At 55.9% G+C, this 57,511-nt stretch carries 51 protein-coding genes (1 of these 51 cut by a window edge); 23 read left to right on the top strand and 28 right to left on the bottom strand.

What is annotated here, in order from left to right:
• Positions 1-446: 446 nt before the first annotated feature.
• A complete protein-coding gene (locus Q1B46_RS19455; protein ID WP_299950866.1) occupies positions 447-2,135 on the bottom strand; it encodes a Na/Pi cotransporter family protein in 1,689 nt (562 codons plus the stop codon).
• Positions 2,136-2,426: 291 nt separating this feature from the next.
• Here Q1B46_RS19455 and Q1B46_RS19460 point away from each other — a divergent pair, with 291 nt between their 5' ends.
• Together Q1B46_RS19460 and Q1B46_RS19465 are read left to right on the top strand one after the other, a co-directional pair.
• Positions 2,427-3,401, top strand: coding sequence for a LysR family transcriptional regulator (locus Q1B46_RS19460; protein WP_299950869.1), 975 nt, complete (start codon positions 2,427-2,429; stop codon positions 3,399-3,401).
• Between the two features lie 257 nt (positions 3,402-3,658).
• Positions 3,659-6,094 (top strand): FAD-dependent oxidoreductase, encoded by a 2,436-nt coding sequence (locus tag Q1B46_RS19465; RefSeq protein ID WP_299950872.1) that lies wholly within the window; start codon positions 3,659-3,661, stop codon positions 6,092-6,094.
• On the opposite strand, the gene Q1B46_RS19470 is transcribed toward Q1B46_RS19465, so the two are convergent.
• A complete protein-coding gene (locus Q1B46_RS19470) occupies positions 6,091-7,020 on the bottom strand; it encodes a GlxA family transcriptional regulator (RefSeq protein ID WP_299950875.1) in 930 nt (309 codons plus the stop codon). The genes Q1B46_RS19465 and Q1B46_RS19470 overlap by 4 nt on opposite strands.
• 97 nt (positions 7,021-7,117) lie before the next feature.
• Between Q1B46_RS19470 and Q1B46_RS19475 the strand changes: the two genes are divergently transcribed.
• From Q1B46_RS19475 to Q1B46_RS19495, 5 genes are all read left to right on the top strand, one after another.
• Entirely contained in the window at positions 7,118-8,275 is a 1,158-nt protein-coding gene (locus Q1B46_RS19475) for an acyl-CoA dehydrogenase family protein (RefSeq protein WP_299950878.1), read from the top strand.
• 7 nt (positions 8,276-8,282) lie between these two features.
• Positions 8,283-10,298, top strand: coding sequence for an acetate--CoA ligase family protein (locus Q1B46_RS19480; protein ID WP_299950881.1), 2,016 nt, complete (start codon positions 8,283-8,285; stop codon positions 10,296-10,298).
• Positions 10,299-10,301: 3 nt separating this feature from the next.
• Positions 10,302-11,081 (top strand): carnitinyl-CoA dehydratase, encoded by a 780-nt coding sequence (locus Q1B46_RS19485; RefSeq protein WP_299950884.1) that lies wholly within the window; start codon positions 10,302-10,304, stop codon positions 11,079-11,081.
• 148 nt (positions 11,082-11,229) lie between these two features.
• Positions 11,230-11,811 carry an XRE family transcriptional regulator gene (locus Q1B46_RS19490; RefSeq protein ID WP_299950887.1) on the top strand — a complete coding sequence of 194 codons (582 nt, stop codon included), beginning with the start codon at positions 11,230-11,232 and terminating at the stop codon, positions 11,809-11,811.
• 71 nt (positions 11,812-11,882) lie between these two features.
• Positions 11,883-12,773 (top strand): LysR substrate-binding domain-containing protein, encoded by an 891-nt coding sequence (locus tag Q1B46_RS19495; RefSeq protein ID WP_299950890.1) that lies wholly within the window; start codon positions 11,883-11,885, stop codon positions 12,771-12,773.
• Here Q1B46_RS19495 and Q1B46_RS19500 read toward each other — a convergent pair.
• The 3 genes from Q1B46_RS19500 to Q1B46_RS19510 are packed head-to-tail and all read right to left on the bottom strand — an operon-like array spanning position 12,760 to position 14,974.
• The gene (locus Q1B46_RS19500) at positions 12,760-13,332 is read right to left on the bottom strand and encodes a thiamine pyrophosphate-dependent enzyme (RefSeq protein WP_299950893.1); all 573 of its coding nucleotides are present in this window, start codon (positions 13,330-13,332) and stop codon (positions 12,760-12,762) included. The genes Q1B46_RS19495 and Q1B46_RS19500 overlap by 14 nt on opposite strands.
• Positions 13,329-13,880 (bottom strand): decarboxylase, encoded by a 552-nt coding sequence (locus tag Q1B46_RS19505; protein WP_299950896.1) that lies wholly within the window; start codon positions 13,878-13,880, stop codon positions 13,329-13,331. The genes Q1B46_RS19500 and Q1B46_RS19505 overlap by 4 nt, the downstream gene beginning before the upstream one ends.
• Entirely contained in the window at positions 13,880-14,974 is a 1,095-nt protein-coding gene (locus Q1B46_RS19510) for a histidinol-phosphate transaminase (protein ID WP_299950898.1), read from the bottom strand. The genes Q1B46_RS19505 and Q1B46_RS19510 overlap by 1 nt, the downstream gene beginning before the upstream one ends.
• A gap of 126 nt (positions 14,975-15,100) precedes the next feature.
• On the opposite strand from Q1B46_RS19510, the gene Q1B46_RS19515 reads away from it, so the two are divergent.
• The 7 genes from Q1B46_RS19515 to Q1B46_RS19545 all read left to right on the top strand — a co-directional run bounded on the left by Q1B46_RS19515 (position 15,101) and on the right by Q1B46_RS19545 (position 22,970).
• Positions 15,101-16,123 carry a succinylglutamate desuccinylase/aspartoacylase family protein gene (locus Q1B46_RS19515; protein WP_299950901.1) on the top strand — a complete coding sequence of 341 codons (1,023 nt, stop codon included), beginning with the start codon at positions 15,101-15,103 and terminating at the stop codon, positions 16,121-16,123.
• A complete protein-coding gene (locus Q1B46_RS19520) occupies positions 16,124-17,584 on the top strand; it encodes an aldehyde dehydrogenase family protein (RefSeq protein WP_299950904.1) in 1,461 nt (486 codons plus the stop codon). It abuts the gene before it with no gap.
• Positions 17,585-17,856: 272 nt separating this feature from the next.
• Positions 17,857-19,239 (top strand): aromatic ring-hydroxylating dioxygenase subunit alpha, encoded by a 1,383-nt coding sequence (locus Q1B46_RS19525; protein WP_299950907.1) that lies wholly within the window; start codon positions 17,857-17,859, stop codon positions 19,237-19,239.
• Positions 19,236-19,868 carry a hypothetical protein gene (locus tag Q1B46_RS19530; RefSeq protein WP_299950910.1) on the top strand — a complete coding sequence of 211 codons (633 nt, stop codon included), beginning with the start codon at positions 19,236-19,238 and terminating at the stop codon, positions 19,866-19,868. The genes Q1B46_RS19525 and Q1B46_RS19530 overlap by 4 nt, the downstream gene beginning before the upstream one ends.
• Positions 19,868-20,494 carry a hypothetical protein gene (locus Q1B46_RS19535; RefSeq protein ID WP_299950913.1) on the top strand — a complete coding sequence of 209 codons (627 nt, stop codon included), beginning with the start codon at positions 19,868-19,870 and terminating at the stop codon, positions 20,492-20,494. The genes Q1B46_RS19530 and Q1B46_RS19535 overlap by 1 nt, the downstream gene beginning before the upstream one ends.
• Positions 20,491-21,684: a DUF1116 domain-containing protein gene (locus Q1B46_RS19540; protein ID WP_299950916.1), complete on the top strand. Its 1,194-nt coding sequence runs from the start codon at positions 20,491-20,493 to the stop codon at positions 21,682-21,684. Before Q1B46_RS19535 ends, Q1B46_RS19540 begins: the two co-directional genes overlap by 4 nt.
• On the top strand, positions 21,681-22,970 hold the full coding sequence (locus tag Q1B46_RS19545; protein WP_299950919.1) for an amidase: 1,290 nt from the start codon (positions 21,681-21,683) through the stop codon (positions 22,968-22,970). Before Q1B46_RS19540 ends, Q1B46_RS19545 begins: the two co-directional genes overlap by 4 nt.
• 16 nt (positions 22,971-22,986) lie before the next feature.
• Here the strand turns inward: Q1B46_RS19545 and Q1B46_RS19550 are convergent, their stop codons facing one another.
• The 6 genes from Q1B46_RS19550 to Q1B46_RS19575 all read right to left on the bottom strand — a co-directional run bounded on the left by Q1B46_RS19550 (position 22,987) and on the right by Q1B46_RS19575 (position 29,315).
• Positions 22,987-23,919, bottom strand: coding sequence for an AEC family transporter (locus Q1B46_RS19550; protein ID WP_299950922.1), 933 nt, complete (start codon positions 23,917-23,919; stop codon positions 22,987-22,989).
• Positions 23,920-24,001: 82 nt separating this feature from the next.
• Entirely contained in the window at positions 24,002-24,415 is a 414-nt protein-coding gene (locus Q1B46_RS19555) for a RidA family protein (protein ID WP_299950925.1), read from the bottom strand.
• Positions 24,416-24,430: 15 nt separating this feature from the next.
• Complete coding sequence (locus Q1B46_RS19560) at positions 24,431-24,928, bottom strand: sarcosine oxidase subunit gamma (protein WP_299950927.1); 498 nt, start codon at positions 24,926-24,928, stop codon at positions 24,431-24,433.
• Between the two features lies 1 nt (position 24,929).
• Complete coding sequence (locus Q1B46_RS19565; RefSeq protein ID WP_299950930.1) at positions 24,930-27,797, bottom strand: 2Fe-2S iron-sulfur cluster-binding protein; 2,868 nt, start codon at positions 27,795-27,797, stop codon at positions 24,930-24,932.
• Positions 27,784-28,041, bottom strand: coding sequence for a sarcosine oxidase subunit delta (locus Q1B46_RS19570; RefSeq protein ID WP_299669277.1), 258 nt, complete (start codon positions 28,039-28,041; stop codon positions 27,784-27,786). Before Q1B46_RS19570 ends, Q1B46_RS19565 begins: the two co-directional genes overlap by 14 nt.
• 14 nt (positions 28,042-28,055) lie before the next feature.
• Complete coding sequence (locus Q1B46_RS19575; protein ID WP_299950936.1) at positions 28,056-29,315, bottom strand: FAD-dependent oxidoreductase; 1,260 nt, start codon at positions 29,313-29,315, stop codon at positions 28,056-28,058.
• Positions 29,316-29,592: 277 nt separating this feature from the next.
• Here Q1B46_RS19575 and Q1B46_RS19580 point away from each other — a divergent pair, with 277 nt between their 5' ends.
• Entirely contained in the window at positions 29,593-30,381 is a 789-nt protein-coding gene (locus Q1B46_RS19580) for a phytanoyl-CoA dioxygenase family protein (protein WP_299950939.1), read from the top strand.
• Positions 30,382-30,416: 35 nt separating this feature from the next.
• Here Q1B46_RS19580 and Q1B46_RS19585 read toward each other — a convergent pair whose 3' ends face one another.
• Together Q1B46_RS19585 and Q1B46_RS19590 are read right to left on the bottom strand one after the other, a co-directional pair.
• Positions 30,417-31,466, bottom strand: a complete 1,050-nt coding sequence (locus Q1B46_RS19585; RefSeq protein ID WP_299950941.1) for an aromatic ring-hydroxylating dioxygenase subunit alpha — start codon at positions 31,464-31,466, stop codon at positions 30,417-30,419.
• Between the two features lie 95 nt (positions 31,467-31,561).
• Positions 31,562-32,515 carry a LysR substrate-binding domain-containing protein gene (locus tag Q1B46_RS19590; RefSeq protein WP_299950944.1) on the bottom strand — a complete coding sequence of 318 codons (954 nt, stop codon included), beginning with the start codon at positions 32,513-32,515 and terminating at the stop codon, positions 31,562-31,564.
• Between the two features lie 71 nt (positions 32,516-32,586).
• Here Q1B46_RS19590 and Q1B46_RS19595 point away from each other — a divergent pair, with 71 nt between their 5' ends.
• The 3 genes from Q1B46_RS19595 (at position 32,587) to Q1B46_RS19605 (ending at position 35,094) form a co-directional block, all read left to right on the top strand.
• Positions 32,587-33,672 carry a hypothetical protein gene (locus tag Q1B46_RS19595; RefSeq protein ID WP_299950947.1) on the top strand — a complete coding sequence of 362 codons (1,086 nt, stop codon included), beginning with the start codon at positions 32,587-32,589 and terminating at the stop codon, positions 33,670-33,672.
• Between the two features lie 156 nt (positions 33,673-33,828).
• A complete protein-coding gene (locus tag Q1B46_RS19600) occupies positions 33,829-34,773 on the top strand; it encodes a fatty acid desaturase family protein (protein ID WP_299950950.1) in 945 nt (314 codons plus the stop codon).
• 3 nt (positions 34,774-34,776) lie between these two features.
• On the top strand, positions 34,777-35,094 hold the full coding sequence (locus Q1B46_RS19605; RefSeq protein ID WP_299950953.1) for a non-heme iron oxygenase ferredoxin subunit: 318 nt from the start codon (positions 34,777-34,779) through the stop codon (positions 35,092-35,094).
• A gap of 7 nt (positions 35,095-35,101) precedes the next feature.
• Here the strand turns inward: Q1B46_RS19605 and Q1B46_RS19610 are convergent, their stop codons facing one another.
• From Q1B46_RS19610 to Q1B46_RS19625, 4 genes are read right to left on the bottom strand one after another with little or no spacing between them, the layout of a single operon-like run.
• The gene (locus Q1B46_RS19610) at positions 35,102-35,983 is read right to left on the bottom strand and encodes an amino acid ABC transporter permease (RefSeq protein WP_299950956.1); all 882 of its coding nucleotides are present in this window, start codon (positions 35,981-35,983) and stop codon (positions 35,102-35,104) included.
• Between the two features lie 54 nt (positions 35,984-36,037).
• Positions 36,038-36,871, bottom strand: coding sequence for a transporter substrate-binding domain-containing protein (locus tag Q1B46_RS19615; RefSeq protein WP_299950959.1), 834 nt, complete (start codon positions 36,869-36,871; stop codon positions 36,038-36,040).
• Between the two features lie 36 nt (positions 36,872-36,907).
• Complete coding sequence (locus tag Q1B46_RS19620) at positions 36,908-37,750, bottom strand: amino acid ABC transporter permease (RefSeq protein WP_299950962.1); 843 nt, start codon at positions 37,748-37,750, stop codon at positions 36,908-36,910.
• A gap of 1 nt (position 37,751) precedes the next feature.
• A complete protein-coding gene (locus Q1B46_RS19625) occupies positions 37,752-38,498 on the bottom strand; it encodes an amino acid ABC transporter ATP-binding protein (protein ID WP_299669299.1) in 747 nt (248 codons plus the stop codon).
• 206 nt (positions 38,499-38,704) lie between these two features.
• Between Q1B46_RS19625 and Q1B46_RS19630 the strand changes: the two genes are divergently transcribed.
• From Q1B46_RS19630 to Q1B46_RS19640, 3 genes are read left to right on the top strand one after another with little or no spacing between them, the layout of a single operon-like run.
• Positions 38,705-39,283: a peroxidase-related enzyme gene (locus tag Q1B46_RS19630; protein WP_299950966.1), complete on the top strand. Its 579-nt coding sequence runs from the start codon at positions 38,705-38,707 to the stop codon at positions 39,281-39,283.
• An 11-nt stretch (positions 39,284-39,294) separates the two neighbouring features.
• A complete protein-coding gene (locus Q1B46_RS19635) occupies positions 39,295-39,882 on the top strand; it encodes a helix-turn-helix transcriptional regulator (protein ID WP_299950969.1) in 588 nt (195 codons plus the stop codon).
• 12 nt (positions 39,883-39,894) lie between these two features.
• Complete coding sequence (locus Q1B46_RS19640; RefSeq protein WP_299950972.1) at positions 39,895-41,283, top strand: MATE family efflux transporter; 1,389 nt, start codon at positions 39,895-39,897, stop codon at positions 41,281-41,283.
• Here Q1B46_RS19640 and Q1B46_RS19645 read toward each other — a convergent pair.
• From Q1B46_RS19645 to Q1B46_RS19660, 4 genes are read right to left on the bottom strand one after another with little or no spacing between them, the layout of a single operon-like run.
• Entirely contained in the window at positions 41,264-42,502 is a 1,239-nt protein-coding gene (locus Q1B46_RS19645) for an FAD-dependent oxidoreductase (protein ID WP_299950975.1), read from the bottom strand. The genes Q1B46_RS19640 and Q1B46_RS19645 overlap by 20 nt on opposite strands.
• An 11-nt stretch (positions 42,503-42,513) precedes the next feature.
• A complete protein-coding gene (locus tag Q1B46_RS19650) occupies positions 42,514-43,527 on the bottom strand; it encodes an Ldh family oxidoreductase (protein WP_299669309.1) in 1,014 nt (337 codons plus the stop codon).
• A 60-nt stretch (positions 43,528-43,587) separates the two neighbouring features.
• Entirely contained in the window at positions 43,588-45,108 is a 1,521-nt protein-coding gene (locus tag Q1B46_RS19655) for a trimethylamine methyltransferase family protein (protein WP_299950979.1), read from the bottom strand.
• A gap of 15 nt (positions 45,109-45,123) precedes the next feature.
• Positions 45,124-47,577 (bottom strand): FAD-dependent oxidoreductase, encoded by a 2,454-nt coding sequence (locus Q1B46_RS19660; RefSeq protein WP_299950982.1) that lies wholly within the window; start codon positions 47,575-47,577, stop codon positions 45,124-45,126.
• Positions 47,578-47,852: 275 nt separating this feature from the next.
• Between Q1B46_RS19660 and Q1B46_RS19665 the strand changes: the two genes are divergently transcribed.
• The gene (locus Q1B46_RS19665) at positions 47,853-48,746 is read left to right on the top strand and encodes a LysR substrate-binding domain-containing protein (RefSeq protein WP_299950985.1); all 894 of its coding nucleotides are present in this window, start codon (positions 47,853-47,855) and stop codon (positions 48,744-48,746) included.
• Between the two features lie 55 nt (positions 48,747-48,801).
• On the opposite strand, the gene Q1B46_RS19670 is transcribed toward Q1B46_RS19665, so the two are convergent.
• From Q1B46_RS19670 to Q1B46_RS19695, 6 genes are all read right to left on the bottom strand, one after another.
• Positions 48,802-49,734: a hypothetical protein gene (locus Q1B46_RS19670; RefSeq protein ID WP_299950988.1), complete on the bottom strand. Its 933-nt coding sequence runs from the start codon at positions 49,732-49,734 to the stop codon at positions 48,802-48,804.
• A 6-nt stretch (positions 49,735-49,740) separates the two neighbouring features.
• Entirely contained in the window at positions 49,741-51,054 is a 1,314-nt protein-coding gene (locus Q1B46_RS19675) for a TRAP transporter large permease subunit (RefSeq protein WP_299950990.1), read from the bottom strand.
• 4 nt (positions 51,055-51,058) lie between these two features.
• Entirely contained in the window at positions 51,059-51,592 is a 534-nt protein-coding gene (locus Q1B46_RS19680) for a TRAP transporter small permease (RefSeq protein ID WP_299950993.1), read from the bottom strand.
• A 71-nt stretch (positions 51,593-51,663) separates the two neighbouring features.
• Entirely contained in the window at positions 51,664-52,641 is a 978-nt protein-coding gene (locus Q1B46_RS19685; protein WP_299950996.1) for a TRAP transporter substrate-binding protein, read from the bottom strand.
• 51 nt (positions 52,642-52,692) lie between these two features.
• On the bottom strand, positions 52,693-53,943 hold the full coding sequence (locus tag Q1B46_RS19690) for an FAD-binding oxidoreductase (protein WP_299950999.1): 1,251 nt from the start codon (positions 53,941-53,943) through the stop codon (positions 52,693-52,695).
• Positions 53,940-55,073 (bottom strand): enolase C-terminal domain-like protein, encoded by a 1,134-nt coding sequence (locus Q1B46_RS19695; protein WP_299951002.1) that lies wholly within the window; start codon positions 55,071-55,073, stop codon positions 53,940-53,942. Before Q1B46_RS19695 ends, Q1B46_RS19690 begins: the two co-directional genes overlap by 4 nt.
• A gap of 96 nt (positions 55,074-55,169) precedes the next feature.
• Between Q1B46_RS19695 and Q1B46_RS19700 the strand changes: the two genes are divergently transcribed.
• Complete coding sequence (locus tag Q1B46_RS19700) at positions 55,170-56,090, top strand: LysR family transcriptional regulator (protein ID WP_299951005.1); 921 nt, start codon at positions 55,170-55,172, stop codon at positions 56,088-56,090.
• On the opposite strand, the gene Q1B46_RS19705 is transcribed toward Q1B46_RS19700, so the two are convergent.
• Positions 56,051-57,511 carry the 3' portion of a thiamine pyrophosphate-binding protein gene (locus Q1B46_RS19705; protein ID WP_299951008.1) on the bottom strand. It continues 234 nt past the right edge of the window, so only the last 1,461 of its 1,695 coding nucleotides appear in the window; its start codon lies beyond the right edge, outside the window; it ends in the stop codon at positions 56,051-56,053. The genes Q1B46_RS19700 and Q1B46_RS19705 overlap by 40 nt on opposite strands.

Raw genomic sequence — 57,511 nt, forward strand, 5'->3', positions numbered from 1 at the left:
GCCATTCCAGAAAATACGCAACCGTAATCTCATCAAGCGCAGATGCCTGCGTCGCAGTCATCGCAGCAATCCCGGCATAAGCCGTGGTGAGCAGATATTTTTTGATCATCTCGATTATTCTCTCCCTGCTGGTTCCGTGCATTCGACTATCGTTGGCGATCGAATTCCGGATCAGTAAGAGGAACCATAGTCCGAGCATCTTTATTTCGTAAACAAAAAGTATAGTTGCGATAAAACCGTAATTTAGTTTCGCTTTGCGTAAATATAACCTTCAGAAGGGTCCTTCGGTAGCCAAGAAATCTCTCAACCTCAGATGGCTTGGAGCCTTCCGACTGGTTCCAATACTCGTCTAACACCTCGCCAGGACCAGTGTCTTCCCGGCATGTTCAAGCAGATCGTTTGCAGTTAAACGCAGCGAGGCAGAGGCAGCAGCAACAAAACACCTGCTAGGTTTCTGCCTCTTGTTCTCGGTGCGGCAACTCTTCAATCAGCCTTGTTTCAAGTAACTGACCGTTGGAATACAGGATGGGTGTTGAAATCGCCGCTATGTGGCTGTTGAATTCCCGCAGGGCCCGTAAAGTTTCGAGATGCACATCGCTGGTTTCAAAGCTTTCTACCATGCCATTCTGAAGGCGACGAAAATGACGTTTTCGGCTGTCGCGTTCGGCGCGTTTGATCTCGGTCTTTTCCAGATTCAATAGCCGGGCGCTTTCCAGATCTTCTGAAATGATGACGTTGGTTGCCAGCTTCAGATTGGCCAGGATCTTCTCGTGCATCTGCTGCACTTCCGACCATCCTTCAGGTGAAAATTGCCTGCCTGTGCCGCGCAATTCACCGGCCAGCACTGTCAGGCGTTTTGCCACCACATCCCCTGCGGTTTCCAACCGGACGGCGTATTCCAGCATATCTCGGGCAGCATCGGATTTCTTAGAATCCATCTTGTTCTGTGGAAGCGCTGCCACAAAGGTCCGAATGTCCGCCAGACACTGGTTTACATCCTGATCTATCGCTTGGATTGATTTGATCTGCTCAGGGTCTCCAGAACGGTAGAGACCCAACAACGGGCTGAACATCAACTGGACCAGGTCTGCCATCCGCACCAACTCACGTTTAAGCGCCGAGATGGCCAGCGTTGGGGACTCAGCCACCTGCGGATCAAGAGCGCTTGCCGGGCGTGCAAGCGGGTTGGCATCGGTGATTGGTTTTTCATCCGGCAGCAAACGCATGAACGGTGATTGCAGCACACCACAAAATGGGAGTGACAGGATCAGAAGCGATGCATTGAATGCCAGATGTGCATTGACCAACATCTGCCCCTGGTAATTGCTGCCCAACACACCGGAACTTAAGGCGAGATTTGCGGCGAACAGGCAAAGCACGGCCCAGACCCCGCGAAGCGCGAGATTTGCGTAGGGAATGCGGCGGGCACGAATGTCCATTCCACGGGTTAGCCAGACAGGTATCAGCGCACTGCCCAGATTTGCGCCCAGCACCAGCGACAATCCGGCGGAAAACGGTAATGCACCAATCTGAACCAGCGTGACACACATCAAAATGGCAGCGACCGAACTGTGCATGACAAAGGCCAATGCACCACCCACGATGAAGGCCGTCACGTAGTCACGCACGAGATAGTCAGCAATCGCGGGCAGGAACGCGCTGTCCCGGATCGGGTCCATTGCTTCGCGCAGGAATCGCAGTGAAATCAGGATAAAGGCAATGCCCATCAGTATCCGGCCGATCTGACGCGGCCGCCTGCGTTCAGTCTTGACGAACAACCATCCGCCAACGGCCAATAGCATGGGGACAAGCCAATCCAGTTGAAACGACAGTATCTGGATCACAAGCGCCGAACCCAGATCGCCGCCCAAAACGATTGCCAATCCTGCCGGGAAGGCCAGATATCCACCCGCTGCAAACCCCGAGGCAAGCAGTGCAACCGCAGCCGAGCTCTGCAAAACCACGGCCAACAGCATCCCGGTCAAGCTGGACCCAATCATGCTGTTGTTACGGGTCAACACGCGTTGAAACGAGGCGCCGTAGCTCCGCTCGATCCCTGTGCGAACCATTCGAACCGCAAAGAGCAGGAGCATCGTGGCTCCGGCAAGCTGGGTAAGGAACACTAATATCGCCATGCGGTGTGGTCTTTCTGCTGCATCGGCCTGTTTAACGTCCGGAACCTTAAAAATTCAAGTACTAACGGGCCACAGGTGGGCTGCGGTATCACACGGCCGCCCAAGCGTCAGCTTGAAAATGCGCCTGAGAAAACAGCGTCGATGCAATCGAGTTTGGAAGACATCGGCATCTCGACAGAGCTCAACGCGTCGTTGGTGCTGTGTTTTGGTCATTGGTTCGATATTTTGATATCTATGATCGCAATTTCTAACTAATAAACAATATACAACCCCAATCCTATGAGGACCAGCATGCCGCGCCAATCGGCACCAAAAGATCTTAGCCTCAAATGGCTGGAACTGTTTCAGATTTGTGCGCAAAAAGGATCGCTGCAGGCAGCATCCAAAGAAACCGGTTTGACCGTCAGCACCGTTTCTCATCATTTGCGCAATCTCGAAGATCATCTGGGTGTTGAACTTTTCGATCATTCGCGCAGACCCATGGTTTTGACACCGAAAGGACGGGTCTTTTCGCGCAAAATCGACGTTGCGCTACAGCTGATCCGCAAGGCAAAGGCCGAGGCGTCGGCCGGAAGTCTGACCGAAGCCAGTTATCTGCGGGTTGGTACGATCGAGGATTTCGAAAGTGACATCATACCGGAACTGGCCGTGCACCTGTCGGCCAAAATGCCGGCCTGCGACTTCATGTATCACACGGATTCCAGCCACGCGATTATCGAGATGCTGCGCGACCGCCAGTTGGATCTGGGGATATCAACAACACCCAGCGAGCGAATGCACGACCTGCAAGATCGCCCCCTTCTGCGCGATCCGTTTGTTATCGTGTTGCCGAAAGTGAATGAAGAAGCATTGGATGATATCGTCGAAGGCCGCACCAAGCTGCAGTTCCTGCGATTTTCCAGCAACTTGATCATCGCGCGTCAGATCGAAGCTCAACTGCGCCGGATGGGCATTTCAACCTCACACAAGTTCGAGTGCAGCAATAATCAGACGCTTATGTCTATGGTGTCAGCTGGGGCGGGTTGGACCATCACCACCCCTTTGCTGTATTCGCGCGCAAAACAGTTCCAACCCAAACTCTGTATGCACCCATTTCCTGGCAAAAGCTTTGCACGAACTCTGGCGCTTGTCGCAACGCCGGATTGTTCAAGATCAGCGCTCGAACTGGTTGATGCCAAAACGCGGTCTCTTATCCAAGACCGTATCCTTACACCGCTTCTTACAGACATTCCGTGGCTGTCGGGCAGTTTCAAACTTGTCGATTAACGGCCGGCCAATACCCGTCAAAAGATATTGAAACGATCCCGAGCCTGCTGGTTCCGCTTGGCTGACAGTCAGCTTGAAGTATGAGTTGTCAAATTCCTTTTTGCAGGCGGCGACCCGCCACTGCCAGATTCAATTGCATTCGCCTTAGTTTGAAATGTTGAGCTTATTCTTTCGAATTATTACCCAACAAGAAATAGCCCTTGTGATCCATCTTACAGAACAGGCTAATTCCGGGAAACGTGTCGGAGGGTCTTTTCATGAAATCGCGCACCAAGGTTGTCGTCATTGGTGGCGGTATCGCCGGTTGTTCGACGCTTTATCACCTTACCCGCGAAGGCTGGACCGATGTGGTGCTGGTTGAACGCAATGAACTGACCAGTGGCACCACCTGGCACTCAGCTGCGCAGGTGACCAATTTCGGCATGAACCAAACTATGGTCGGGCTGAAGACCCATTCAATCAACCTATACAAGGAACTGGCCGAGGATCCGGACTATCCCATCAACTACCACCACGGCGATGGCGGCATCCGGCTTGCCAATACGCCTGAACAGATTCAGGGGTATCACCACTTTGCTTCGATGGCGCGCGGAATGGATGTGCATTTCGAGATCATCGATGCCGAAGAATGCGCCCGCCGCCATCCTTTGATCTCAACCGATAGTCTGCTGGGTGGATTGTGGGATCCGTTGGATGGTGACATCGACCCGGCACAGCTGTGTCAGGCCTTGGCGCGCCGCGCGCGCAAGGCCGGAGCCGAGGTGTATCGGAATACGCCGGTCACCGGGCTGACCCAGCACAAGGACGACACATGGACGGTGCATACGGAACATGGCGATATTGCCTGCGATATCGTCGTCAACGCCTGTGGTTATCGGGTCAATGAAGTGGGCGCGATGATGGGTGTTCACCACCCCGTTGCATCGATGGAGCACCAGTATTTTCTGACCGAAGAGATTGCAGCAATCCGCGAAGCTGAACACCGGATGCCCCTGCTCCGCTGCCCGATCAGCGACTATTACTGCAGACAGGAAAAGAACGGTTTGCTGGTCGGGTTTTATGAACAAGACTGCAAAACCTGGGGAATGGACGGCATCGATCCGAACTTTGTCAACGCGCTCTGCCCTGATGATCTGGACCGGGTGACGGACGTGCTGGAAGGCGCGTTTGCGCGTATGCCCGCTCTGATGGAGGTCGGCATCCATACTGTCGTGAATGGGCCAATCACATACACAATTGATGGTGCACCCTTGGTCGGGCCGATCCCGGGCAAGCGCAACGCCTTTTGTATCATAGGCTTGCGCGCAGGTCTGGGTGAAGGGGGTGGTCATGGTTGGCTGCTGGCACAGCAGATCGTACATGGCGAGGCTTGTTACGACACGTGGTGCATTGATCCTCGTCGGTTTACCGACCACGCCAATGTGGAACTGACGGCCCTGAAAGCCGTTGAGGATTATCAGAATGAATTCCGCTTTCACTTTCCGCACGAACGCCGGCCCGCTGGCCGCCCTGCTAAAACCACCCCGCTGACACCGATCCTCGCCGCTGAAGGGGCCGAGTTTACCGTGGTAAACGGTTGGGAGCGGGTCGATTACATCAAGCCTGCGCCGGACTTCCATCCAACCCTGAGTTTCAATTTTGATGAGACCTTCGACATTGTTGCAGCAGAGGTCAAAAACCTGCAAAAGAATGTCGGGCTGGCCGAGGTCAACGGATTCAATCGGCTCGAGATCACCGGCGCTGATCGGCATGCGTTTCTGGATCGCATGATGTGCGGCGCGGTGACGAAGCGTGATGGGCGTGTCGGCCTTGGCTATCTGCTGAACCACCACGGCATGGTCAAAGCCGAAGCAACCATCGCCAACCTGCCCGCCAGTGACCGGGGTCCGGCCCGGGTCTGGTACGGCTCAGCCGCAGCCAGTGAATATCACGACATGGATTGGCTTCAGATGCATCTGCGCGATGACGAGGATGTGCAAATCTGCTCACTCACCAACGATCAGACCATACTGGTTCTGGCCGGTCCTAAATCCCGCGATGTGCTATCGGCCTGCGCCCGTGGTGACTGGTCTAGAGAAGCGTTTCCGTGGCTCTCGGTGCGCGAGTGTTTTATCGGCTTCGCGCCAGCGACCGTTTTAAACATCAGCTTCTCGGGGGAGCTGGCTTACGAAATCCACGTCCCAAATGCCTCGCTTTACGCGGCGTATCTGGCTCTGCGAAAGGCAGGCGAGAACCATGGCATGAAACTGTTTGGCGCCCGCGCTGTCGAATCCATGCGGATGGAGAAAGGGTTCCTGCACTGGAAAGCCGATCTTCTCACCGAATTTGATCCGTTCGAGACGGGATTGGATCGGTTCGTGAAACTGAACAAGGGTGATTTCATTGGCCGGGACAGCTTGGCAAAGCGATGCGAAATCGGTCCAAATAAGAAGCTGGTAAGCCTGAAAATCGACACGATCAAAGCGCCTGCACATGGTGGTGCCTCGTTGATGTTGGGGGGCAAGGTTGTTGGCACGATCACGTCAGGAGACTGGGGCCACCGGACAGGGTTGAACCTCGCATACGGCTTTTTGAACCCTGATGCCTCCAAGCCCGGCAGCAAGATGCAACTCGACCTGTGCGGAGAATTGATCGATGCCGAGGTGATTGTGCCATCCCCCTACGATCCGGACCTGACCCGCGTGCGCAGCTAGTTCGAAAGCTCCTTACCGTTGCGATAGGCTGTCGGCGTCTGCCCGAACTGGACCCGGAACGCTCGCGTCATGGCGCTGGAGTTTTCGTACCCACAACGGTCGGCGATTTCGGCGACGGACTGCCGGGTCTCAACCGCAAGCTTACGCGCCAGATTCAAGCGCAAACGACGATAGAGAGCCTGAGGTGTTATGCCCAGCTCGGCCTGTACGCGGATTTCAATCTTCTTTTGCGAACACCCAAGCTGACGTGCGATGTCCTTTATCAAAAGCGGATCGTCCAACTTGCGCTGCATGATGGTGACCACCCGGTTCACAAGCCCGTCTTTGGATTTCATCTGTGGTGATGCAGAACTTGGTTCGCCGCGGTTCATCAGAAGATGCGCAACTTCCATCGATAGTAATGGCCCATGATCCGCAAAGATCAGCGCGGTGGCCAGATCATAGGCCGCCAGCGCGCCGGAACATGTGATCCGGTTGCGATCAATCACAAAGCGTTCCTGCACGACATCGATATCCGGAAACGCTTCTTCGAACCGCGATAATTCATCCCAGTGAATGGTTGCGCGATGCCCCTCCAATAGGCCCGCATCAGCAAGCAACCAGCTTCCAGTATCCAGACCTGCCAGCCTCGAATGGCGGCCTGCGGCCCGGCGCAGCGCACGCAAGGTTTCGGGAACCGAATGCGCCAGAAATCCATAAGACGGCATTACAACCAGAGCATCACCAGCCTCACCCCCAATCGCACCTTGGGGCGTCACCTGCAGGCCACTGGAACTATGCACTGGCGCACCGTCAGGCGAATAGACCTGCCAGGCATAGAGTTGCTGCCCCGCCAAAGTGTTTGCCGCGCGAAGGGGCTCGACCATGTTGGCGAGGCACAGGTTCGAGAAGCCGTCGAATAGTAGGAAGTTATAGATTTGGGTCAATTTCTTCTATTTCTGCATGATAATATACGAATACTGCATGTCAGAAATCCAGACAATGCCGTTTCATCCTAACTCAGGCATCCAGGAAACGCGCGCTATGCAATTTGGTTTATCCGAAGAACAGGAAATGATCGTCTCGACCGTACGCAGCTTTGTCGAGAATGAGATTTATCCTCATGAGGCCGAAGTCGAACGAACCGGTCAGGTCCCACATGAGTTGGGCCAACAGATCAAACAGAAATGCATCGATCTGGGCTTTTACGCCTGTAACTTCCCTGAAGAGGTCGGCGGCGCTGGCCTGTCCCATCTCGATTTTACTCTGGTCGAGCGCGAACTGGGCCGTGGATCGATGGCGTTGACCCATTTCTTTGGTCGCCCGCAAAACATCCTGATGGCATGCAACGACGATCAGCGCGAACGCTACCTGTTGCCCGCCGTGCGCGGCGAAAAGATGGACGCGTTGGCGATGACAGAACCGGATGCGGGCTCGGACGTGCGGGGCATGAAATGTCAGGCCGTTCGGGATGGTGATTGGGTCGTCAACGGATCAAAACATTTCATCTCGGGCGCGGAACACGCGGATTTCTTCATTGTTTTCATCGCGACAGGCGTGGATGAAACCCCTAAAGGCCCCAAGAAACGCATCACTACCTTCCTTGTAGATCGGGGCACACCGGGCTTTGAGGTGCGCGATGGGTACAATTCGGTCAGCCACAAGGGCTACAAGAATTACATACTGTATTTCGACAACTGCCGCCTGCCCGACGCACAGGTTTTGGGTGAGGTCGATGGCGGTTTTGCGGTAATGAACGAGTGGCTTTATGCGACACGCCTAACGGTCGCCGCCTTCTCAGTCGGGCGCGCGCGCCGCTGCTTTGACTATGCTTTGAACTACGCCGCCGAGCGCAAACAATTCGGCCAGCCCATTGGCAAGTTTCAAGGCGTCAGCTTTCAAATTGCCGACATGATCACCGAGATCGACGCCGCCGACTGGCTGACGCTTTCAGCGGCGTGGCGTCTGGATCAGGGCCTGCCTTCAAACCGCGAGATCGCCTCGGCCAAGCTGTACGCTTCGGAAATGTTGGCAGGGGTGACAGATACCACGCTGCAAATATTTGGCGGAATGGGTCTGATGGATGATTTCCCGATCGAACGGTTCTGGCGGGATGCACGGGTCGAGCGTATCTGGGACGGCACCAGCGAAATTCAGCGCCATATCATCAGCCGCGACCTGTTGCGGCCAATGGGTGCCTGAGGCGGGCATGAGCAAGGACATTTCCCGCCTCCTGCGCCCCGAATCCATAGCCGTGATCGGCGGCGGGGCTTGGTGCCAGCAGGTCGTTCTGCAATCAGATCGAATGGGGTATTCTGGGAACATCTGGCCCGTTCACCCCAAAGCAACGGATATCGCAGGCCACAAGGCCTATGCGCAACTTGAAGACCTGCCCGCAGCCCCAGACGCGGCTTTTGTCGGCATCAACCGGCACGCCACGATCGAGGCGGTGCAGGTCCTGTCAGACATGGGCAGCGGTGGCGCGGTATGCTTTGCGTCAGGCTTTTCTGAAGCTACAGCCGAAGATAAGACCGGCGGAGACCTGCAGTCAGAGTTGATCAAGGCAGCAAACACCATGCCTATCCTCGGGCCGAATTGTTATGGCTTCATAAATGCTTTGGACGGCGCGTTGCTTTGGCCTGACCAGCATGGGGCGGTCCCGGTTGATCGCGGTGTTGCCATTCTGACCCAAAGCTCGAACATCTCGATCAACCTGACGATGCAGCGACGCGCATTGCCGATTGCCTATATGGTAGCCTGCGGAAACATGGCGCAGACCAGCCAGGCCGAGATCGCCGCATCGCTTATCGATGACCCTAGGGTCACAGCAGTCGGCCTGCACATCGAAGGTTTCAAGGATATCCGTGAGTGGGAAGCTCTTGCCACTAAAGCGCATAAGAAAGGTGTTCCGCTGATCGCGCTCAAGGTCGGTGCATCCGAACAGGCGCGGGCGGGAACGGTTTCCCATACCGCGTCTCTGGCAGGCAGCGATGCCGGTGCGCAAGCGTTGCTGAACCGGCTGGGCATCCCACGCCTACGCACGCTGCCCGAATTTTTGGAAACGCTGAAACTGCTGCATTGCTATGGGCCATTGCAGGGGGGCGACATTGCCTCGATCAGCTGTTCCGGGGGCGAGGCAAGCCTGATTGCAGATATGGCAATTGGCACAGGTCTTACCTTTCCCGAGCTGACGAAAGACAAGGAAACGCGATTGCGGGAGGCACTTGGTCCGATGGTCGCGCTGAACAATCCGCTCGATTACCACACTTATGTCTGGCGCGATGAAGACGCGATGGCGAAAGCATGGGCCGGGATGACGGGGGATGACATCGATCTGACCATCTCGATCGTCGATTATCCAACCTCCGATCTGACGGACTGGGCTTGTGCGACGCACGCCGCACTAAAGGTACGGGCTGAAACAGGTGCACGATTTGCGGTGGCCGCCACCCTGCCCGAGCTTCTGCCAGACGGCGTCGCGCAAACCTTGATGGAGGGTGGTGTCATTCCCTTCATGGGCCTGCGCGAAGCTTTGGCCGCAACGCGCGCTGCTGGTCAGGTCGCGGCACCCGCGCGAGAACCGATCTGCCTGCCGGGCGAGTTGGAAACCTTGCGGACACTGACCGAAGTGCAAGCTAAGCAGGCGCTGGCCGCGCATGGATTGCACATCCCCCGGAACCGGTCTGTTCGAAGTGCCGTGGAGGCGCGCAATGCCTCGCAGGACCTTGAGGCCCCCTTCGCTGTCAAGGGCGTGGGTCTTGCCCACAAGTCCGAACAAGCCGCTGTACGGCTGAGGGTCCACGCCTCAGACGTGGTGGAGGTCGCCGCTGATATCGGAACCAAAGAAATCCTGATCGAAGAGATGATTATCGGTACAGTGGCCGAACTTTTGATTGGCGTTGTAAGGGATTCCGCCCATGGCTTCGTATTGACACTGGGCGCGGGTGGCGTCCTGACCGAGATTTTGCGCGATACCGCGTCTCTTCTGGTCCCATCGACGCCCGAGAGCATTCGTTCGGCGCTAGATGAACTAAAAATCGCACCGCTTCTCGCTGGCTATCGTGGTCAACCAGCAGCTGATATGGATGAGATCATTGCCGCAGTTCTGGCCGTTCAAAGCTATGTGACCCAAAATGCCGACACGCTTGGCGAGGTCGAAATCAACCCGCTTCTCTGCACGCCGACCCGCGCGGTTGCAGTGGATGCCCTTATCAGAAAGGCCTGAGATATGGACCCGATCAAGACCCGCCGAGACGGTGCAATCCTTGAGGTTACTCTGGACCGTCCCAAGGCCAACGCCATCGATCTGGCCACCAGTCGTATCATGGGGCAGGTTTTTGCTGAGTTTCGCGATGACCCCGAGCTACGCGTCGCCATTTTGACCGGAGCCGGTGAGAAGTTCTTTTGCCCCGGCTGGGATTTGAAAGCCGCTGCCGAAGGCGACGCGGTGGACGGGAATTATGGTGTCGGTGGCTTTGGCGGATTGCAAGAACTGCGTGATCTGAACAAGCCAGTCATCGCCGCCGTCAACGGCATCGCCTGCGGAGGCGGGCTGGAACTTGCGATTTCTGCCGACATGATTTTGGCCGCCGAACATGCAACCTTTGCCCTGCCCGAAATTCGTTCAGGCACCGTGGCGGACGCGGCAAGCGTCAAACTGCCCAAACGCATCCCCTATCACATCGCGATGGAGCTGCTGCTGACCGGGCGCTGGTTCAATGCAGAAGAAGGCCACCGCTGGGGTCTGATCAATGAGATCCTGCCCGCGGATCAACTGATGGATCGTGCGTGGGAGCTGGCCCGCCTGCTCGCCTCGGGCCCACCGCTGGTTTATGCTGCGATCAAAGAGGTTGTACGCGATGCCGAAGACAGCAAGTTTCAGGACACCATGAACCGCATCACCAAGCGCCAGTTGCATACGGTCGATATACTCTATGCCAGCGAGGATCAGCTAGAAGGTGCCAAGGCCTTTGCCGAAAAACGCGATCCAGTCTGGAAGGGAAAATAGCACCAGCCCGGCAGAATCACTTTGCTTGCCCCAACAGGTACGTCCGTTAATTGTCCGTCAGCTTAATTTTTGGGTAGTTCATACTTTACTATCCCGCAATTCGGGTCACAGATAGCATTATGCATATATTTAGGATCGATGTGACCCGATGCAGGACAAGAAATCAGATACCGAACTTGAAATCGGCCGCACTCTGCAAAGGCTGCGACAGGAACGGAGCCTGACCGTTACCGAACTGGCAACGCAGGCGAACCTGTCCACAGCAATGATCAGCAGGATCGAGAATGGCCATGTGTCGCCCTCACTTGGTACATTACAGGCCTTGGCCGATGCATTGTCAGTCTCTTTGATGGCTTTGTTCAGCCATTCCGACCACACGGCAGATGTTCATCATGTTCCTGCCGGAACCGGGTTGCCTTCGCGGCGGATCACGCATGACCATGCCCACGATTACCTGACTCTGGGCAAACACAGCGGTCCCGGCGGGTCCTTCCAATCCGCGCGCATCCGAATTTCAAAGCAAGATCAATCCACGCTGCCAAAGTATCAGCACGAAGGGCATGTCTTTATTTACATGATCGATGGGCGCGCCCTGTATGTGTGTGGAACCGAAGAATTCCTGATGGCAGCGGGGGATACGCTCAGCTTTGATGCCAAACTACCGCATGGGGTGGACAAAATCCTGTCAGACGCGATCGAGTTCATTACCGTTTCAACCCGCCCACAGTAGCGATCATCTGTACAACGCACCGGGGCCAAAACCCCTTGCGTATGCCATGCCGGAGTGAAAATACCTAAAGAATGAAAATTACTTTTCGACAGGTTGATGCGTTCCGGGCCGTTGTGTCCACCGGAACCGTAACAGAAGCGGCGGCACTGCTTGGCATTTCACAACCCGCCGTCAGTCGGTTAATCTCGGACCTTGAGGCCGAGGTCGGGTTTGCCCTTTTCCAACGCTCAGGCAGGGTTCTGGTCCCAACGGACGAGTCGCGGCTCTTGGTGCAAGAGGTACGACAAGCCGTCAGCGGGATGGAACACATCAAGCAGGCAGCGACAGCGATCGGAAACTTTGGACATGCGCGGCTAAGCTTGGTGACAACACCTGCTTTCGCGACGCAACTAGCACCGGACCTGATCAGTGCATTCGCATCTGCTTGCCCCGAGGCCATGGCGCAACTTGAATTTGAAGCCAACGATGATTCAGTAGAGTGGCTGGTTTCGCAAAGCTATGACTTTGGAATTACGTCCAGCGTCCCGTCAAACCCATCCTTTGACAGCCTGATGCTTTCGGATGACGATGTGTATTGCGTCTTGCCCAAAGGACACCGGTTGGAAGACAAAGCGGTTATCCACGCGCGGGATTTGGCGGATGAAAGTTTTGTCTCATATATGGGCTCATCCCGCTTTCGGTTTGAAATTGACCGCTTTTTTGAAGCCAAATCGATACCGCGGAGCATGAAATACGAGACCCGAACAACAGATGGTGTCTGCCGGCTGGTCGCGCGCGGTCTTGGTGTTTCGATTGTCGGTATGTCCAAAGGTCATTCCGAAACAATACCAGGATGCGTCGTATTGCCATTTGCCGCGCCCCTGAATTTTCAGACCGTTCTGTTCTGGTCCAAAAACAGGCCGCTATCTGCCGTTGGAAAAATCTTTCTCGAAATCGCGAGGGATACGCTCAACTCTGATTGAGCGCGTCCCTGAAGGTCTTTCGCGCCTTTGCACTGTGAATATAGTGATAATCACGTGGATAGGGCTTGCCTGCGCGAACTTCCATGGAAACAAATTGCGGTCCCGGTGCGGCCAGAATGTGGGGCAGCGCGTCGGTAAACAGCTCAAGCTCACGAAAGCCTTGCGACCCAGCATACCCGGCTGAGCGGGCGAAACCGACAAAATCCACCCGGTCAGCACCGGGCAACGGATGCGCCCCGTTCACTTCATAAATCCGGTTTGCTGCCAGAAAGTGGTACAGATTGGATACGCCCGAGTTCGCAATCGTGACAAGGGACCCAAGATTCATCAACAGGCTGCCATCCCCATCCAGAACGATCACCCGCCTTTCAGGGTTTGCCAACGCCAGCCCCAATCCATGCGAACTGGCCTGACCCATTGCGCCAACGGCAACATAGTTCAGGTCCCGCGGATTGAGTTGCAGCCAGTCGAAGCAGCTTTGATACACGGCAACCACGATATCCCGTTCCGTCACATGTGGTATCATCGCGCCAAGCGCGGCATCACGGTCGATGATCATGGTGCCTCCGGGCTCCGGCCGATTAAGAAAATATGAGGGCGCGATCCTGCGTAGGCCGCTTCGACAGCCTGCGGGATGTGGTCGATATCTTCGGGTTCTTCGATCAGAGAATGCGATATGGCCATCGCATCCAGAACCGGCCGGATAATCCGCACCCCGTATGAGGCTGACTGGTCAGGCTTCACATGCGGCTCTTTCCCCTGCAACCCGACCATCATCACGATAGGCAGCTCATAATCCACGCCGATTGCGCGAATGGCATTCAGTGAATCCATCAGCCCGGTCTGCTGCATCATCAACAACGCCCGGGTGCCATTGTATGACATCGCCCCACAAATACTGACGCCTTCGTCCTCTTTGCAGATACGGGTCAAACGAAAATCAGGATCTACCGAAATGGGCCAAAGCAAACCGTCACTGGTTACGATGTCGGGAAGGGCCACAATTTCACGAATTCCAGCCTCTTTAATCCGGGCGATGATACCGGCGCCGGACGGAAAGGCCACTTCGGTCGAAGAACTTGCGGCTGGTTGAGGAGACGCACCCATCAGCTTCGCCCATTCAGAAATTCGGCGATCCCATTGCGCACAGCTTGCAGTTCGTGAGGTCGCCCAATCGTAATGCGAATATAATCCTTGTAAGCAGGTGATGCGAGGCGCCGCACTGCGATGCCTTTCCGGCGCAAGAACAGGTCAACCGCTTTGGCCGATTTCACCGGGTCGGGGAAATGAACCAAAAGGAAATTGGCCTGACTGGGCACAATCGTCAGACCCAATGCCTGCATCTCCGATGAAAGCCAATTGCGACCGCACCGATTGGCTTCATATACGAACCGTGTATGCGCCTGATCTTCCAGTGCCGCAATCGCCGCTACTGCCGACGGTGATGCAACTGGAAAGGTTAAAGCAATCCGGCGAACACTGTCCAATATGTCCGGTGGGCCGAACATCCATCCAACCCGCGCCCCGGCCAGCCCATAGATCTTGGAAAACGTCCTGCACATGACAACATTGCCTGCCTCTTCCACCAACTTGTGCGCAGGCTCATAGTCGTCGGCGTCGACATATTCTTCATATGCCGCATCAATCACCAGCAATACATCTTCGGGTAACGCGGCGTGTAACCGCCTCACCTCAGCCCCATTCAGATAGGTTCCGGCGGGATTTTCTGGGTTGGCGAGATAAACGATGCGCGTTCGTTCGCTAAGGGCCGCAATCATTTGGTCAACCGATGGCTTGAAACCCTCATCCGGGACCGAAATCACATCAGCATCATTCGCATAGACGTAGTTGGGAACTTTCAGATATCCGTTGGCGCTTCGGATTAACTCAGTACCAGGTCCCAGATAGGCCCTGGCCAAACGTGCCAACAAATCATCCGAGCCTTGCCCAGTTGTAATTCGGGATTCGTCCAAACCAAAATGCGCCCCGATCGCTGGCGTCAAAAGCCGGTCGGGATTTTCGAGATAGCGTTCGATTTCGCTCATGGCAGCGCGCGCCGCCGCACGCGCATTTGGGCTGGGCCCGTAAACGCTTTCATTCGAATTCAGAAGGATGGACGCAGGTGATCCGTCCTCAATCGGTGCGCCCACCATGTGTGGCCGAATTTTATCTATTCCCGATTTTGCCCTGGCTATGACCATGAATTTATCCTGATACGGCTTAATTGTTACGCGCTCATCTATTATATCACATATTTTTTGTTGTATGCCAATTCACTTGCATAATTATTATGATATAGAAGTAATACACCGAGCGAAGGACAAGTCATGAGCCTGACTCCATCAAACCAGCCCAGCAGACTGAGCGCGACCATAGATCTGGATTTGCCCGGCAAGCAGGTCGGGGATCTAATGTTGAAATGGTCAGACAACTCCGTCCCTCTTGGCTATCACCCTGTTCCGATCGTCAGCTTGCGTGGCGGTGCTGGTCCGACTGTCTTGATGCTTGGTGGCACGCATGGGGATGAGTTCGAGGGCCCAGCCGCAATACTGCGCCTAGCTGAACACCTGGACCCGGCCGAGCTTCACGGGCAGATCATCCTGATCCCCGCCCTGAATGCACCCGCAGTTGCGGAATCTTCACGTGTTTCGCCGCTGGACGGACAAAACCTGAACCGCGCTTTCCCTGGTGATCCTGATGGCGGACCAACCGCCATGCTGGCACATTATGTTGAAACCGTGCTGCTTTCTCGCTGCGACGCGGTGATCGATTTGCATTCGGGTGGGAAGGCATCGGTCTTTGCCCCTTGCGCTCTTGCCACGCATTGCGCAGATCCTGACTTGGCCCAGACGAACCTTGATCTGGCCCACATCTTCGGGCTGCCCCTGATCTGGATGTTGGGGAAGCACAACGACAATCGTTCAGTCAACGCTGCGGCAGAACGTGTGGGCGTGCCGATGATCGCTGCCGAGCTGGGCGGGGGCGGTAATATCACGCCCGAAATTGTGGATGCCACAGAAACAGGCTTGATGCGATGCTTGGCGCATCTTGGGCTTGTGGAAAACCGTTACCCTGCCCCAAAACCCGCGCGCTGCGTCGAAATCTTGTCGCCGTTTGACTCGTTATACGCTCCCGAGGGTGGCATTTTCGATCGGCAGGTCTCAGCCGGGCAAGACGTACAGGCCGGTGATGTCGCAGGTTATCTTCGTTTCCCGGATACCCCGGGTCGGCCTGCTGTGGAGCTGAGCTTTCCCAACAATGGTTTTGTGTTGGCACATGGAAATCGTGGTTTGGTGCGTCAGGGTGATTTGCTGGCTCTTGTCGCGCAGAATGTTACGGAAGGGTCTTGAATGCGGACATACACACCGTTTGTTTCAGGTGAATTTCAACAATGGACAGGCGAGACAATTCCCAGCGTCAACCCGGCAACGGGTCAGGAATGGAGCCTTATTGCCAGATGTAACGCCGCTGATGCCGACGCTGCAATCCGGGATGCGGACCGTGCGTTCAGACAGGGCCAATGGGCCGCGCTGAGTGCAGAGGGGCGCGCCGACAAACTCGACGCTCTCGCCGATGTGCTGGAACAGCGCTGGGAAGAGCTGGTCGAGCCAGAAATTATGGATAACGGTAAGCGCATCACTGAAGTACGCGGTCAGTTCTCGGGGTTACACGGCTGGTATCGTCATTTTGCAGCCGAGGCGCGGAAACTGGCCCCCGTTTCCCAGAACAATTCCATTCCCGGCGTCACCAGTGTTGGGCATTTGATGCCCTACGGCGTGGTCGTCGCGATTACACCGTGGAATTCACCTTTGATGATACTTGCCTGGAAATTGGCCCCGGCGCTGGCCGCTGGGAATACGGTTGTGGTGAAACCATCAGAGATGGCTTCGGCCTCAACTTTGGAATTCGCGCGACTGGCACATGAGGCGGGCCTTCCGCCCGGCGTGCTAAACGTCTTAACCGGGTTTGGCCATGAAGTCGGAGAAGCGCTGGTGAGGCACCCTCTGACGCGCAAGGTGACCTTCACGGGGTCGGATATGGGGGGGCGCAAAGTGGCGAATGCGGCCTCGGACAATGTGGTCCCCACCACGCTCGAACTCGGCGGTAAGTCGCCCCAGGTCGTCTTCGACGATTGTGATCTGGGCGCCGCCGTCAATGGTGTCTTGTCGGGGATTTTTCTGTCCAATGGCCAGACCTGCGTCGCCGGATCAAGATTGATTGTCCAGACATCCATCAAGGATAAGTTGATATCGCGGTTGCTGGAACGGGCCCGCCCCCTGAAGCCCGGAGACCCCTTGGATCCGTCCACACAGATTGCGCCGCTTGCCAACGAACCACATTTGCGCAAGGTCACAGCAATGATCGAACAGGCAAAGCTTGATGGGGCAAGGTGTTTGTTGGACGGTACTGAAACGGTGAAAGGACTTGCCGGGTATTATGTCGGCCCGACGGTCTTTGATCAGGTTTCTCAGGACATGGAGATCTGGCGCGAAGAAGTATTTGGCCCCGTGCTTTGTGTTGCCACATTCGAGTCAGAGGATGAAGCCATCGCGCTGGCCAATGACAGCGACTATGGGCTGGCTGCAGGAATTTGGACCACAGATACCGTCAAGGCCGCCCGCGTAGCTGACGCACTATGTTCCGGGACAGTATATATCAATCACTACCGCAGCGTAGATCCCGGCAGTCCGATTGGTGGCATCAAACTATCGGGATACGGGCGAGAGTTGGGGCCCGACGCGATCAGTGATTTCCTTCAGGTTAAGTCTGTCTGGACCGGCTCTAGCCCAGTACCCGATCCGTTCCCCTGAATGTCCCGGGCTTCGCGGTGCACGCGCAACCACAAGGCCACCGATTGAAACGAAATGGATACGGGTTCTGGTCTCTGGATGGCGCTTCAATAAATAACTATTTGACATGTGACATATACTATCAATAATTAAATATGATAAATATTGCGCAGCCCGATTGCCCAGGCAAAAACACTTTTTCGGGTTCGCTTCGCCCAAAATTGCACGAAGCCCTGAGCCGCATCTGAAAGCCGAAGCCAGGCGCATATGGCATGCATCACCGGAAGGCCCAAATGACAAAGCCACCTGAGAACAGCCCATTCGAAATCCCCGCAGGAAACTTCCGCGGCCATGATCAACAAGGTGTCTGGTCAGAAAGCTACGACCCGGAACTGACTGAGGTTGGCCCAGGCACTCCCTGCGGCGAATATCTGCGCCGGTTCTGGATGCCCGTTGCGATGACGGACCAGATCGGCCATCTCCCTTATCGCATCCGCATTCTGGGCGAAGATCTGATCCTGTTTCGCGAAAAGAAAGATGGCAAACTGGGATGTACCCATCTGCATTGCTGCCACCGAAACATGAGCTTGGAATTTGGCATCGTGGAAGAGGGCGGAATCCGCTGTTCCTACCACGGCTGGAAATATGGTCTCGATGGGACCGTTCTGGAAACGCCATGCGAACCCCCGGCTTCCCAGGTCAAGAAAAAAGCATGTCTGGGTGCCTACCCGATCGTCGAATATAAGGGGCTGGCTTTTGCTTATATGGGGCCTGCGGATAAAACGCCCCCTTTCCCAGTCATGGATACATTCGACGACGAAGGTGATGAACTGGTGCCCTATCTCATCAAGTCGCCCTGCAACTGGTTGCAGGTGATGGAAAACGCATGGGACCCGTTTCACGTGGTCTATTTGCATACCAAAGCGGCGCGGGTGCAATTCCACGAAGCCTTCGCACATATGCCGATGATTGAGTTCCATGACAGTCAGACCGGCGATTTTTACACAAACGTGCGCCGGGATGGTGATTTCATCTGGGTGCGGGTGCATGATCACATGCTGCCCTCGTTCACTCAGAATGGCGGTCATTTTCCGATCCCCGATCGCTCTCGGTATTTCGGGCGGGGCGGTCTGACACGGTGGATCACTCCGATTGATGACACCAATACGATGGTCATCGCATGGCGTCACTTTCGGGAAGAGCGGTTCAACGATGACCCGCGCGGCATGACCAATCGAGATGAGGTCGGCTTTGGCACGACCGACTTTTACGGCCAGGGGCCGGATCGTCCTTATGAAATGCGGCAGCGCGATCCGGGCGACTATGATGCCTGGGTCAGTCAGGGTCCGATCAACATCCATGCCCGCGAGAACCTGTCTTTTACCGACCGGGGCGTGGCCAAGGCGCGCCGGATGCTGCGCAACGCAATTCGCGCACTTCAGGACGGAACACCGCCCGAGCAGCCGACTGACAACTTCAGTGGGGTTATCCCGACCTATGCGGGTGATACCGTACTGAAAATCCCGTTACAGGAGGGACGTGATGATGGGGCCTTGCAAAAAGAAGTCTCGTTCAAGGTCGCAGATATCCTGAAGTCCGGCGACCATTTGCAGGGGTCTGAGCGTCGCGCCTTCATCGAAGGCGCATTGAAGGAATATGAGGCAGGTTGGTCATGAACACGCGCATTCCCCACAACCCGGGCCGGGTTGATTGGTCGGGCGAGAACCCGGGCATATACCTCAAACAACAGCCCGATCAGGCGCATTACGATACGTTGGCTTTGTTTTTTCGCGTGGTTTTGTCGCCATATGGGCGTGGCCATGCCGCCATCGTACTTGGCGCCCCGGATGAAGCCAGCGGCTGGCCGATTGTCCCCAACCTGATCATGACCGACAACCAGCGCATGATGCGCTGGATCGTCGACGGCTGGGTCACCAAGATGCCGACCTTTGTCGGCAAACCCGGACTGCAAGCCATGACGTGGCTGGATTGTGACAGCGTTGAAAAGCGGCCCGGCGACCTTAAGACACGCTATTCGGAAACCCTGCGTGGTTCGGGCGTGACACTGGAAATGATCTGGCAGGATATGGGGCCGCCGCTGCCGGTTGAAGTGACCCGCGAAAATTCGGCCACCAAAGAGCACGAGATGTATTCCGTATTTCTTGAAGCCAAGCAGGCGCAGGTCAGGATCAACGGCACCGCCCTGCCCGGTCAGGTGGCAGATCGCCAGTTCTTTGGCCGCACGATGAGCACGGCTTTTCTGGCCTTCTCGGAAACCTGGGTCACTCCAGCGGAGGACGACTGATGCCCCTGAACGAACCAATTACCCCAGGTGTTGTCGACTGGACCGGTGAAAACCCCGGTATCCTTCTTAAGGATGAGAACGACAATTTCAGCGCAATGGCGCTTTTCTTCCGCGTCGCTTGGTCCCCAGTCGGTCAGGGGCAGGTGCTGCTGTTGTTGGGATCACCTGATCTGGCTGATGGGCCACCCGAGGCACCAAACGTCATTCTCAGCGACAATCCTGACCTAACCTCGTTCCTGAAAAAGAATTTTATCAGCAAACTGGCCGCATTCGCCAATGCACCGTCTTTTGCCACTCTGCCGGAAATCGGAGCTCAGGCCGTACGCAGCTCGGGCGACCCCATGAGCCACCGCTACACCGAAACGATTTCAGGCGGCACTCTGACGGTTGAATTGGTTTGGGAAGGTTTTGAACCACCCCGCGCGTTGGAGTTATCCCCGCATGAGGTCGCGTCGGGCGAACAAAACATGTTCTCGCTGCTGGTCCCTGCCCATTCGGCCCAGATCATCGTCAATGGCCGCGCACTACCGGGCAAGCTGGGCACGCGAGTGCAGGCCGGGTATGAGACTACAACTGCGTTTCTCTACTTCTCAGAAACCTGGATCATCCCGCCGGAGGGATCATGACCCTGCACCCTGCCGATCAGTTGGCATTCGACCGCGCGATGGTCACACAACCGGTCTGGAACCGTTTCAATTCCGCGGCCGACGCGGTTGGGCTGGCTGACAATGTGCTGCTGCACGCCGGTCCTGCGTTTTTCAGCGCTGCTCAAATCACTGCCCCTATTCTGAACTCGGCGTGTGTTTCGGCGGTCTGGGAAGGACTGGCCCGGGATTTTGATCAAGCCGAAGCCATGATCATGGCAGGTGAAATTAAGATGCATCCGGCACAGGATCACGATGTTGTCACGCCGTTGGCGGCCGTGGTTTCAGCCTCGATGCCACTGCATACGGTTTATGATGCATGGCGCGGTCAGACGCGGGTTTTTGCTCCAATCAATGGCGGCGCACGCCCGTCCTTACGGTTGGGTCTACGGTCAGAGGCAGTGCTTGAACACATTCGCTGGCTGAACACACGCTTTCTGGATGTTTTGCAGAATGGTCTGGCAGAAGGGATTGCTCTGGTTCCGCTGGCCGTCGAGGGCCTGATGGGCGGTGATGATTGTCACGGGCGCACCCCAGTCGCAGGCAAAGCGTTGGTTGCTGAGCTGAAGGACCGCACACCCGGCGGCATTCGCGACGAAGAAGCGCTGGAATTCATGGAAAGCTCACCTTCGCTGTTCCTCAATCTCTGGATGGCAGCGACAAAGTTGATGATGAAACTTGCTGAAGGGGTCGAAGGCTCCAGTTTTGTCACTGCGGCGGGTGGAAATGGGCAAGAGGTTGGTATCCAGATCTCGGGCCTGCCCGGACAATGGTTTACAGTTCCGGCAACACCGCCCAAGGGGCGTTTCGATACAGACTTGCCCCAAGATCGCGCGCTTGGCGCAATCGGCGACAGCGCCGTGGTCGAGGCTTTTGGTCTGGGTGCCATGGCGATCGAGCTTAGCCCGGAACAGAAAAAGGCACTTGGTGCCTATCTGCCCGACAATTCCGAGGCCCGCATGACTGGCCTTTCAGCCGGTGCTCATCCCTATTTCCGCGCGTTGGATATTCGGCTTGGCTCGACCGCGCGCGGTGCAGTGGCGCAAGGATCAGGTCCGGCAATTGGTTTGGGTATTCTTGATCGGATGGGTCAGGCCGGACGGTTGGGAGGCGGCATCTACGATATGCCGGTTGATCCGTTCAGCGCTGCGGTGAAAGCACTGGGTGCATGACCGACCTGAACCGCCGCAGCGCGCGCAACCTTGCCCAACGGATCAAGATGAGAGAGGTCAAACCCTCAGAGGTTATGCAGGCGCATCTGGATCGTATCGCACTGCGTGAACCCGACATCGGGGCGTTTCAGTATCTCGATGCGGATCGCGCAATGGATCGTGCGATGGCCGCCGACCTGCAGCATGCAAACGGGCCGTTGCATGGTGTACCCTTCGTGATCAAGGATATCATCGACACAGACGACATGCCGACGGGTTGGGGCAGTGACCTGTATTCCGACCGCCGGCCAGTCAGAAACGCGGCCTGCGTTCAGATGTTTCTGGATGCGGGCGCTATTCCCATCGGCAAAACAGTCACGACTGAGTTTGCCTATTTCCGGCCCGGCAAAACGGCAAACCCGCACAATCTGGCGCATACGCCGGGCGGGTCTTCATCGGGCTCTGCCGCCGCCGTAGCTGATTTTATGGCCCCGTTGGCCTTTGGGTCGCAGACAGCTGCATCACTGATCAGACCTGCGGCTTATTGCGGGGTCTATGGATTTCGCCCCACGATCCATGGCTATCCACTTGCAGGGGTGATGGGATTGTCGCCAAGTCTTGATACACTCGGCGTTCTCGCCCGCGATCCAAATGACTTGGCGCTGGCCGATGCGGTGTTGCGCGGCACAAACCCTCCACAAGCTGCACAGTTCGAGGACAATCTGCCTCGCATCAGTCTGATGCGCGGTCCGCATTGGATGGATGGTTCGATCGAGATGCGTGACACCTGCACCCGCGCCTTGTCTGCCATTGCAGGAACAGGGGCCGAAACGGGTGAGATTGCACACCCTGAGATTTTTGCCGACCTGACAGCGGCGCATAACACAGTGATGGCTTATGAGGCCGCCCGACTGCGCCGCGATGAGTTCGAAAAAGGGATTCCTGCAATCAGCCTCCAATTCCAGGCTCTGATAGAAACCGGGCTAGAGGTCAGCGAGGCGAATTACCAACACGCAAAAACCGTCCGAGACCGCGCTGTAATGATATTGGAACAGCTTTTTAGGGATACCGACGCCCTTCTTGTTCCGTCTGCTCCAGGTTCGGCCCCGGTAGGATTGGAAGCAACCGGCGATCCGTTGTTCTCACGCATGTGGAACCTGTTGCAGATACCATCCGTGGCAGTCCCTTTTGGCACCAATGCAGACGGGTTGCCGCTGGGTGTACAGCTTATCGCACCGCGCGGCAGCGATGCCCGGTTGCTTGATATCGCACAATGGGTGGGCAGTATCCTCAACCCACCGGACTGAATGGGTCTGCGTGGCCTTAACCAATCAAAGGCAATAATATCGCCAGTGAAATTGGGATGCTGACGGCTGCAATAAGGGTCTGAAGTGTCACTATGGCGGCCATCAACGGCGCGTCGCCGCCCAATTGCTTGGACAAGGTATAAGAAGAAGCCCCAGTTGGAACCACCGAATAAACCACCGCGATCATCAGCACATCCTGCGGAAGCCCGACCAGCATCCCAATACTCAAAGCTGCCAGCGGAAACACCAGCATTTTGCCAACAAAGGCCAGAACCAAGGGCATCAAGCTCGCCGCCATGGCCCGAACACGCAGGTTCGCACCAACCGCCAGCAAAGTAATCGGCAAAGCACCCGCCCCCAGAATGTCAGCTACGTCATGGACAACAGGAATGCGATCACCGATCACCTGATTTGCCCCAACAGCCAATAGGATCGAAATGACATAAGGGTTGCGCCCAAGCTCGCGCAGGATAGCGACCGGCAGGCGGGTTGCTGTATCCTGTTTCAGCGCCCCGACCATCATGACCACCATAACTATATTGGTGATCGGCACCAGTATCGCAGTCGCCAGAATCGCGATGTCAAACCCTGCTGGACCAAAGAGATTGGCTGCAAGCGCGAGACCAATGAACGAGTTGTGCCGCGCACTTCCCTGAAGGATCGACGTCGCCTGTGGTGCGGAATATCCCAGCAGTCGCGCGGTGATGACGGCAAAAACCAGCGCCGCCAGAAATCCGCCCAATATGGTCACTGAATAAAGCCCAAGCGCGGATTTATCCAAAGGCGATAGCGAAATTTTCGTGAACAGCAGGCAAGGCATCAGAACCCAGTAGACCAGCTTGTCATTCAGGTTCCAGAAATCGGTGCTGGGAATTCCACCTTTGCGAAGGGCCAGGCCCAACGCAATGATCAGAAAGATCGGCAATATCGAGGTCAGGGTCGAAAACATTTCAGTTCACTGACAATTTTGGGCGACGCATCGGGACCCTGTCATACCGCAAAATTCAGCGCAACTCATCTGACGCCGATTATCAGGCGCTTTCGTTTGGATCGTCGTCGATGATGGCCATTGCATCGATTTCAACCAGCAAAGTCGGGTCGGCCAACCCCTGCACGACCACTCCGGTTGAACAGTGATGCACGCCCTCGAACCAACGATTGATCGCCTCGTAAACGGCAGGCCGGTAAGAGATATCGGTGACATAAACCGTCAACTTGCAAACATCGGCAAGGCTGCCGCCGGCCTCTTCCATCCAGCGCTGAATGTTGCGGCAGGCCTGATCCGCTTGTGCGCCGGGGTCGCCTTCGCCGATGAGCGTCCCATCCAGCAAAGTTCCAACCTGTCCTTGCATAAAGACAAAATCACCCCGCGCGCGGATTGCCTTGGAATAGGTCGCCTGCGCGTGATACCGGGTCTGGTACTTGTGAATATGGGTGCGGGCCATTCGCTCTCTCTCCCTTCAGGCGGTGGCTCGGGACAGGTAGTCCTCGACCATATCGCCAAAACTCTGTTCTACGGCGAACTCAAAGCCACCTTTGCACCGCATAACCAGCGCCTTCAGGCTAAACAGCTCGGAATAGGTAACAGCATCTTCGCTGAACTCAGTTTCATGAAAATCCAATGGGCATGCAATGGACATTACTTCGTCGGCATGTGGGCCGGTCACACGAAAGAAAGTCAGCGTGTCCGAGACCTGCACGATACTGATATCTGCTGGACAATCGGTTGGTCTGAGATGCTCTCCCAGTTTGACTTCCTGATCCAATGCAGCGCGGGCGATCCAATGGTTTCGCCCGATATGGTACAGCTCCACCGCATCCTGGCCAGACCGGGAATTTGGTCGTTCAGGCCACGTTGGCAAGACATCGCCTGCCCAGCTTTGTATGGCAGCGGGTTTCCCCTTCAGATCAAACAGCGCATTAAGACCTTGGCGCACAATTTCCACGTCATAACTCATCTCAGGACCTTAACAGATTGCCATCGGGATCATGGAATACTGGTTTGGTGATCTTGACTGGGATCACCTCATCTTTCAGCCGGACATGGGCGGTTTCCCCATGCCGACCATGCCCGCCCTGCAGCAATGCCAACCCGACCCAACGGTCGTTTACCACACTCCAGACACACGCTGTTACAAGCCCCTCGGTAGCTTCCTTTCGGCCTCCGGGTGTCAGCGGCGCGCCCTCGGGCACTTGTTTGTTGGGATCATCCGGCAGAATTCCAACAAGTTCCCTGCGGGTTGATGCACCCTCGCGGCGCAGTAGGATCGAGCGTTTGCCCAAATAGTCCGTCTTTTTCTTCGACATGACCCAACCCATCCCAAGGTCATAGGCGTCCGCTGTACCGTCAACTTCGTGCCCCAGCGACAGAAAACCCTTTTCGACCCGCAACACATGGCTGGATTCCGAACCCACGGGTAGGATTCCAAAGGGTTCACCTGCCTCTAGTACCTTGTCCCACAACGCCGCCATGTGGCGCGGGGCTACATTGACCTCGAACGACAGCTCACCTGTAAAACTGACCCGGACAACGCGCGCGGGGAAACCCGCGACTGTCCCATCCCTGAAAGACATGAACGGAAACGCCTCGGGCGACAGGTCGATATCCGTTCCAAGGGCCTGCATCACGTCCCGCGCGCGCGGGCCGCAGATCGTGGCGTTGTTCCATTGGCTTGTCACAGTGGTGATCATGACCTGCCAATCGGGGAATTCGGTCTGAAGCAGCTTTTCCATATGCTGGTTCATTGCATCAGCATGGCCGGTAGAGGTTGAAACAAGCCATCGATGATCATCCAACCGGAACACCACACCGTCATCGAGGATCAGCCCATCATCCGACAACATCAGTCCATAGCGCCCATTGCCGGGCGTTAGCGAAGACATCACGTTCGAGTAGACAAAATCGAGGAATTGCGGGACATCCCGCCCTTTCAACTCGAACGTACCAAGCGGAGAGCCATCATAGACGCCAACCCCCTCTCGAACCGCCCGGCATTCGCGGTTCACCGCTTCCTGAAGGCCTTCGCCTTGATCGGGGAAATAGCCGGGCCGCCGCCAACGCGCACCGGCTTCGTACATGACTGCCCCGTTATCCTCATTCCACTGGGTTACAGGTGTATGACGGTACGGGAACAGAACCGAGCCCTCTCGTAATCCACCAATCGCGCCGAATGAAACAGGCGTGTATGGGGACCGGAACGTGGTCGTGCCAACCTCTTGCAGCGGTACGCCTTTTTGCATCGCGACAGTGCCGATGATGTTGATATTCCCGGTCTTACCCTGATCGATGCCCATGCCGCCCGTGGTGTAGCGTTTCACATGTTCGACATTATCATAGCCCTCGCGCAGGGCCAGATGCACATCGCTGACGGATACGTCATTCTGAATATCCAAAAACGCCTTTCCACGCTGGTCTGGCAGGTCGACACGCCAGAGCGGCTCGATCTCATATGCAAGATCCTCGCCCCCCTCGATGATCTGATCCAGCGCCAGATGTCCGGCTGCGGCACCAATAGCTGTGCAATTCTGCGCCGCTTGATCAGGAAGAAAAGCCGCAAGCCTTTCGTCAAACTGCAGCGAACTGCGAGATTGTGACCACAAATGTACGGTCGGATTCCACCCCCCTGAATGCGCCAGAACATCACATTCAATCCAGCTTTCTACACCCGTTGCGGATACAGCCTTTGCAGCTTTGACCCCCTTGCGCCCCCGCACGTCTCCGACAACGGTTGAAGCGTGCACCGACAATCCGGGCACCATATCCAGAGTGGCCTGAGGCACAGTCGCACGACTGTCGAGAATGGCCTCAACCCTTATCCCGGTCGCTACCAAATCAGACGCTACTGCGTATACGCTATTGTTATTAGTGAATAACACCAACCGTTTACCCGGAGTAACACCCCATCGGTTTACATAGGCTTGGACCGACGACGCTAACATGACCCCTGGCCGATCATTATTGCTGAAGACCATGGCACGTTCTGTAGCACCCGTGGCGATGATAACTTCGCCTGCCCGTACGCGCCACGAACGCTCAATGATGCGGTCTTGTTCAGGATTACGTTCATTTACAATCAGCAGATTGTGCTCACGATAGGCCCAGACCGTGGCCTTCTGCAGATGGGTGACGTTGGTCATCTCGCGCAGCTCTTGAACCGCGTCGTCCACCCAGCCCATTGCTGGTTGCCCGTTGATGGTCAGGTTTCGGTTCAACAGGCTGCCGCCTGCCTCAGTACCTTCATCAGCAAGGAAGACGCGTTTACCCGCCCTGCCCGCCTCAAGCGCCGCCTGCAGCCCGGCCGGACCTGCGCCTGCGATCAGCACGTCGGTATGCGCATGACGGGCTTCGAAATGCCCCGAGGACGGTGGATTATTCGGTGCCGCGGCCAGACCGGCAGCTTTGCGGATTGAGGGCTCGAACAGGTGCCAATTGGGCCATTTGAATGTCTTGTAATAAAAACCAGCAGGAATAAAGCGGCCAAGCAGTTGATTGACCCCGCCCAAATCAAACTCGGGCGATGGCCAACAATTGACCGAACGCGCCCTCAACCCCTCACGCAGAGGAATGGTGGTTGCCGGACGGTTCCCCGAAGCGTCCTCGCCTTCAAGTTCCACCAGCGTTGCCGGTTCTTCCGGGCCATGGCCGACAATGCCACGTGGGCGGTGATATTTGAAACTGCGTGCCGTAACACGAACACCATTTGCCACCAGAGCCGAGGCTAATGTATCGCCTTCAAACCCTTCGTAAGACTTGCCGTTAAACGCAAAACGCAGGGGCTGACCTCGATCGATGCGTCCACCCGATGCGTGGCGGTTACTTTGAGTCATCTGGTGCCTCCACTATGTCGTGGGTTCGGGTATCGCGCCAGATTGCAAGCCACTCACCGCAACCCCGCGCATGCCACCAACGCTCATGGACCGGTCCTAATGGGTTTGGCGCCACGGTCAGGTATTCAACCCATTCCGCATCGCTAACGGTATTCGGATCGGGGCGATCAGCACCAACCGGGCCGCCATAGATAAATTCACTTTCACTACGTTCGCCGCAGAATGGGCAGGGTATTAGCATCATGATCCTGGCCTTTCCTATCTCGCCGTCGTTGTCCCGGCTTCCATCACAAAATCCAGATGGCGGAACCGGTTGAGCGTGAACGAGGACATCAAGGGGTGCGGCTCCTCTTTGGCCACCAGATACGCAAGCGTCAGGCCACCTGCGGGAATGGCCTTGTATCCCCCCCACCAACCAGCGGTGACGAACAGCCCCGGTATTTCGGTCTGATCCATGATGGGTGAGGCATCATGGGCGATATCCAGATGTCCGCCCCATTGCCGCATCAGTTTCAGTTTTTTGAAAGACGGGAACAGTGACAGCATCGCTGTCACCGTGTCTTCGAACACGTTCTGCTTGATATCGCGGCGAAAACTCTGACCCATATCCGGCGCACCACCGATCACCATCTCGCCTTTGTCGGATTGGCTGAAATAGAACCCACTGTCGGGGCAGTTCACTATGACGTCCACCAACGGCTGAACCGGTTCGGACACAAATGCCGTCAGGTTCATCGTGCGCAGAGGAAGCTTCAGCCCAGCCGTTTCGGTCAATGTTGTGGTATGGCCGGAGACTGCGACAACGACTTTCTTGGCGCGCACGGTGCCGCGATTTGTTTCAATACCACTGATATTGCCATCGGTCCCACGGATCAGAGATTGCACCGCAGTTTGCTGATGGATCTCGACCCCAAGCGCATCGGCTGCACGCGCATATCCCCAAGCCACCGCGTCATGCCGGTTCACGCCCGCATCCGTATGCACCATACCGCAGATCACGGGCAAACGTGCATCGGGTCCTCCTCCGGTCAATGCCGGGATTCTTTGGTGCAGCTCGTTCACCGAAATCTGTTCATAAGTCGAACCATAGATATCCATCACCAGCTGCCGACGCCTCAATTCGCGCAGTTTGGGCCAGGTCTGTACAACATCCACCATGGTGCGTTTCGAATGCATCATGTTGAAGTTCAGCTCATGCGTGAGACCCTCATACATCGCGACGGATTTGACGTAGAATGGGATCGACTCGTCACGCATATAATTCGAACGGATGGTCACCGTGTTGCGTGCAATGTTACCTCCGCCCAGCCAACCACGTTCAAGCACAGCCACATCTTTAATGCCGAACTCTTTAGCTAGATAATAGGCAGTCGCCAGGCCATGCCCCCCTGCCCCGATCACGACAACGTCGTACTGATCCTTCAATGGCGGTGAACGCCAGGCAAGAGGCCAGTTGCGGTGCCCGGAAAACGCATTCCGGGCGAGCGAGAACACAGAATAATTTTGCATGGTAGCCATAGCATTCATCAAAAGATATGTACCGTCAATCAATTTCTTTACTAATGCGCAACGCCCTTGGAGGATCACCCAAATTGATTTATAAGAGGGTATGCAGCTGCACATTGAACAGTTTCATCGGAACATGGCTGGCAAATGGTCGGCCCGGTCCCGGTGGCCTTGCTTCATCATCAACTGCCGCAGCTCTCCATCCTTCTGACTCCGCCCAAATCACGGCGCTATGCGCCAGTTAACAATCCCACCCGGAAACGGCGTGGACACAAAGTGGATGGATATTATGAACCAACCAAAAGAATTAACGGACATTCAGAAAGCCTATGAACGCGACGGGGTCGTGTTGCTGAAGAATATCCTGTCCGACGAATGGTTGACCAAATTACGAGACGCGGTTGACACCGAAGTCGCGAAGGGTGACCGATATTTTGCGTATAAGAACATGCGCGAAAATCCCGGTACATTTCAGAATTACTGCCTGACATCGGATATCGGGCAACGAGTGGCCGAAGTTGCAGGCAGCCCGTGGACGTCGTTGATTTATGACCAGATTTTCGTGAAAGAGCCGGGCACCCAAACCCAGACCGGGTGGCACACTGACCAACCTTATTGGCCGGTGTCCGGCCCAATCATGACCATATGGATCGCGCTCGATCCAGTGGATCCTGACAATGGTGCGTTGGAATTCGTACGCGGATCACATGCATGGGGTGCAAAATATCGACCCTTCAAAACCGATCAGAAGGGTGGATTCCTGCACTATCTGGAAGAGGGCAACCCGGATTACATTGACATGCCGGATTTCGAAGCCGACCGCGCCCAATATGACATCTTCCACTTTGAAGACATGAAGCCGGGAGACGCGCTTGCCTTTGATGGGATGACCGTGCATTCGGCGATGGGGAACCGAACCTCAACACGCCGTCGGCGCGGATATGCCATACGCTTTGCTGTGAATGGCGCGACCTACGAGCCGCGGGATTCGGTTACCGAATGGCTGCACGATGATAGCCTGAAACCCGGCGCACCATTTGCCGGGGGCCGGTTTCCGGTCATCTACGAAACTGCCTAAGAGACGGGGCCGGGTCACCCGGCCCCCTTCGAAGTTCAAGCTTGCCGCACAGCGTCTTCCGGCACCGTGGCCTCGGCCTCGATCGCCCGATCCAACACGCGCCTATATATTTTGGCCCCTGCATCCAGACCCAGATCGATATGCGGTGTCTGAGCATGTTTCATGCCCTTGTGCACTTCTTCCAACACTTCTTTGTCCTCAAGAAATGCCATCCGGGCACCGTCATTCATGAACTTCGACACCTCCGCGTTGCCGGGGTAAGAGTTGCGATGTTGGAACCAGAAATACCTGGTCTGATCCTCGTTGATCGGGGTCATGAAATTGTATGAAATATTGATGAAGGTCTCATCGACCGGATCTTTGTCATAACCACCGGTGCCAACTGGCGTATAGATGGATTTGTTCAGCCCAATTGCGGGCAAGCACATCTCGTAGTGCTGCAAGCGATCACAATCGCCTTCGAACGAGACGAGCTTGGCATAATAGGGCGATGGTGGCTTGTTCTCGATCCAGCGTGAAACGACGACGCCACGGTCCGTCTTTTCAACATTCAGTGGCTCTTCATCGGTCCCTGCCCCCGCAAACGAAGATACGTGAACCCAGGCCACGTGGCTGGGGTCGAGCAAGTTGTCGCAAACCCAAAGATAGTGACACTCAATATCCATCACCCCGCCGTCAGTCATGCCCCAACTGGAGTTATCAAAGTTCTCGATCGGGAAAATCAGATCTGGATCGGCCAGTGCGGGATCACCCATCCAAATCCAAAGAAAGCGATATCGATCAACGACAGGATAGGACTTCACGACCGCACGGCGTGGCGTCATTCCACGCTGTGTTGGGCTGTCCGTGCATTGCCCTGAGCAATCAAAGGTCAATCCGTGATACCCACACTCGACAGTGTCCCCGATCAGGTTCCCTTTGGACAACGGCAGTTTGCGGTGTGGGCAGGCATCTTCCAACGCAACGGGTGTGCCATCTTGCTGACGGTAAAGTACGACATTTTCACCCAGAAAAGTTTCGGCGCGCAACTCACGGCCAATATCTTTGCTCCATGCGGCGACATACCAACAATTCCTGAGGTACATGGGTTGCTCTCCTTATCAATCAGGTGGCTGGGGGCATTATGGCAGCGCATGTCCAATACGCCATGCCGGAATTGTAATATTAAATATAAGGAGGGCTAATTTGAATTTAGCCCAAGTGGCGGCAAGTCAGGTTGCGATGCGGCTTCTGCCTTTATCCAGTTCAAAAACTCGCTAACCTTTTGACTATCCTTGGTTTCAGGGCGTCGGACAAGCCAGTAGGACAGAGGCGAAGAGGTCAGCTCTGCAAACGGGCGAACCAGTCGCCCATCACACAAGGCGTCAATCACCAACGGCTCGCGCCCCAATGCGACACCCAACCCCTCAACAGCTGCCTGTATCACCATATTCGATTGCCCCAAACGACGCGTGCGCAATGGCGAGGGCATGGTTAAGCCCGTCTCCCGCGCCCAGAATTCCCATGTGGGGCTGGATGCACCATGGTGGAGGTTTTCATCAACAAGCAATGTATGCTGCGTCAACTCCGCAATGCTGGTCAACTTGGGTGCAAGTGCGGGGGCGCAAACGGGAAACAGCCTTTCTCGCATCAGCAAATCGACTTCCAATCCCGGATATTCTCCTAGCCCATAGCGGATGCCGATATCAGAATCTGCGCCGGAAAAGGGAGAATAACCAGTATCCGTGGCAATCGAGATGGAAAGATCAGGATGCGCTATATCAAAGTGCAATAGCCGTGGAAACAACCAGTTAAAGGCGAACCCCGGCAGGCATGAGATCACAATCGTCCGATCCGAACGCGTTCGGTCGCGTAGTTGAGCACACACATCCGATATACGGCCCAGACCCTCTGCAATTGCCAACGCCAACTGCTCGCCTTCTCGGGTTGGTCGCGACTGCCGCGCACCGCGCACCAACAGGTCCCTGCCCAACCACTCTTCCAGCGCCCTTACATGCTGACTGACCGCACTTTGACTGACCCCCAACTCATCAGCAGCGGGGGAAAAGCCGGAATGGCGTACGACGGCCTCAAAGGCGCGCAATGCGGAATAGGGCAGGTTCAGGATCATATTAGTCACTCTAATGTGAGCCATTATCACTTTCAAATAGATTAGTTGCAGCGCTCGGCCTTACATTTGAAGCACTAAGCAATCAGGAAGTGTCGATGTCTGATATGACGCCAGAGCGGGGCGCTCAAAATCTATTGATCAACTGCGCCTGCGCAACTGCGGGTGACAAGCTGCTGATTGCCTATGAACCACCAGAGTTTGGATATTTCGATGCCGACAGCGTAGACGTCGTCAGCCGCGCCGCCCATAAACTTGGATTGGTTGTCGATACGGTCGATGTAGGTTTCAACCCTGACAATCCGCATTTGGCACCTGAACTTCTTGCACGCTTCGAAGAAGCTGACATAATTCTATTCCTCGCCAGGCTAGGGGATCAGTTGCGGTTTTCAGACATGCCCCAAGGCAAGAAGATCATCGTCAGTTTTGCCTTATCCAAAGATATGCTGGGCTCGGGTTTTTCCAATGGGCATCACGACGCGTTCATGGAGCTTAAGGCCGATATCAACGCGCTGCTGGATGCATCGGATGAAGTACGCCTTACCTGCCCGTTGGGAACCGATGTGCGCGGCCGACCGATGATGGACCTGCAACCGTCAGGTGACACCTCAATCCTGCGATTTCCAATGTCCGTCTTCACACCAGTTCCAGCATACAGTTTTTCCGGTCGGGTGGCTGTCAGCTTTTTGACTGGAACAGGTTCGAAATACTACGACGACTACACGATTGAATTTGACCGCCCTGTGTTTGCCATAATGGAAAACGGGCGGTTGCTTCGCTTCGATGGAGATCCTGCAAACGCCGCGAAGGCCGAGGCACATTATGACCGGGTCGCCCGTCAGTTGGGTATTGATCGCAATTTCGTACACTCCTGGCATGCAGGCATCCATCCGGGTTGCGGCTATCCCTGGGATATGCGTGACAACTATGAACGCTGGGGCGGGTCTGCTTTCGGCAATCCACGCATTTTGCACTTTCACACCTGCGGCGCTTATGCGCCCGGTGAAATCAGCTGGAACGTCATCGATCCGACAATCGAGGTCGACGGGGTGACCTACTGGAACAATGGTGTTTTTCATGCGGATCGACTGCCCAATGGGCGATCTATTCTGAATAGATTCCCCTGCGCCGCCGGCCTTTTCGAATACCCGGACCCTGACATCGGATTAAGAGCTGCAAGCTGATCAATCACCGCTTGATCGAATCATCGTCTGTCGAAATAATCTATTGTTAATAGGGCCTGTTAGAGTCGGCCCTATGGTGCGGAGCACTCCCGTCTCCGGTGCCGGACCATGCGCAGAGGGCAATGCCCCCGCTCCGGCAAAAATCATGGAACTCACATGTCACAAGCTATCGTCACGCCGCTGACTCAAGCTCTGGCCGAAGGAAAACTGACGCGCGAAGACCTCAAAGGATTCATGCAACGCTCGAACGGGCCCGGGTTGCGCCACCTCGCGATTTGGGTGTTGGTGCTAGCTTGCACAACAACACTGATCACGCTTGCCTGGAACAGCTGGCTGATCTGGCCCGCGATGTTTCTGCAAGGCGTCGTCCTAGTACACCATTTCTCGCTACAACATGAGTGCGTCCACTATACGGTGTTTCGCACCCGCTGGCTGAACGATCTGGTCGGACAAATTTGCGGGTTGATCATCATACTGCCGCACCGGTTCTTTCGCTACGAACATTGTGATCATCACACCTACACCCAACTGACCGGCGAAGACCCCGAACTGATCCCTTTGCCCAAAACGCTTGGCGAATATCTTCTCTATCTGTCTGCACTACCCTATTGGCGTGGAAAGTTTACCGAGCTGTTTCGGCATGCCTTTGGAAACCTAAGTGAAGCTGAGCTGCGCTTCATTCCTAAAGAAGAGCATCAATCGGCCTATTGGGACGCGCGCCGCATGCTGGCCATTTACGCCGCGATCATTTTAGCCATGGCCATCACCGGGTGGTGGGGGTTGGTCTGGTACTGGATCATACCCCTTTTTCTGGGTGAACCGGTGATGCGCTTTGTTCGCATGACAGAACATGTCGGACGGCCCACAGTGGCACAGATGTCGGAGAACACGCGCACCAATCTGGTTTCAAAGCCGATGTCCTTTTTGTGCTGGAACATGAACTATCATGCCGAGCATCACTATGTCGCCTCGGTTCCGTTCCACGCTTTGCCCCGTCTGCACGAGAAGCTGAAGGACCACATATTCGTTGAAAAGGGCGGATACCTTGCCGCGCATCGCGACATTCTGCGTCAAATCATGCAGCGCAAAACGAGGGCTTGAGTGATGAAAGCCGAAAAACCGTGGCGCGATGTGATTGAAGTATCAAAGCTGGAAGAAAACTGGGTCACGCGGGTCGCAATCGGGCCGCGATTGATAGCCGTGTACGATACGCCCAGTGGTGTCTACGCCTCGTTGGCATTGTGCAACCATGGTGGGGCTGATCTGTGCGATGGCTACTTCGACGGTCACGTGATCGAATGCCCGTTGCATCAGGGTGCGTTCGATGTCCGCGACGGCAAGCCGGTTTCAGCCCCGGCGACCCGGGCCATGCGGGTATTTGAAACGCGGGTTCAGGACGGAATGGTTCAGGTCCGAATGTGACCTGAACCTAACGCTTGTCGGATCGTTTCTCGAGGCGCGCGAAGATGCGGCTGAGACCGAAGCAGACAATAAAGTAGAATGCCGCAGTTGTGATCCAAGCCTCAAATATCATTCGGGACGAGGCGACCAGTTCGACGGTTTTGTAAGTCAGCTCCTGCACCGAGATCAGCGACAGGATCGAGCTGTCCTTGATCAATGAGATGAACTGGTTTGCCAACGGTGGCACGACCTTTTTCATCGCCTGCGGTAGCACCACATAGCGCATTTCCTGAAGGCGACTCATCCCGATCGAGCGCGCAGCCTCGCGCTGACCCTTCGGGATGGACTGAATTCCGGCGCGAACGATTTCACCTACAAAGGCACTTTCAAACAGGGCCAAAACGATGACACCTGAAACCAACGAAGGAAAGCGCCGCATTTCACCAAAGAAGAAGGTCCATATCTGGTTATCTTCCTGCCGTGCAATGCCGCGTGCCCAGCGTTCAAGGTTCAGTGCGTCGATCAGTTGTTGAGATAGGAAAAAGAAGAAAATGAAGACGACGACAACCGGAGGCACATTGCGCAGAAACTCCAGATATGTACGCGCCAGCATCCGGATCGTCAGGTTGGCCGAGCAGCGCGCAACACCCAGAATTGTGCCGAGAATCAATGCCAAAATACCGGAATAAATGCTGATACGAACCGTTGCAGCCAAGCCTTGCAGCAACAAGTTGGCAAAATACTCTTCGCGCCCGGAATGCCAGCCAACGATATAGCCTGGGATCAGTTCCCAACGCCACTTGTAGTTCAGCGTACCTTCGATCGACAGCCAGATATACCCGAAGAAGGCAATCAAAACCGCGGCGATCAGATAATCAGGCCATCTGAGTTTTTTGAGAAATTCCTGCACCGAGGCGCTCCGCATCAGGACCGGGGGCAGTGGGCCCGCCCCCGGTTGGTTTGATTATTGTGCGACCTGGTCTGCCCACTCTTCGGTTGCAAACCAGTAATCATGGCGCTCTTTCAGCCAACCAGAGCGCCAGTTCTGTGCAATCCAGTTGTTGAAAAAGTTCATCGCGTCCGGATCACCTTTTCGCATACCAAACGCCTCGCCACGTGGATCGAACAGCTCTCCTTCAAGCACTATCAGCGTTTCAGGATTGCGACCGGCCTCGCGGTTCGGGGTTGGCTGCGACGCCATGGTGGCGTGGGCGTTGCCATTCAGAACTTCTTGGGTTGATGCACCGTCCTCATCAAACAGCAACAGGTTGGCTTCGGGGAACGCCTTGGCAATCACGGTGGCCGGTGTCGCACCCCGACGCGCCGCAAAGGTAACATCTGATGAGTTCAGATCCTCGCGCGACATACCCGCTGTCAGCTCTTTGTTGGCCAGAATAGCTAGGCCCGAGAAGGCATAAGGATCAGTGAAGTTGATTGTCAGGTTTCGCTGCGCTGTCACCGACATCCCCGAGATGATCACATCGAAATTACCGGACACAAGCGCCGGGATAATCCCATCCCAAGCGGTCGGAACAAATTCGACCTCGACGCCCATGTCTTCGGCCAGCTTGCGCCCGACATCCAGTTCGAAGCCGATCAGATCACCGTTCTTGTCGCGCATCGACCATGGCACGAACAGCGACAGACCAATCCGGATCACTCCATCCTGTTTGATCGTTTCAATCACACTTTCGCGGGACAGATCCTGGGTCGCGCTTTGGGCCCAGCCTGAGGTCGCCATGCCTGTTGCCACGACCGCGCCCAGGGCTGCCCCGAGCATTCTGCGAGATAGCTTCATCTTGGTTCTCCTTGTTGTCCGGTTAATTTCTTGTGGTTATTGGTCGACAGCATATTTCTTCTCCAGATGACTTACGCCGATCGACAGGATCAGGGTCACCACCAGATAGACCAATGCGATGGTGAACCAGATTTCAAAACTCATGTAGGTGTCCGAAATGATGTTGCGCCCAAAGGTGGTAAGCTCAGCCACAGCAATGACGCTGACGATTGCTGAAGACTTGATCAGGTGAACCACCTCACCCGTCATGGGCGGCAGCATAAAACGGACAGATTGAGGTAGAATTATATACTTATAGGTCTGATAGGGGGTCATCCCGATGGATTTGGCCGCCTCCCATTGACCGGTCGGAATCGCATTGATCCCAGCCCGCAGGATTTCGGATATCAGGGCCGAGTGAAAAATCGCCAGCGTCAGTATACTTGCGGTATATCTATCAAAACTGAAGATCGGACCCAGCACATAGTAAAACAGATAAAGCAGAACCAGCAGAGGGATGTTTCGGATCAGTTCGAGGAATGCAACGGCGACGGCGGACCCAACCACCAATCCCGACAGTCGCAACAATGCGACCAGCAATCCGATGGCAGTAGCCAACAGGAACGAAGTGACGGATAGCTTGATCGTGGCGACCAACCCGATGGGAATTTCACCCCATTCGAACCCGATCTCGGTATTGCGGTACAGGAATTGCGGGACCCGGTACCACTGCCAGTTATACCCCATGCCCTGCGCGCCAGCATACGATCCATAGGCAATCAGTCCGATAACAACCGCATAAATCGCGATTGAAACCAATGTCGAATCAAAAAACCGCTTGTAAAAAGGCGGTTTCGGCAGCGGCTGTCCTTTTCCCCGAGTTATGCCCAGATCGGTCATGTCAGTGTTCCAGTATCTGGTTCAGGAACAGGCGACAGCGTTCGCTGGATGGGTTGGTAAAGAACTGCTCGGGGGGAGAGATTTCAACAATCTGCCCGGCCTCCATGAAGACCATGGTATCGGCCACCTTGCGGGCAAATCCCATCTCGTGTGTGACTACGACCATGGTCATGCCAGTCTCGGCCAGCTCAACCATCACATCCAGCACCTCATTGATCATCTCGGGATCAAGCGCGGATGTCGGCTCATCAAACAGCATGATCCGGGTTTCCATGCACAAAGACCGGGCGATGGCGACGCGTTGTTGTTGTCCTCCCGACAGTTGCGCGGGGTACTTCTCAGCCTGTTCGGGGATGTGAACCCGATCAAGATAATTGCGCGCGGTTTCTTCCGCCTGTGTCTTGGAGATCTTGCGAACTTTCATCGGTCCGATCATCAGATTCTCAAGCACGGTCAAATGCGGAAACAGATTGAACTGCTGGAATACCATCCCAACCTCCTGCCGCAGTTCCCGGATTTCCTTTGCGCCGTCATAAACTTCGATCCCGTCGATCACGAGGCGGCCCGAGTTATGCCATTCCAACCCGTTGAAACACCGAATCAGCGTGGATTTTCCCGATCCTGACGGACCGCAAATCACCACCTTCTCACCCTGTTGAACAGTTAGGTCGATATTCTTGAGTGCTTGGAAAGCGCCATAGAACTTATCCAGATTGGTGACTTCAATCATGGGGGTGGGCTGTGTCATGCCGAACCTGTCGATTTTCGGGTCAAGCGCGTAAACTGACCCTTGAAGTTGTGAGTGGAGCAATCTGGCAAAGCTTCAGAATCCTCAAATCTGTTGCGCGCTAATCAATATGGTTGCTTAATGTGCAATATTCGTCAATAAAAAACTCACTGGCTGCGAAATGGCCGCCCGGAAGTTTGAACAGAAAGCTATGGAAGGAAGCGTGAATGTCTGCTTGGATTCGGATGATACCTGACGAAGATGCTGACGCGCATTTGAAGGCTACCCTGGATCTCGCACGCACGCCTCACGGCACCGTGGACAACGTGATGCGTGTACATTCGCTGCGCCCCAACACCATGAAAGGTCACGTTATTTTGTATCGGGCCTGTCTGCACGACGACGCAAATACTGTGCCCATGTGGTTTCAGGAGGTCATCAGCTCATATGTATCCACGCTGAACGACTGCCCCTATTCTTATGCCAACCACTGGGCAAACGCCCGGCATCTGATTGGTAATGAAGCACGCGCAGACGCTGTTGAGGCTGCGTTAAAGGCCCATAGCCCGAAAGATGCATTTGAAGGCGCAGAGCTGGCCGCACTGGACTACGCGGAAAAGCTGACGCGGTCGCCGGGGACAGTAGTCGAATCCGATGTAGCCGCCCTGAAAGAGGCAGGCTGGAAGGACGGTGAGATCCTCGAAATCAATCAGATCGTGGGGTATTTCAACTATGCCAACCGATTGCTGAACGGGCTGGGTGTCACAACAGAAGGAGACGTCGTGGGCTACTATGCCGAAGAATGACGGAATGTATCATGCAAGATGACACGCCGGGAAGACAGATTGATCGGGCCATAGGCTCCTCGCTGAGGGAGTTGCGCCAGAGTCGGGCGCAATCCGCCCGTCGATTAGCCGAGCAGTCAGGTATTTCGGCGGCCATGGTCAGCCGCATCGAAAATGGGCTGGTCTCCCCGTCTATCGACACGCTGGCAGCACTTGCTGAGGCGCTTGAAGTGCCGATTGTCTCATTGTTTCGCGAGGCGCGGACAGATCATACCGACTATACGCTGGTGCGCCATGGGCAAGGGCTGAAGTCCACCCGATTGGCGGGTGGTCATTCGCACGAATACGTCAACCTTGCGCTGCATTCCCGCAAAGATCTGCGCTTTCAGGCCCGTCGCGTAAAGCTCCTGCGGGACGAGTGGCGGCCGCCTACATATGTCGGCCATGGTGTCGTCTTTGTTCAGGTTCTCGAGGGGCAGGCCAGGTATCGTTACGGCGAGGCTCAATTCACACTTTCAGCAGGGGACAGTATCAGCGTTGACGCAGAACTGAACCACGGCTTCGAAGAAGTTTTGACACCCGAGTTCGTCTTCCTGACCGTTCAGGCCGAGCGACCCTAGTGGCTTACTGACATGGCCGACCCCATCGAAGTTGATCTAACACGCGGGCCGATCTCAACCCATTTTCGAACCTTGGCCATCCCTGCGGCGATCGGAATGCTGTTCAACACGCTCTACAACGTCGTCGATATATTCTTCGCCGGTCTTCTCTCAACCAGTGCTCAGGCTGGATTGGCGTTAGGTTTTCAAGCCTTTTTCATTGCCATCTCGGTCGGGGTTGGACTGGGTGCCGCGATGAGCGCGTTGGTTGGTAACGCATTGGGAGCTGGCGATAATCGCGCGGCGCGGCGGTTTGCGGCACAAGGGATGGTCTACGGCGTCATCGCAGCATGTGTTCTGGCGCTGGCCGGGCTCTGGTATGGCCCGGCACTGATAAATCTGGTGTCGGAACCAGGCGCGTATCGCGATGCAGGCCTTCGCTACTTCTACTGGCTGTTGCTGGCCTTGCCCGGTTTCCTGCTCGCCTTTGGGTGCAATGGCATTCTTCAGGCACATGGGGATGCGGTTTCAATGCAGCGCGCACTTATCGTTGCGTTTTTCGCCAATATCGGTCTGAATCCGCTGTTGATCTATGGCATCCCGGGCTTGATCCCCGGCATCGGGTTCGACGGCCTCGCCCTGTCGACGGTGATCAGCCAGACGGGCGTGATGATATTCATGATCCGGCAGGTACTTGGACGTCGTAGAATGAGGCGCATGCGGGCTCGAAACTTCATCCCACGCCTGCTGAGGTTTAGGGAAATCTCGGTTCAGGTTCTGCCCACGGCCACATCGTTTATCGTGATGCTCCTGTCAGGATTCGTCATGCAGTTCGCCCTGAAAATCTTTGGAGAGCACGCAATCGCTGGCTTCGGCGTTGCCATTCGGTTGGAACAGATTCTGTTGCTGCCTGTGCTGGGTGTTACCGGTGCCCTGCTGCCCATCGCCTCCCAGAATTTCGGAGCGCGTGATTATGCAAGGGTGCGCGAAGCCCTGTTTTATTGTTGGAAAATCGGGTTCATCATGACCGCCATCGCAGCCCCGATCCTGTGGATATTTGGCCGCCCTTTGCTGGGCCTGTTCACCGACGATCCCGAGGTTATCCGCGTCGGGCTCAGCTATCTGCGCGTCGACAGCCTGGTACTCCCATTCTACATGATGCTGTTTTCGATCAATTCGCTGCTGCAAGCCCTGAAGCGACCAATCTGGACGGTGTGGATCAGCCTTTACCGTCAGGGATTTGGCGTAGCTTTCTTTGTCTGGATTTTCATTGGGTTGCTTGGCTTCAGCGAAATCGGTGTCTGGTTTGGAACCGCTTGCGCGGTGATCACGGGCTGGATGATCGGGCTTTTGGTGGCGTCACATGTCGCCAAAAAGGAGTTGGGAGGACTTTGGTCAAAGCCTAAAACCGATCAGGGCTGAAGGCCTGAATATCGATGTCCGGGGCCTTGCGCACGATCACATCTGCAACAATCCGCGCTGTAGTGGCCCCCAATGTCAGGCCAAGCTGACCGTGACCCGTGGCAAAAGTAACATTGGCCAAGCGTCTGCTGCGACCAATGATCGGGCGCGTGTCCGGTGTGAAAGGACGGCGGCCCATCCTGCGTTCGGTTTTCTCGATATTCAGGCCCGGCAACACGCGATGTGCACGTTTGACCAATATATCAGCGCGGTTCCAGTTGGGCGCTGCCATCAGGTCTGCAAATTCCGCGGTTCCGGCCACGGCCAGAGCATCCTGATAAGGTGTGATACCAAACCCGCCCTTTGCATAAAACACCGTGTGGCGCAGATTGATCCCACTGTCATACAGAACGGTCGAATATCCGATTACCCCTTCCATCTGCAGGGCAACGCCTAGCTTCTTAGACAAAATCCGAGAGTGCATTCCTGCAGCGATGACAAATTCGTCGGCGCCAAGCGTGTGTCCGTTCTGAAGTCGCACGCTTTGGACAGTTCGATCATCTCGTGCAAATTCGACGGCCGCACCCGCGACAACGACCCCGCCCCGGCTGGCAAAGTTCCGCATCAGAGTTTCGACCAACAGCTTTGGTTCGGTCACGAAACTCCAGTCTCGTAGCAGGGCGGCATGTTTGAAATCGGGTGCAATCGCGGCGTCGATCTCGTGCGCTTCATGACCAGATATTTCGTCAATTGTGCAACCCAATTCACGCGCCAGATCAAAGGCTGCGCGCATTGTGGCGAGGTCATTATCGTCGTCGAACAGCTTAATGACCGGCCGCTCGACCAACAGGTCCGGGTGGCCAATATCAACAAGCTGCGCCTTGAAATCTGCGGTGGCGACAAATGTGAGCCGTGCTAAATCGGCGGCTATCGTCCGCATTTTTGAAGGACGTGCATTGGCCGTAAACCGCGCAAACCAAGGCAGCAACTTTAGGGCCGAGGCCGGGCGCAGAGAAAGCGGAGCCTCGGCATCCAGCAACCAGTCCGGCACCTTCATCAGCATCCCGGGTTGCGACAGAGGCACAATCTCGCCCACTGCGATACACCCGCAGGAAGCCCAACTTGCGCCCTCACCCACAGGCCCCGGCTCCACGACAGTAACGTCGTGCCCATTGGACTGCAGCGTCAGTGCGCAGGAAACCCCAACGATGCCGCCACCGATCACAACCACCCGAGACATACTTGGTACCTTTATTGCAGTTCGCGCAGTTGCGCCATCAACTCGGCAGTGACGCGTACGCCATTTGCCTCTGCGGCGGCGCGGTTCTTCAATCTGCCATCCCCTGGAACACGCGCCTGCCCATTGCCTTCAATCTCGGCGCAGATACGCTGAACGTAATCTTCGAACGCTGCGTTGCCGAACCGCGCGGGATCAATCGCGATCAGCGTGTTACCGCCCTTGATGTTCAATGCGCCATGCGCCTCACGACTGGCGTTATCGACGGACAATGTTCCGCCAGCCAGAGCGGCCCCAAGAACTTCGATCAGAAATGCGATCGCAGCCCCCTTGTGTTCGCCAAATGGCAGCAGACTGCGGGTTTCCAGAATGGCGTTGGGGTCATGTGTAGGCTGGTTGTCTGGGTCGAGGCCGGCGGGAAGCGGCAGATCATGCCCTTCAGCGGCGGCCATCTTAATATCCATCAGCGCGACCATTGACGAAGCCTGGTCCCAGACAACCGGTTCACCCCCCGGTCGTGGGCACGCAAAAGACATCGGATTAGTGCCGAAAACGGGCCGTACCCCCCCTTGCGGCACCACCATAGCAAGTGAATTCACAACGCCCAGTGCCACCAATCCAGCCTCGGCCAACGGACCGGTATCAAACCGCAACGCCCCCAAGTGGTGACAATTGGAACAGGTGAACGCGGCGATCCCATTTTCGTGCGCCATCGCAATGAGCTCGCCCCGCGCCTTGGCAGCCACGATCTGGTAATAGCCATTGTCACCATCCCCGCGCAAAACACCCGTAGCGATCCGTTCAACGCTGGGATTGGCGGTAGGGTTGGCATAACCTGAAGAAAAGCTTTGCGCGTAAACGGGCAGCATTCTTAATCCGTGGCTACGCGGCCCGTCGCGTTCTGTCATCCTTACGAGATCGGCCAGAACCGCACTGCCATGTTCATCCATGCCCCCGGCCACAAAGACGGATTTGGCCAACTCTCTGACCTCGTTGAGTGAAAGCGTCGTCGTAGAGTTATCGGTCATTGGTTAATCCGGTTCTTGGGTTTCGAAAACGGGCAGGTCAGCGCCCGCATTCTGGATTTTTTAGGCGCTGTATTCCACCCGTTTTCTGGCGACAAATTCATCCAATGCGCCGCGCTTATCGTCCGGCATTGGTGGCTGCACATAGGTGCTGAGCATACGCTGCGCCTCTTCCGTGCCAACGGTCTCTGCGGTTTTTGAACCTTCTGCTTCCCACTGCTCAAAACTGTCATTGTTTTGCAAGTGGTTCATATGCATCGGGTTCTCGCGCGTATGATCAGTGCCCAAGAAATGCCCACCTGGACCGATCTGATCAATATCGCTTAGAAGCGCACCCAGGTCCTCATCCTGCAAACCGGTGAAGAAACGGTGGAAGTTTTCCAACTGCAACGTGTCCTGCACCCATTTCGAGTAACTGACCCCAAGCGCACCTTCAAGAAAGCCCGCCGCATGGACAATATAGTGCGCACCACCCAGCAGCACCGGCCACATGGTGTTTGCGGTATCGAACGCGGCCTGCATGTCCGGCGACTTTGATCCGGTCCACATGGTACAGGTCCGCCAGGGCACCCCGTAGAACCGCGCCATTTGGCCCACCAGCAAGTTCATCAGACCAGGTTCCGGAGAGCCCATCATCGGTGCACCTGTCTTCATCGAAACGCCCATGATCGCCACACCCAACACCATCGGTGCGCCGCGCCGGATAATCTGGCTATAGGCCATACCCGCCAGCGATTCTGCGATCAGCAACGCGACACCTCCCTGCGGGCTGGCGGGCGTGCTGGCCCCAGCCAGCACAAAGGGCGATAACAGACAGGGTTGGTTGGCAGCGGCATAGACGCGCAAGCTTTGCAGCATGGTCTCATCCCAGACCAGCGGTGTGTTGCAGTTCAACAAGGCGGCCATCACGACATTTTCGTCAACGAAGTCCGCACCGAACACGATGCGGGCCATCTCAACTGAATCCAACGCCGCTTGCTCTGACAGGACAGAGCCCTTGATAGGCTTGTCAGTCAGCGTCAGCGCGGCGTGGACAAGTTCCAAGTGGCGCAGCGGAACCGGAACATCCTGCGGTTCTACGGGCAGGATACCGGGCACCATCATCGACTGGCTCATTTGGCTGAGCTTGAAGAAGTTTTGCGCATCCTCCAACACCGACGGGCGGCGCACCCCATCCAGTCCATAAACAAAAGGCGCGCCATAGGCGTTGGCGAAAACCGAATGCTGGTGCCCCACCCTCAATGAGCGATCCGGATTGCGCGCCGCATAGCCCCATTCCGAAGGTACAGCCGAGATCAGGTCCATCAGCATCTCGCGACCGATGCGGACCCGTTCGCCTTGCACATCCGCGCCATATTTCTTCCAATCTGCCAGAGCGAGCGGATCGCGAAACTCGATTCCTGTGGTTTCCAGGATCGTCATTGCGGCGTTGTGGATCTTTTCGACGCCCTCCGGGCCGAGCAGATCAATCGGGCCGATCTTGCGAATTAGCGTCGACAGGTAGACCGGGGCCGGGTTGGTACGGGCTTGAATCCGTGCCGCACGTCCACCGCTTCGGCCTGAGCGCGCTCTTGCTTCTGCCATCTCAATTCCTCCGGATCAGGTGCGCGCACGGGCGCTGGTGGGGTCAACGGCGCAGACATCGATCACTTCGGCATCGCGCAATTCATTGTGGATCAAAACCTGCATCTTGGTGCCCGGAGCCGTCATTTCTTGCGGCACCAACGCCATCGCGATGTCGTGGTTACAGTAATAGGAAAATCCACCCGAGGTGACGCGCCCGATCAACTTACCATCGGCATACACGCCCTCGTCGAACATCACCGAGGTGTCGCAGAACGGCAGTTTCAGCGTTACCAAACGGTTATAGTTGCCCTCTTCCTTCTGCTTCAAAAGTGCTGCTTTGCCGACGAACTCACGCTCGGCCACCTGCCCACCAATCTTTTCGGTCATGGCAACGAAGCGATCGAGATCAGCCTCATAAGGGGTCAAGTCTTTGCAAATCTCGCGATTGATGGCGCGATAGGATTTTTCGAGGCGCATCGACTCCAGCGCCTCAAGGCCGAACGGTTTGACACCGACCTTCAACAGCAAGTCGACAAGATGGCGATTATACCCGACCGGGTGGTGCAACTCCCACCCTAACTCACCGGTGTAAGAGACACGCAGCAGATGCACGCCTTTGGCATAGCCCACCTCACCAATTTGCGCCGAAAGCCATGGAAAGGCTGCATTCGAAAGGTCGTTGTCGGTCAGCGGTTGCAGGATTTCACGGGCCTTTGGTCCGGCCAACGCGATCACGCCCAATTGCTCTGAGATATCCTCGATCACAACTGACCCGTCACACGGCAGCACGCGCTGCAGCTGGTCCCAATTGTAGGCCCGCCAGTTTGGGGTTGAGATTAGATAGAAGTCATCCTCGTCGTAGCGCACGATAGTGTATTCCGCATCCATGCCGCCCTTGTCGTTCAGCATCAGCGACAGGGTCATGCGGCCTACTTTCGGCAGTTTGTTGGCCATGATGCTGTCCAACCACTGTGCAGCCCGCGGTCCACGCACAGTGAACTTGGTCATCGGCGACATCTCGATGAAACCCGCCTCTTCGCGGGTGCGACGCACCTCTTCCTGCACCAGTTCCATGTGATTGGTGCGGCGAAAGCCGTGTTCGGGGATCGCCTCTTCTGGTGATTTGGCAAACCAACGCGGGAATTCGTAGCCGTTGAAGCTGGTCCAGACCGCGCCTTGCGCTGTCAGCAGGTCGTATGAGCCCACGGTCTTCATTGGTCGCGCTTCCGGGAAATCCTCACCCGGCACATGTGCTTCCATGTGGGTGCCCCAGGTTTCGCGCACTTTGTCCATCGTCCAGCGTTTGGAGGCGTAATCTGAAAACCGGCGCGGGTCGAGTTCCGACATGTCCATGCCTGGATTGCCGTTGACGATCCACTTGGCCAAACGGTTGCCTACGGTGCCGCCCCACAGAATACCGCCGGGCATACCTTCGGCTAACCACAGGTTCTCATGCCCGGGTGCGGGGCCCGCCAAAGGCAGCTCGTCCGGTGTCATCTGGAATGGACCGCGGGTATTGGCCTTGATGCCGACCTCACCCAAAGTCGGCACCCGTTCGATGGCACGCTCCCATTGGGTTTCCACTGCATCGAAATCCTCGGGCAGCAGATCCGCGCCAAATTCCGGTGGCACGCGATCTTCAGCAAACAGTTTGAGGTCTTTGGTAAACTCATAAGGCCCGAACTGGATGCCCCCAACATCTTCGCGCAGATACGCCCCGTAATCCTCATCTCGCAGGATCGGGAATTCTGGCAGACCTTGCGCCCGTCGCTCTTTCAGCAGCGGCACGGTCTCGGTCGTCCAGTATTGGTGAACGATTGGGATACAGGGCAGATCCAACCCCACGCGGCGCGCGTTTTCGCGGGCATAATTGCCGGTGGCAAAGATCAGGTGCTCACACGTGATCTCACCCTGATTGGTGGTTACTCTCCAGTTGCCATTATCTAGCTTCTTATAAGCCTGAGCTTCAGTGTTCTGGTACACCTTGGCCCCCGCGTCGCGCGCCAGCTTGGCCAGGGCCATGGTGATATCTGCCGGGTTCACGTAACCGTCTTCAGTGTGCAGGATTCCGCCGCGAATGTCCGGGCTCTGGTTCAGCAACGGGTGGACTTCGGCAATCTCTTCCGGTGTCAGCAACTTACAGGGTACGCCTGCGGCCTCTGCGATCGATATATAGGATTGGAATTCGTCCCAGCGCTTTTCGGTGTTGGCCACCCGCAGCTGGCCCACCTTTCGCAGCCCGACAGAGTTGCCCATCTTTTTCTCCACCTCGCTATAGATGCGGATGGTTTCCATCGTCATCTTCGACACGTTGTGAGAGCGTACAAAGGTCACCAACAGCCCCGCCGCATGCCAGGTCGAGCCCGAGGTCAGCGTAGTCCGCTCAAGCATGACCGCATCGGAACATCCATGCTCGGTCAAACCATAGAGGATTGATGCCCCGACGCAGCCTCCCCCAACAACCACGACTTTCGCATGTGACTGCATTCTGAAGCTCCTTCAAATTGTGCTCAACCAACCGGTGATCGCAGTGGGCGACGGAAGACCAGCATGTGCAATTTGCTCGGTACCCGCCCCCAACGGCTTGGGTTTACTGCTTGATCACACATGGATCGCGTCTCAAACGATTGTCTGAAATTTTCATCTTGAACTGTTGGGAAGCAATTGCAAAAAGATTCATGTTGCATAAGGTGAGCTAAGCCAACCTGCGACGAGTAGCTCGTATATCATTGGCTCATCATACCATCACAGGTCAAACCATCTTGCTCAACCGTCCCTATGATCTTCCACCAGTAAGTTCGCTTATCAGCTTTGAAGCTGCCGCGCGACATGTGAGTTTCAAGACGGCCGCCGAAGAACTTAACGTCACGCCCGCCGCGATCAGCCATCAGGTCAAAGCGCTTGAGAATGAGCTGCAATGCGCGCTGTTTCTGCGCCATCATCGCGGCGTGGAACTGACCGAAAGCGGCGCTTATCTGCTTGTTGCGCTGCAACGTGGTCTTGAAGGCATCAGCGAAGCCCTTGGGCAGTTGCGCCGCCAGTATGACAGAAAAGGCGTTACAATCCGCTCGACCACGGCTGTCAGTTCACTCTGGCTCACGCCGCGTCTTGCCCAGTTCTGGAAGCGACACGGACATGTTTCCGTGACGCAGGTAGTAACTGACCTCGGCATCGATACTTCGAGATGCGACCTGAGCATTCACTATGGCGATTCCAGTCGTGAAACGGGCATCTTCAAGACGCTGTTTCACGACAACATCATGGCATTGTGCAGCCCCCGGTTCGCGGAACAGAACCCCATTGAACGCGTTGAGGATTTCGCGCGCGTGCCCCTTATCCATCTTGATGCTCCAGACACCGGCTGGACTGACTGGCGCGCGTGGACCCGCAAGCTGGGATATGACGGCCCGCTGAATTCGGCACATCGTGTCAACAACTACACGATTGCCCTTCAGGCCGCCCAGGACGATATGGGCGCGGTTCTGGGCTGGGAGGGTCTGACCTCGGACCTGATCAAATCGGGGAAACTGGTCAGGCTATTGCCGCAGACCACATCATCGCAGTTGGATTTCTACGTGAAATTACATAACACCTCATCCGATCGCGCAAAGCTTGTGTTCAAGTGGCTTAGTGAGGCGGCCGACGAAACCGGCTGAGACAACGAACATCGCTTGGTTAGAAAGCAAGGGCTCTTGAAGCGCAGGCATCAAGTCATCCGATTGAACTTTTCTGCAGATAAAGCCGGCGCATGATCAAAGGCGTTAGGTACATCGGAATCTGGTAGGCGCCGATAAACACCATAATGGGTGCGGTCACTTCAGGCGGTAACGCCACAAAGAATATTGCGGTGTTTCGGTTTCCAGCAATCAAAGAAACTGCAATTGCCTCGGCAGTGGGCAGCCTGCTTCGCGTCAGATGAAAAGAAACAACCTGAGCGCCAAAATTGATCAGGCAGGCAAATACGATCCAGAACAGCGCGACTGCGGGCTCTTGAAGAGCGGTTGCACTCACAGATGGCATTAATCCAACCACAAAAACCGCAAGCGTGATTGTCGCTGCACCTTCCAGATTTATAAGCGTCGACTGTGATGGTTCGCGAAGCACGGTTCGGCGCAATGCGACCGCTGCAAGAATTGCGATTACGATCGTAAGAAATAGGCGAAGCGAGGTCATCAGGACAGCCTGGATGTCACCCAATTCTGGCATCAACCAGAAGATTGGCAGGGCGGTAAAAGGCAGAACAGCAGTTCCAACCACGACCAGACGCATCGCATATTCCGCAGGATACCCCATCATTAGACACATATTAGGGCTGCCGGAAATCGAAGGCGCAGCGGCCACGATCAAAAGCGATAGAAAAACCGGAGCGTTGCTCCAGCCAGCGGCAAATCCCACCGCAGCCACAAGCAAGGGCATAGCCAGTTGGAAGGCCAGAATCGTGCCTGCGACCTGTCGCAGATCAGTTAGCGAGCCCACGATGGCACCCGGCTTCATTCGAAGCAGCGTCAAAAACAACAAGATCATGACCAAGGGCGGCAAAAACGGTCGCATTGGTTCGGCCAATCCCGGCAGCAAGAGGCCAGCCACCAACCCCAAAATCAATACGTAAGGGCCGTGTCGTGCTGCAAGGTGGAAAGGGTTCAATGCCCGCTACCCACCGGGGCTCTGACGCAGGTTCTCAGGCAACCACGTAGCCAGTTCCGGGAACCAGATCAGCACGAACACCATCAGCACCATGATCAGGAACATCGGAATTGCGGCGCGCGCAATATAGCTCATCTCATGGTTGGTCATCCCCTGCATCACGAACAGGTTGAAACCGATGGGCGGGGTGATCTGCGCCATCTCGACGACGACCACGATGAAGATACCGAACCAGATCAGATCGATCCCTGCGTCGCGGATCATCGGTTCGACAACAGCCATGGTCAGCACGACCGAGGAAATTCCATCAAGGAAGCAACCCAGAATGACATAGAAAACCAAAAGGACCATCAGCAGTTCGAACCGCGTCAGCTCCCACCCCGCAATCAGGTCAGCAAGCCCGCGCGGCAAACCGGTGAAGCCCATCGACAAAGACAGGAACGCGGCACCTGCCAAGATCAGCGCGATCATTGCGCTGGTACGGGTCGCGCCCATCAGGCTTTCGGTGAATGTCTTCCAATTCAATGAGCCCTGCCCTGCGGCCAGTAACAGGCTCCCGATCACGCCGAAGGCGGCGGCCTCGGTCGCTGTGGCATAGCCCAGATACATGGATCCGATCACCACCGTGATCAGCAGGATAACGGGCAAAAGGAAACGAGAGTTTCTGACTTTTTCTGAAAAGGTCAGCTTACCTTCATCGTTTGGGTTCCAGTCTTTGCCAATCTTGGAATAGATCGCGACATACCCCATGAACATCGCCGCCAGCACGAGGCCAGGTAGAATACCGGCAAAGAACAGTTTGGTGATCGATTCATTGATCGTCACCCCATAGACGATCAACGTCAACGACGGCGGGATCATCAGGCCCAGCGTGGCCGCACCCGTCAGCGTGCCGATGATCATACGCTCAGGGTAGTTGCGCTTGCGCAGTTCCGGGATCGACATCTTTCCAACCGTGGTCAGGGTTGCCGCAGAGGACCCCGAGACCGCAGCAAACACTGTGCAGCCCACAATATTCGTATGAACCAACCCTCCGGGCAGCGGTGCCATCCATGGCGACAAGCCTTTGAACATGTCCTCTGATAATCGCGTTCGATAGAGGATCTCACCCATCCAAATGAACATCGGCAGGGCGGTCAGAGTCCAGGAAGAGGACGATGACCAGATGGTCGTGATCATAACATCGCCCACGGGGCGCGTGGTAAACAGCTCCATCCCGACCCAGGCGACGCCCATCAAGGCCAACCCGACCCAAACGCCAGAGCCCAAAAGGGTGAATAGGACGAAGAGAAAGAGGATGATGACGGATATGTTTTCCATGCTCTTATTCTCCGTGGCTCTGATCGGCCAGATCGCGGGTGATACGATGGTCACCTTTGAACAAGACATGGAACAGGTGATCTGTCAGCGCGATTGCAAGGATTATCGCGCCGATCAGCATGGTTGATTGCGGTATCCAAAGGGCGGTTTTGTCCTGCCCCTGGCTTATGTCGTTGAACTTCCAGCTCCAGAACACGAAGCGATATGCATACCAGCAGAAATACCACATGACGGCAGAACCGATGGCAAAACACCAGATTTCGAGAATTCGGCGAAATCCAACGGGTACCGAATTCAAAAGGATGGAAACCCGGATGTGGCTGCCCCGGTTCAGGGCGTTGGCAAACGCCAGAAAAGAGGCGGCAGCCATCGCGTATCCAGCATAATCCGGCGCGCCAGGAAAGACCTCTCCGGTCCAGCGGGCCAGCATTTGGACCACGATGAGCAATAAAATGGCAATCAGGCTAAGTGCGGCCAGAACGCCCGCTGCCTGATAGATGAAATCCAGTACGGACCGAAGCCCACGTAATGCCGCCATACCGTCCCCGCTTGGGTTTTGATCGAGTGCAGAATGGGCGGCGGAGGTGCCCGCCGCCCATTACTCAGTCGTTACTGAGAAGAGTTGAACGCATCGACGATGGCTTTGCCTTCGTCACCAGCGGCTTCAAGCCATTCATTGGTCATGGTGACGCCGATCTCTTTCAGCTCATTCGTCATCTGCTCCGAGGCTGGACCAACAGTCATACCGCCATCGCGCAGACCCTGCAGGGTAAAGCCGGTATATTCCTTGGCACGCCAGTTTCCGGCATATTCGGCCAGTTCTGCACAACCCTTGATGACGTTCTTGCTGGCATCCGAAACGCCAGCCCAGACATCCGAATTCACCATCACGTAGTTGCGCGGCAGCCAAGCATCTACTTCATAGAAATAATTCAGGCTTTCCCAGACCTTGCGGTCATAGCCGGTTGAGCCGGACGACACCATTGAGTCCGCGACACCAGTGGCAAAAGCCTGGCTGATTTCTGCAGCCTCAATTGTGACCGGCAGCATCCCTGTAAGTTCGGCCAACCGCGACGTGGCGTTGTTGTAGGACCGGAACTTGATGCCTTCCATTTCAGCGACCGAGTTCACCTCGTCCTTGAAGTAAAGGCCCTGAGGCGGCCATGGCACTGCATAAAGCAGGGTCAGGTTCTGTTCAGCCAACAGCTTTTCGATCGAAGGTTTGGCCGCGTCCCAAAGCTTGGCGCTATCATCAAATGACGTTGCCAGAAACGGAATCGAGTCAAACCCGAACAGCGCGTTTTCGTTCTGATGACCGGATAACAAACGCTCACCAATCGGGGCCTGCCCGGTTTGGATCGCGCGCTTGATATCGCCCCCCTTGAACAGAGAGCCCGAGGGATGCGTGACGATTTCAATCTCACCACCTGTACCGGTGGTCACGCATTTGGCGAATTCGGCGCCCGTGGCCGAGTGGAAATTTGATGCCGAATAGGCCATCGGCATGTCCCATTTCTCGGCCATCGCCGGTGCGGCTGCGGCAGCTGTCAGCGCGGTTGCCGCCAGAAGGCTTGTCAATTTCTTCATTATCTTCTCCCTGTTGAATGTCGAGTTGCCGATATTTCTCTGCAACCGTTTTTATGTTGCGAACCGTGAGGGTGCGTAGACGCTCATGTCCGTGTTCGGGGTTCTGCCCGCAATCATTTGCGCAAGAAGTCTCCCCGTTTTTGGCCCGCCTGTCAGGCCGATATGGTGATGGCCAAAGCCCATATATGCACCGTTGATACCCGGAGCCTCACCAATGATCGGGATCGAGTCAGTCGGTGCAGGGCGGTGCCCCATCCATTCCACTTCCTCCTTCCAAGTCAAACCCGGGAAGGCCATCCGGGCGTTCTTGCGCATCAGTTCAAATGGCGCGCGAGACGGCGGCGCACCAAGCCCGCCAAATTCCACGATGCCCGCCAGCCGAATGCGCCCGTCCATCGGTGTCGCGACAAATTTGCCCGAAACCACCATGACAGGACTGCGTGGCGTGGCAGAAGGCTCTACAAGTTCAAGATGATAGCCGCGTTCGCTTTCAAGGGGAACAGAAACGCCCAAACGCTTGGCCAGAGGTCCAGACCAGACGCCCGCAGTTACGATCACGGTGTCACATGCAATTGTTTCACCACCTGCACGAACGCCGGTTGCTTTACCGTTCTCTTGAACCACATCATCGACAGCGGCACGCAGAATGGTGCCTCCATTTGCTTCCACATGTGCCGCCAGATCTTTGACATAACGACCTGGATCCGTGATATGACCATGATCCGAGAGTTTCGCCGCAAAGCCGATATCTTCACTATAAACGGGATCATAGGCGTGAAAGGCGGGGCCTTCCAGCTCGTCCCATGTGAACCCATTCCTGCGCCGGACGTCCCATCCAAACGCATCGTCTTTGTAGTGAGCCCGATCTTTGTACAGAAACAAGTAGTCTGATGGCATGATCCATTTTTCGGCCCCTGTGCCATCGGCCAGTGCTTTGTGATCGTTCAGACTGTCGCCAATGACAGGTGTCAAAGCCGAAGCTATGCGCCCGACATCTGCAGCATTTGCATGGCTCAAATAACGCGTCATCCACGGGATCAACTTTGGAAGGTACCCCCATTTCAGAAACAACGGCTGCGACGGGCTGAGAAGCATTCCGGGCGCTTTTCTCAGCAGCCCCGGCACTGTCACCGGAACAATCGAACAGGATGCCAATACGCCCCCGTTGCCGTGCGAGGTGCCTTCACCCGGTCCCGCCTTATCGATCAGGGTTACATCGTGACCGTCACGTTGCAGCCAAACCGCAGCAGAAACGCCAACGATCCCCGCGCCAATGATGACTATGGTCTTTTTGCCGCTCACGCCGCCACCGCCTTGGTTATTGCATAATGCTCCAGCTTGGACAGGTCGGGCCTGCTGCCCAAACCGGGCCCTTCAGGCACCACGACCTGGCCATCGCTTATCTGGAAAGGCTCTTCCAAAATATCTTCTTTCAGGAAGTAAGAAGCTTGATAAAACTCACAGCCTAATGTGATTTCAGGTGTTGCAGCGATCATGTGCGTGCCCGCCAGATGTGCTAATCCGGCTTCGAACATATCCCCGCCATAGGCTGTCAGACCATGCGCGGCAGCGATACGGGCAACAGTCTGCCCGCGTGTCGGGCCGCCCGACTTCATGATTTTCACGGAAACCCCGTCACAAATACCTTCACGCGCCGCCCGCTCCATATCTTCAGGGCCAAAGACACTTTCGTCAGCCAACAGCGGCACATCGATCATTTGTCTCAGTTTGCGCATCATACCAAAATGATGAGCGCGTACGGGTTGTTCGATGAAATCCGGGGTGAACTGTGCGACGTCACGAACCCGCGCCGGTGCGTCCTCGATGCTGAGCCCTTGGTTATAGTCCACACGGACTGAGAAATCCGGGTGATTCTGTGCAAGATACTCCAGCCGCATGATGTCGAAAGCGTGGTCCTTGAACCCGGTCTTGAGCTTTACGATCCCAACACCATCCGCCTGCAATCGCGCCAGCAATTCGATGTCTTGCGTAAAATCCGGGTTCGCAATCGAACAGCTGAGCGGAATGGCCTCCCGGCACTGTCCGCCCAGAAGGGACCATACAGGAACTCCACCGATCCTGCCGGCAAGATCCAACAAAGCCGTTTCCAACGCCGCTTTGGCCTCGGTGCAGTGTGCCACTGCATGGGCCGCCCGCGCCATGATTGCGGAACGCTCACCGACTTTGGCCCCAACGACAAGGGGCCGCAAATAGCGATCGAGGGCAGCATAGGTGGCTTCGGGTGTACCGGTGAAAACGGACCAGGGCGAGGCTTCGCCAAACCCCTCACTGCCGTCTTCGGACCGCAGTCGCAGAACAACCACTTCGCAGACACCTTCGACCGACCCGATGCCGTGATCCCGACGGGACGTGACCGGCAATTCAAGGTGCCAAAGATCGTACCCAATAATTTTCTGCGTCAGATCGCCCATTGAACCCCCTGCCAGTGGCAGAAGCCTGCCTTGACCAGATTATCATTTCAAATATTATTTTATCGCGAGATCATCAGAAAAAGTGATGCATTAAATATGTCCCTGCGTTTTCGTCAGCTACAAGCCTTTCACGCCATAATGGAGACCGGAACCGTAACGGGTGCGGCCTCGGTCCTTGGAATATCGCAACCGGGTATCAGCAATCTGCTGGCACAGCTTGAACGCGAGGCACGGCTACCCCTGTTTGAGCGCAACAAAGGCCGCCTGCTTCCCACCCCCGAAGCCGAGCTTCTTTATCGCGAGGTCGACACGGTCGTTCGCGGGCTTGATCATGTGGCGCAGGCTGTGACTGACCTGCAGAACAAGCATCCCGGTCAATTGCAGGTTGCTGCGCCTCATTTGTTGTCCTTCGGCTTTATGCCGCGTGAAATTGCGCGCTTTGCTAAAAGTCGCCCGAACCTCTCGGTCAGCTTTCAATCGCAATATTCATCCAAGATTCAAGAGTGGGTGATCTCGGGCCTGTTTGAAATTGGTATTGTCGAGATGCCCATTCTGCATGACACGTTAAGCTATCAGGTCTTTCAGTTCGAAACGCTGGCCACCTTTCCGGAAAACAGCCATTTGGCTGCCTATGATGTGCTAACGCCCGAAATTCTGGAAAACGAGCCGTTCATTGTGATGGGTCCTGAACACCAAACTCACCGACGGACGCGGGACATTTTTCAATCGGCGGAACGCACTTGGCGGACACAGATTCACACCCATCTGTCAGAAAACCTGCTGAGTTTCGTCAAACAAGGTATGGGGGTCGCAATGATCGACCCCTTCACCGTCACTTTTGATGGTGAAAGCGGATATCAGACCCGGCCCTTCCGACCTGCGGTGATGTTAGATATGGCTATCATCACCGCCAAAGGACGCCCCCTTTCAACGATCGGTCAGGATTTTCTAGCCCAGCTTACAACTTCGATTGCCACCTACGCGACCCATTCCGAAACCGGGGCAGCAGCCTCGTGAAGTGGTTGTGAATGGATGTCGACCAAGGTTGGCCCATCATGCTCGACGGCTTGTTTCAAGACTTTGGGCAACTCTTCGGGATCTTTCACTGTCCATGATTTCACACCAAATGCCTCGGCAACGGCGGCGTGGTTGGTGCGGTTGAAATCGACATTGTAAAATCGCTGACCAAACCCTGCGTTCTGCCCCGCTTTGATCCATCCAAAAGTCGAGTTCGAGAACACAATCGAGGTAATCGGCATGTTGTGCCGCACCATGGTTTCGAACTCACCGCAGGTAAATCCAAAAGAACCATCGCCCATCACGGACAGGGTTTTCACCGAAGGCCGCCCGACATGCGCGCCCATGGCAGCACCCAGTGAAAACCCCAGCGCACCATGCGCCCGGTTCGTGATGAAGTGCCGCCCTGATTTTCGCCAGCGGTAATGCGCGCTGAAATAGGGACAGGGTGTACCGGGATCGGCGACGACAATCGCATCATCATCCAGAATGTCCATCAACGCAGCCATCACCGCTTCGGGACGGATTGGTGTTTCGCGGCTGGCGGCAAGTGGGCTGAAAGCAGCAATTTTGGCCGCCCAAGCAGCGGTGGCTTTGGTTGCACCACCTAGCTGTGGCAGATCATGCCGTGCTTCCAGCGCCCTTGCCAAAGCTTCAAGCGCAAGACGGGCGTCGGCACATATCGCTACTTCTGTCGGATAGTTGGCGCCGATCACCATCGGGTCGCTATCGATATGAATGATGGTGGCATTGCGCGCGGGGCTTCTCCAGCGTTCTGTGGTAACTGATCCAGCACGACACCCGATGAACAAGACCACATCGGCCTCGTCCACTACAGCGCGGGTTGCAGGCACCCCGCCGTTCGATCCTACTACACCAAGGGCAAAAGGGTCCGTCTCGGCAATAGACCCCTGCCCTGACACCGTCGTGGCAACTGGCATGTCCAGCAGGTCTGCAACTCGGCGCAGCGCGTCGCTTGCCCCGGACAGAACCGGCCCTCCCCCACAGATGGCCACCGCGGATTTAGCATTTGCAAGAACGTCCGCCGCTGCCTCGATCGCATCCAAATCAGGCCCCGCGCGTTCCGCCGGATAGCTGCGATGCCGGGCATCCGCCCAAATCTCTGACTCGTCGACCTGCGCTTTTTGGGTGTCAAATGGCAGTGCCAGATGAGTCGCTCCGGGTGTTCCGGTTGTCATCGCCCGGAACGCTTCACGCACCATGGCAGGCAGCCGCCTCGCATCGTCCAAAGACGCGTTCCATTTGGCCAATGGCTTGAACAGCGCAGGCTGGTCAAGTTCCGTCAAAGGGTACTTTCCACGGCTGGTCGTCGCCACATCGGAGGTGATTGCCAGAATGGGGACCGAGCTTTCGTTGGCCTCGACCACACCCGGCAGAATGTAAGTTGCCCCACCTCCGGA

This window comes from uncultured Ruegeria sp. (genome assembly GCF_947500045.1).
Lineage (GTDB): Bacteria > Pseudomonadota > Alphaproteobacteria > Rhodobacterales > Rhodobacteraceae > Ruegeria.

What these genes read in the sequence shown, in the direction of transcription:
- Q1B46_RS19510 (WP_299950898.1), bottom strand. Translation starts at nt 14,974, where the DNA reads ATGGTCATAGCCAGGGCAAAATCGGGAATAGATAAAATTCGGCCACAC.
- Q1B46_RS19620 (WP_299950962.1), bottom strand. Translation starts at nt 37,750, where the DNA reads ATGACCGATCTGGGCATAACTCGGGGAAAAGGACAGCCGCTGCCGAAA.
- Q1B46_RS19605 (WP_299950953.1), top strand. Translation starts at nt 34,777, where the DNA reads ATGAAAGCCGAAAAACCGTGGCGCGATGTGATTGAAGTATCAAAGCTG.
- Q1B46_RS19595 (WP_299950947.1), top strand. Translation starts at nt 32,587, where the DNA reads ATGTCTGATATGACGCCAGAGCGGGGCGCTCAAAATCTATTGATCAAC.
- Q1B46_RS19625 (WP_299669299.1), bottom strand. Translation starts at nt 38,498, where the DNA reads ATGACACAGCCCACCCCCATGATTGAAGTCACCAATCTGGATAAGTTC.
- Q1B46_RS19525 (WP_299950907.1), top strand. Translation starts at nt 17,857, where the DNA reads ATGACAAAGCCACCTGAGAACAGCCCATTCGAAATCCCCGCAGGAAAC.
- Q1B46_RS19695 (WP_299951002.1), bottom strand. Translation starts at nt 55,073, where the DNA reads ATGGGCGATCTGACGCAGAAAATTATTGGGTACGATCTTTGGCACCTT.
- Q1B46_RS19600 (WP_299950950.1), top strand. Translation starts at nt 33,829, where the DNA reads ATGTCACAAGCTATCGTCACGCCGCTGACTCAAGCTCTGGCCGAAGGA.
- Q1B46_RS19545 (WP_299950919.1), top strand. Translation starts at nt 21,681, where the DNA reads ATGACCGACCTGAACCGCCGCAGCGCGCGCAACCTTGCCCAACGGATC.
- Q1B46_RS19480 (WP_299950881.1), top strand. Translation starts at nt 8,283, where the DNA reads ATGAGCAAGGACATTTCCCGCCTCCTGCGCCCCGAATCCATAGCCGTG.
- Q1B46_RS19685 (WP_299950996.1), bottom strand. Translation starts at nt 52,641, where the DNA reads ATGAAGAAATTGACAAGCCTTCTGGCGGCAACCGCGCTGACAGCTGCC.
- Q1B46_RS19455 (WP_299950866.1), bottom strand. Translation starts at nt 2,135, where the DNA reads ATGGCGATATTAGTGTTCCTTACCCAGCTTGCCGGAGCCACGATGCTC.
- Q1B46_RS19530 (WP_299950910.1), top strand. Translation starts at nt 19,236, where the DNA reads ATGAACACGCGCATTCCCCACAACCCGGGCCGGGTTGATTGGTCGGGC.
- Q1B46_RS19535 (WP_299950913.1), top strand. Translation starts at nt 19,868, where the DNA reads ATGCCCCTGAACGAACCAATTACCCCAGGTGTTGTCGACTGGACCGGT.
- Q1B46_RS19475 (WP_299950878.1), top strand. Translation starts at nt 7,118, where the DNA reads ATGCAATTTGGTTTATCCGAAGAACAGGAAATGATCGTCTCGACCGTA.
- Q1B46_RS19650 (WP_299669309.1), bottom strand. Translation starts at nt 43,527, where the DNA reads ATGACCGATAACTCTACGACGACGCTTTCACTCAACGAGGTCAGAGAG.
- Q1B46_RS19570 (WP_299669277.1), bottom strand. Translation starts at nt 28,041, where the DNA reads ATGATGCTAATACCCTGCCCATTCTGCGGCGAACGTAGTGAAAGTGAA.
- Q1B46_RS19615 (WP_299950959.1), bottom strand. Translation starts at nt 36,871, where the DNA reads ATGAAGCTATCTCGCAGAATGCTCGGGGCAGCCCTGGGCGCGGTCGTG.
- Q1B46_RS19490 (WP_299950887.1), top strand. Translation starts at nt 11,230, where the DNA reads ATGCAGGACAAGAAATCAGATACCGAACTTGAAATCGGCCGCACTCTG.
- Q1B46_RS19550 (WP_299950922.1), bottom strand. Translation starts at nt 23,919, where the DNA reads ATGTTTTCGACCCTGACCTCGATATTGCCGATCTTTCTGATCATTGCG.
- Q1B46_RS19585 (WP_299950941.1), bottom strand. Translation starts at nt 31,466, where the DNA reads ATGTACCTCAGGAATTGTTGGTATGTCGCCGCATGGAGCAAAGATATT.
- Q1B46_RS19460 (WP_299950869.1), top strand. Translation starts at nt 2,427, where the DNA reads ATGCCGCGCCAATCGGCACCAAAAGATCTTAGCCTCAAATGGCTGGAA.
- Q1B46_RS19465 (WP_299950872.1), top strand. Translation starts at nt 3,659, where the DNA reads ATGAAATCGCGCACCAAGGTTGTCGTCATTGGTGGCGGTATCGCCGGT.
- Q1B46_RS19495 (WP_299950890.1), top strand. Translation starts at nt 11,883, where the DNA reads ATGAAAATTACTTTTCGACAGGTTGATGCGTTCCGGGCCGTTGTGTCC.
- Q1B46_RS19500 (WP_299950893.1), bottom strand. Translation starts at nt 13,332, where the DNA reads ATGATCATCGACCGTGATGCCGCGCTTGGCGCGATGATACCACATGTG.
- Q1B46_RS19635 (WP_299950969.1), top strand. Translation starts at nt 39,295, where the DNA reads ATGCAAGATGACACGCCGGGAAGACAGATTGATCGGGCCATAGGCTCC.
- Q1B46_RS19515 (WP_299950901.1), top strand. Translation starts at nt 15,101, where the DNA reads ATGAGCCTGACTCCATCAAACCAGCCCAGCAGACTGAGCGCGACCATA.
- Q1B46_RS19645 (WP_299950975.1), bottom strand. Translation starts at nt 42,502, where the DNA reads ATGTCTCGGGTGGTTGTGATCGGTGGCGGCATCGTTGGGGTTTCCTGC.
- Q1B46_RS19485 (WP_299950884.1), top strand. Translation starts at nt 10,302, where the DNA reads ATGGACCCGATCAAGACCCGCCGAGACGGTGCAATCCTTGAGGTTACT.
- Q1B46_RS19590 (WP_299950944.1), bottom strand. Translation starts at nt 32,515, where the DNA reads ATGGCTCACATTAGAGTGACTAATATGATCCTGAACCTGCCCTATTCC.
- Q1B46_RS19575 (WP_299950936.1), bottom strand. Translation starts at nt 29,315, where the DNA reads ATGGCTACCATGCAAAATTATTCTGTGTTCTCGCTCGCCCGGAATGCG.
- Q1B46_RS19565 (WP_299950930.1), bottom strand. Translation starts at nt 27,797, where the DNA reads ATGACTCAAAGTAACCGCCACGCATCGGGTGGACGCATCGATCGAGGT.
- Q1B46_RS19555 (WP_299950925.1), bottom strand. Translation starts at nt 24,415, where the DNA reads ATGGCCCGCACCCATATTCACAAGTACCAGACCCGGTATCACGCGCAG.
- Q1B46_RS19560 (WP_299950927.1), bottom strand. Translation starts at nt 24,928, where the DNA reads ATGAGTTATGACGTGGAAATTGTGCGCCAAGGTCTTAATGCGCTGTTT.
- Q1B46_RS19660 (WP_299950982.1), bottom strand. Translation starts at nt 47,577, where the DNA reads ATGCAGTCACATGCGAAAGTCGTGGTTGTTGGGGGAGGCTGCGTCGGG.
- Q1B46_RS19675 (WP_299950990.1), bottom strand. Translation starts at nt 51,054, where the DNA reads ATGGAAAACATATCCGTCATCATCCTCTTTCTCTTCGTCCTATTCACC.
- Q1B46_RS19655 (WP_299950979.1), bottom strand. Translation starts at nt 45,108, where the DNA reads ATGGCAGAAGCAAGAGCGCGCTCAGGCCGAAGCGGTGGACGTGCGGCA.
- Q1B46_RS19505 (WP_299950896.1), bottom strand. Translation starts at nt 13,880, where the DNA reads ATGGGTGCGTCTCCTCAACCAGCCGCAAGTTCTTCGACCGAAGTGGCC.
- Q1B46_RS19520 (WP_299950904.1), top strand. Translation starts at nt 16,124, where the DNA reads ATGCGGACATACACACCGTTTGTTTCAGGTGAATTTCAACAATGGACA.
- Q1B46_RS19540 (WP_299950916.1), top strand. Translation starts at nt 20,491, where the DNA reads ATGACCCTGCACCCTGCCGATCAGTTGGCATTCGACCGCGCGATGGTC.
- Q1B46_RS19640 (WP_299950972.1), top strand. Translation starts at nt 39,895, where the DNA reads ATGGCCGACCCCATCGAAGTTGATCTAACACGCGGGCCGATCTCAACC.
- Q1B46_RS19630 (WP_299950966.1), top strand. Translation starts at nt 38,705, where the DNA reads ATGTCTGCTTGGATTCGGATGATACCTGACGAAGATGCTGACGCGCAT.
- Q1B46_RS19700 (WP_299951005.1), top strand. Translation starts at nt 55,170, where the DNA reads ATGTCCCTGCGTTTTCGTCAGCTACAAGCCTTTCACGCCATAATGGAG.
- Q1B46_RS19580 (WP_299950939.1), top strand. Translation starts at nt 29,593, where the DNA reads ATGAACCAACCAAAAGAATTAACGGACATTCAGAAAGCCTATGAACGC.
- Q1B46_RS19680 (WP_299950993.1), bottom strand. Translation starts at nt 51,592, where the DNA reads ATGGCGGCATTACGTGGGCTTCGGTCCGTACTGGATTTCATCTATCAG.